The following is a 56,479-nucleotide window of genomic DNA, read 5'->3' as shown; positions in this document are numbered from 1 at the left end:
TCACGGTCGGTCTGGTCGGTTGGGAAGCGTTCGCCTTCCTGATGGTGGTGTTCGGGCTGATACTTCTCACCCTGATGACGTACGACCGTCAGGAGGGCCAGGTTGGCCCCCGGCCCGTGCAGGGCGACCCCGGAGGCGCCGGGAGCGCTCCAGGAGTGGCCCGTGAGGCCGGCGAGGCAGGAGAGGCGAGGGGGGCGGCGGAGCAGGGGGGAGTGCCGGAGGGCGGCGGCCCCGCACCCGTCACTCCGTGACGCCCGCGTCCGGCCCGGGGCCGGGCGACGGGCGGTCGCTCACCTCTCCTCAGCCCACAACTCGGTGATGCTCACGCCCAGTTCCGCCAGCAGCCGGCGGACCAGAGGCAGCGAGATGCCGATGACGTTGCCGTGGTTGCCGTCGATACCGTCGATGAAGGGCGCCGAGCGGCCGTCCAGGGTGAACGCACCCGCCACATAGAGCGGTTCGCCGGAGGCGACGTAGGCGGCGATCTCCTCGTCCGTCGGCTCGCCGAAGCGGACCACGGTGGACGCCGTGGCGGACGCGTACCGGCCGCTGATCGTGTCGTAGATGCAGTGGCCGGTCTGCAGGGTGCCCGCCCGGCCGCGCATCGACTTCCAGCGGGCCGTCGCCTCATCCGCGTCCGCCGGCTTGCCGAGGGCCTCGCCGTCCATGTCGAGCACCGAGTCGCAGCCGATCACCAGCGCGCCCTTCACCTCGGGCTTCGCCGCGACGACGGATGCCTTGGCCTCGGCCAGCGCGAGCGCGAGTTCCGCGGGGGTGGGTGCGGTGACGGCGTCCTCGTCGACCCCGCTGACTATGACCTCGGGGTCGAGGCCGGCCTGCCGGAGCAGCCCGAGGCGGGCGGGGGACTGGGACGCGAGTACCAAGCGGCGGCGGGACTGATCGGTCATGCGCTCAGCGTATCGGCGCGCTTCACCTGATGCCGATGACGATCATTGCCAGCAGGCTGGCCAGCGCCATCAGGACCCCGAGTCGCCGCAACATCTCCTGCATGTCGCGCAGTTCCTTCGGCGGCTCGTTCTCGGGGTCGGACCACAGCATGCCTTCGATCGTGCGGCCGGGCGCGTCCCGGCGCCTGAGTACGCGTACTCAACTTCGCCGTGCGGCCGGCCGGAGCCCTGGGCTCGCCTCGGGCCCGGCCATCGTGGGGCCCCCGGGAACGGGGCGCCCGGACCGGCTCGGGGAGGCCGGAGCGGTGCGGAGGGCGGCGATCGGTCGGCCGGCGTTTCTGCGGCCGACGGGACGGCTGGACCGGCCGCCGGTCCACTCGCTCGCCGGCGGGATCGAGAGTCCGTACCGGCCCCCGGCGCGCGGATCGGCCATGGCGCGTCGGATCCACGTGAACCTCCGGGCCCCTCGACCGAGTGCCGGGCGACTCGGCCGCCGGGGGCATGCGTCTGTCCCGTGTGGGCTTGGCGGCCTGGTGCCGCGTCGGGTGGCCTGCGGCCGGTTGCGGCCGGTCCGGGGCCCGAGCGCGAGGCAACCGTTCGCCGGGGCGGCCGACGGTGTGCCGGGCGACCCGCCGGTGGCTGCCCGGGCCGGGGGCGGGTCGTGCCGCCGGCCGGTGGCCCCGCCCGGGTCCGGCCCGGGCGGGGCGATGAGTGGCTAGCCCGGCCAGTACGTGCGGCTCCACGCCGTCCGGCTCGGCTGGGGCAGTCGGTGGGTGGCGATGCGGGCCGGGTCGGCCCAGGAGTCCCTGTCCCGCGCCACGCCGGGCGGTATGGAGGCCGCCGCCGCGGCGCGGGCTCGGACCACCGCCAGTGCGGCGGCCAGCTCCTCCGGGGTCGGATTGCCCCGTACGACCTTGATCGTCATGTCCGCTCCCACGGGTCCGGGGGTTTACAGGGGGATGTTGCCGTGCTTCTTCGGGGGCAGCGATTCCCGCTTGGTGCGCAGCTGACGCAGCGCCCGCACGACATGGCGGCGGGTGTCGGACGGCATGATCACCGCGTCGATGTAGCCCCGCTCGGCCGCGACGTAGGGGTTGAGGAGGGTGTCCTCGTACTCCCGGATCAGCCGGGCGCGGGTCGCCTCACCCTCTCCTGACTCCTCCGCCTCGGCGATGGTGCGGCGGTGCAGGATGTTGACCGCGCCCTGCGCGCCCATCACCGCGATCTGGGCGGTCGGCCAGGCCAGATTCACATCCGCGCCCAGGTGCTTGGAGCCCATGACGTCGTACGCCCCGCCGAACGCCTTGCGGGTGATCACCGTGATCAGCGGGACGGTCGCCTCGGCGTAGGCGTAGATCAGCTTGGCGCCGCGGCGGATGATGCCGGTGTGCTCCTGGTCGACGCCGGGCAGGAACCCGGGCACGTCGACAAAGGTGATCACGGGCACGTTGAAGGCGTCGCAGGTGCGCACGAAGCGGGCCGCCTTCTCGCTCGCGTCGATGTCGAGGCAGCCGGCGAACTGCATCGGCTGGTTGGCGACGATGCCCACCGGGCGGCCCTCGACCCGGCCGAAGCCGGTGACGATGTTCGGCGCGAACAGCGGCTGTGTCTCGAGGAACTCGGCGTCGTCCAGGATGTGCTCGATCACCGAGTGCATGTCGTACGGCTGGTTGGCGCTGTCCGGGACCAGCACGTCCAGTTCGCGGTCCTCGTCGGTGACCGACAGGTCCGCGTCCTCCGGGAAGGCCGGGGGCTCGGACAGGTTGTTGGACGGCAGGTACGACAGCAGCTGCTTGACGTACTCGATCGCGTCCTTCTCGTCCCCGGCCATGTGGTGCGCCACGCCGGAGGCCGTGTTGTGGGTGCGGGCGCCGCCCAGCTCCTCGAAGCCGACGTCCTCGCCGGTGACCGTCTTGATGACGTCCGGGCCGGTGATGAACATGTGCGAGGTCTGGTCGACCATCACCGTGAAGTCGGTGATCGCGGGGGAGTAGACCGCGCCGCCCGCACAGGGGCCGACGACCAGGCTGATCTGCGGGATCACTCCGGAGGCGTGGGTGTTGCGGCGGAAGATCTCGCCGTACGCGCCCAGCGACGCGACGCCCTCCTGGATGCGGGCGCCGCCGGAGTCGTTGATCCCGATGACCGGGCAGCCGGTCTTGAGGGCGAAGTCCATGACCTTGACGATCTTCTGGCCGTAGACCTCGCCCAGGGCCCCGCCGAAGACCGTGAAGTCCTGGGAGAACACCGCGACGGGCCGGCCGTCCACGGTGCCGTATCCGGTCACGACGCCGTCTCCGTACGGGCGGTTCTTGTCCAGCCCGAAGTTGGTCGAGCGGTGCCGGGCGAACTCGTCCAACTCGACGAACGAGTCCTCGTCCAGCAACAGCTCGATCCGCTCACGGGCCGTCAGCTTGCCCTTGGCGTGCTGTTTTTCGACGGCGCGCTCCGAGCCGGCGTGCGTCGCCTCCTGGACACGGCGCTGTAGGTCCGCCAGCTTGCCCGCGGTGGTGTGAATGTCGATCTCTTCCGGCTCGGACATCGGGATGCGGCTCCCTGCCTGCTCTATGGGGACGTGAGGGTGAGGTGCAACGAGAATGCTCAGAAGAACGAACGGTTACTCATCCGTAGCGTAGTGGGGGTGCCCACTGATCAGCAGTGCGGCGTTTACCACACCTAGGGTGGCTTGCATGATGCCGCGAGATGCCTCAGACGAGAACGATCGCCGGAACGACGCCGCGGGCGGCGGCGGCCGCTGGTCCGACCTGGAACGGCCGCCCCTGAACGCCGCCGCGCTGCGCCACGCGATGGTGCGCGAGGGCGGCCTGTGGTCCGGGATCGACGTGGTGCAGCGCACCGGGTCCACCAACAGCGACCTTGTGGCCCTCGCCGCGGCCGGCCGGGCCGCCGAGGGCGCCGTCCTGGTCGCCGAGGAGCAGAACGCGGGGCGCGGACGGCTGGACCGCACCTGGACGGCCCCGGCCCGCTCGGGCCTGTTCTTCTCCGTCCTGCTCCGGCCCGCCGGCGTGCCGATCGCCCGCTGGGGCTGGCTGCCGCTGCTCGCCGGGGTCGCCGTCGCGACGGGGCTCTCCCGGGCCGCGGGCGTCGACACGGCACTCAAGTGGCCCAACGACCTGCTGGTCACCGTGGGTGAACAGGAGCGCAAGGCGGGAGGAATCCTCGCGGAGCGCGCGGGCGAGGACGGGGTCGTCGTGGGTGTCGGCATCAATGTCACGCTCCGGGAGGACGAGCTGCCGGTGCCCACCGCGGGCTCCCTGGCCCTCGCGGGCGCCCGCACCACGGACCGCGACCCGCTGCTGCGGGCGGTGCTGCGCTCGCTGGAGGACTGGTACGGCCGGTGGCGCGCGGCCGACGGCGACCCGGCGGTCTGCGGCCTTCAGGAGACGTACGCGGCCGGGAGCGCCACGCTGGGTCGCCTCGTCCGCGCGGAACTGCCGGGCGACCGGTCCATCACCGGCGAGGCGGTGGCGATCGACGGTGACGGCCGGCTGGTGCTCGCGACACAGGACGGGGTGCAGGAACCCGTGGGGGCCGGAGACATCGTGCACCTTCGGCTTGCGTGAGCGAGGGGACGTGGTGTTCTTGCGGCCCGCCTGAGCGGGGGCACGTCGTGCACCATTGGCCCCGGTGAGCACGCCCATGCCCCTGTCGTCGGCCGCTCCTGAAGGAGTGAGCTACCGCACACCTGCCGTAGAGTTGACCGCGGTCGATACCTGACCGTGGCCAGATCGGAAGGGCAGCACGCGTGACCGTCGACGACACGGGCTCGGGCACGGGCGTACACCCCGCCCCCGACGGTGAACCGGGGCGGGACGCTCACGCCGAGCCCGAGGAGAACCCCCTCGCGCTCCGCCTGGAGCAGCTCATCCTGGGGGCCGAGCGCCGGTACACCCCCTTCCAGGCGGCCCGTAGTGCGGGCGTCTCCATGGAGCTGGCGTCCCGCTTCTGGCGGGCGATGGGCTTCGCGGACATAGGGCAGGCCAAGGCCCTCACGGAGGCGGACGTTCTGGCCCTGCGCCGCCTGGCCGGTCTGGTCGAGGCGGGACTGCTGAGCGAGGCGATGGCGGTGCAGGTGGCCCGTTCCACCGGGCAGACCACCGCCCGGCTGGCCGAGTGGCAGATCGACTCCTTCCTTGAGGGCCTCACGGAGCCTCCCGAGCCCGGCATGACCCGTACCGAGGTCACGTATCCCCTGGTCGAGCTGCTCCTGCCGGAGCTGGAGGAGTTCCTCATCTATGTCTGGCGGCGCCAGCTCGCCGCCGCGACCGGCCGGGTCGTCCAGGCCGCCGACGACGAGGAGATGGTGGACCGCCGGCTCGCCGTCGGTTTCGCGGACCTCGTCGGCTTCACGCGTCTGACGCGCCGCATGGAGGAGGAGGAACTCGGCGAACTCGTCGAGGCGTTCGAGACGACCGCGGCCGACCTGGTCGCCGCGCACGGCGGCCGCCTCATCAAGACGCTGGGCGACGAGGTGCTGTACGCGGCGGACGACGCCGGTACGGCCGCGGAGATCGCCCTTCGCCTCATCGAGACGATGGCCAACGACGAGACGATGCCGGAACTGCGCGTGGGCATCGCCTTCGGCACGGTGACCACCCGGATGGGCGATGTGTTCGGTACGACGGTGAACCTGGCCAGCCGGCTCACCTCCATAGCGCCGCGGGACGCGGTTCTGGTCGACGGCGCGTTCGCGGAGGAGCTGATCCGCACGGCAGAGGCCCCCGCCTCCGAGACGGAGGCCGCCGAGGCCGCGGCGACCGCGGAGAAGGAGGGCAAGGAGCCGCCCTCGTACCGTTTCGCGCTCCAGCCGATGTGGCAGCGTCCGGTGCGTGGCCTCGGAGTGATCGAGCCGTGGCTGCTGACGCGGCGGGACGGGATGCCGTAGGAGGGCGCCGTCGGGCGCTCAGCCGCCCAGTACGGGCAGCCCGTTGACGCACAGCCCCACGGTCGGGACGCACAGGCCCGGAGGATTCGGGGCGGGCGCGGGCGTCTGCGTGGGGGCGGTCGTGGAGGGGGCGGGCCGCGGGGCGGTGGGTGCCGGGGCAGCCGGGGATCCGTGCGTACCGGAGGCCGTCGGCGTCGACGGAGCCTCGGGAATGCCGGTCGAGGGGTCTAGGGCGCGGGAGGCCGGGGAGGACGGCGCGCCGGAGGGGCGCGTGGCCGGCGTCGCGGCCGGGCTCGCGCCCGCCGCCCGTATGACGGCGGTGGTGGACGGGCGGTCCGCGCTTCCGGATGGCACGGCTCCGGCCGTTCCGACCGTGGCCGCCGTGTCGGTGGCGTCGATGCGGGGCGCGGCCTCGGCGGTCCCGCCCCCGCCCGTGACCGTCTCCGGAGCGAGGCGTACGAGGCTCAGGGCCCCGGCGGCGAGCGCGAACCCGCCTACCGCGAGGGCCACCCGCCGGGGACGCGGCTTACGGTGCCGGCCCGCGGGACGGAACCAGAGGGGGCCCGTGGCTCCGTGCGCGGTGGTCGTGGTCTCGCCGGTGGCCGTGTCCGTCGTCATGCTCGTCCCTCCCCGGGCTGCCCGCACTTCCCCCGATGCGCTCTGGCGGTGGGCAGGTTATGTGCCGATTGGGGGGAGGCGGGGCCGAGAAGGGCCGAATGTCACTCGAAAGGGGACGGGGGTGGGCTGTGAGGGCGTGGGTGGCCGTGTTCTGCGGAGGATCATGGCGGCTTTCGCGGGGACGCTTCGGCTGCGATGATCGGACGGTCGATAGTTAACCCGCGTTAACCGGGAGGGTGTCATGGCGGAGCAGGCGGACGAGCGGCGGTTCGGCGAGTACGTCGTCGTACGGCGGCACGCGTACGTCGCGGAGCTGGCGCTGGACCGGCCCAAGGCGATGAACGCGGTGTCCACCGAGATGGCGCGCTCGATCGCCGAGGCCTGCGAGCACCTGGCCGCCGACCGGGACGCCCGGGTGACCGTGCTGACCTCGACGCACGAGCGGGCGTTCTGCGTGGGTGCGGACCTGAAGGAGCGGAACTCCTTCACGGACGCCGATCTGGTGCGCCAGCGCCCCGTCGCCCGGGCCGCGTACACCGGGGTCCTGGAGCTGCCGATGCCGACGATCGCCGCGGTACACGGGTTCGCACTGGGCGGTGGCTTCGAGCTGGCGCTGTCCTGCGACCTGATCGTGGCGGACGGCACGGCGGTGGTCGGGCTGCCCGAGGTGTCCGTCGGGGTGATCCCGGGCGGCGGCGGCACCCAGCTGCTGCCCCGCCGGGTGGGCGCGGCCCGCGCGGCGGAGCTGATCTTCACCGCGCGGCGGCTCCAGGCGGTCGAGGCGCGGGGGCTCGGGCTGATCGACGAGCTGGTCGCGGAGGGCCGGGACCGTGAGGAGGCGCTCGCTCTCGGGGCCCGTATCGCCGCGAACTCCCCGGTGGGGCTGCGGGCCGCGAAGCGTGCCCTGCGGCTGGGCCACGGCCTCGATCTGCGGGCCGGACTCGAGGTCGAGGACGCGGCATGGCGCTCGGTGGCGTTCTCGGGCGACCGCGCGGAGGGGGTGGCCGCCTTCAACGAGAAGCGCAGCCCCCAGTGGCCGGGCGAGTAGCCCCGGACGGGGCGGGGGCCGCACTCCGGCGGGCGGGCGCTTGGCCTTCAGCCGGCGAGGCGGGCGCCCCGTGACGGCGGTGAACGGTCCCGTCGCGGCGGGGCGTGTGGTCCCCGGGGATGCCGACCCCTGATCGCCGCACCGATGTCTCATGTGGTGCTGATCGTCCCTAGCCTGGAGTCGTGGTCGAGGACAGCCGGCTGAAGGCCGTGGTGGCGCTGGCGCAGGGGATGGCTGCGGCGCACACTCCGCCGGAGACCTGGCGGGCCGCCGCACTGGGGGCGTGCCGGGCGCTCGCCGGGAGCTTCGCCGCGCTCTCCGTATGGGAGCGCGAGGGCGGACGGCTGCGGGTCCTCGTGAACGTCGGGGACCGCGCGCCCGACGAGGAGGAGTTCCCCGAGGGTGAGACGTACCCGGTGCACCAGTTCCCGGAGATCACCGAGTTCCTGCACGAGCGCTGGGCGGGCGGCGGCGGTCCGAGTGCCTGGGTGGAAACCGTGCGGGGGCCCGCCGAGGGGCACGCCGGATACTCCCACCAGCGGGTCTCCGCACTGCGCCGCCGCGGCCGTGGCTGCTGTGTCGTCGCGCCCGTCCTGCTGCACGGCCGTGCCTGGGGCGAGTTGTATGTCGCCCGCGCGGCCGACGCGCCCCTCTTCGACCGTTCCGACGCCGATTTCGCCACGGTCCTCGCCTCCGTCGTCGCCGCGGGCCTCGCCCAGTCCGAGCGCCTGGAGGAGGCCCGCAGGCTCGCCTTCACCGACGCGCTCACCGGCCTGGCCAACCGCCGTGCCGTCGATGTGCGCCTGGAGGAGGCGATCGAACGGCACCGCGGCGACGGGGAGGCGGTCTCGCTCGTCATCTGCGACCTGAACGGGCTCAAGCGGGTCAACGACACCCGAGGACACGCCGCGGGCGACCGGCTCCTGGAACGCTTCGGATCGGTCCTCTCGCTGTGCGGGGCCATGCTGCCGGGCGCCCTCGTCGCCCGCCTCGGCGGGGACGAGTTCTGTCTGCTCGCGGTCGGCCCGCCGGCCGACGAGGTGGTCCGGATCGCGGACGAAGTGTGCCGGCGCGCCGCGGAGTTGGAGATGGGCGACGGCGTCGCCTGTGGGGTCGCCTCCACGGAGGATCCGATCGGTCCGGTCCGCTCGGCCCGCCGGCTGTTCCGGCTCGCGGACGCGGCGCAGTACCGTGCCAAGGCGCTGGGTGCCACGAAGCCCGTGGTCGCGGGCCGCGAGGGGCCCGACGACCCGGTCGTACGGCTGGCCGACGCACCGCCTCCCGCGGCGGGGGAGCGCCGCCGTATCCGCGGCCGTCGCTGACGGCCGGCTCCGGGCGGCGGTAAGGGGCCCACCCGCTACCCACTTGTGACACCACTCGCGGCACCACCCTAGTGACATCCCGGAATTCACTGCGTACGCTCCTGAATATGGATATGCACACTGTGGTGGTGGGGACGTCCGGGCTGACCGCATCCGACGTGCTCGCCGTGGCGCGGGCGGATGCCAGGGTCGAGATCTCGCAGGAGGCCCGCGCGGCCCTGGCGGCGGCCCGCGAGATCGTGGACGCGCTGGCGGCGAAGCCGGATCCGGTCTACGGCGTCAGCACCGGCTTCGGCGCCCTGGCGACCCGGCACATCGGCCAGGAGCTGCGCACCCAGCTCCAGCGCAACATCGTCCGCTCGCACGCGGCCGGGATGGGCCCGCGGGTGGAGCGGGAGGTCGTCCGCGCTCTGATGTTCCTCCGGCTGAAGACCGTCTGCTCCGGTCACACCGGTGTGCGCCCCGAGGTCGCCCAGACCATGGCGGACCTCCTCAACGCCGGCATCACCCCGGTCGTCCACGAGTACGGCTCGCTCGGCTGCTCCGGCGACCTGGCTCCCCTCTCCCACTGTGCGCTGACGCTGATGGGCGAGGGTGAGGCCGAGGGCCCCGACGGCGTCGTACGCCCCGCTGCCGAACTCCTCGCCGAGCACGGCATCACCCCCGTCGAGCTGCGCGAGAAGGAGGGCCTCGCGCTCCTCAACGGCACCGACGGCATGCTCGGCATGCTGATCATGGCTCTGGCGGACCTGGAGACGCTGTACAAGTCGGCCGACGTCACGGCGGCGCTCTCGCTGGAGGCCCTGCTCGGCACGGACAAGGTGCTCGCGCCGGAACTGCACGCCATCCGCCCGCACCCCGGGCAGGGCGCCTCGGCCGCCAACATGCTGGCGGTGCTGAAGGATTCCGGCCTGACGGGCCACCACCAGGACGACGCGCCGCGCGTCCAGGACGCCTACTCGGTGCGGTGCGCCCCGCAGGTCGCGGGCGCCGGCCGGGACACGCTGGCGCACGCCCGTCTGGTCGCCGAGCGGGAGTTGGCGTCGGCGGTGGACAACCCGGTGGTCCTGCCCGACGGGCGCGTGGAATCGAACGGAAACTTCCACGGTGCACCGGTGGCGTATGTGCTTGACTTCCTGGCGATCGCGGCGGCGGACCTGGCGTCGATCGCGGAGCGCCGCACCGACCGCCTGCTGGACAAGAACCGGTCGCACGGCCTGCCGCCGTTCCTCGCGGACGACGCGGGCGTCGACTCCGGTCTGATGATCGCCCAGTACACGCAGGCGGCGCTGGTGAGCGAGATGAAGCGCCTGGCCGTGCCGGCCTCCGCTGACTCGATCCCGTCCTCCGCGATGCAGGAGGACCATGTCTCGATGGGCTGGTCGGCGGCGCGCAAGCTGCGCACGACCGTGGACAACCTGACCCGGGTGCTGGCGATCGAGCTGTACGCGGCGAGCCGGGCCGTCGAGCTGCGCGAGGGCCTGACCCCGGCCCCCGCCAGCCGGGCGGCGATCGCGGCGCTGCGCGCGGCGGGCGCCGAGGGCCCGGGCCCGGACCGCTTCCTGGCCCCGGACCTCGCGGCGGCGGACGCCTTCGTACGGTCGGGGCGGCTCCTGGCGGCCGTGGAGAATGTCACCGGGCCGCTGGCGTAAGGGCCAGGGTCCTCAGGGCCGCCGCCACCCCGTGGCGGCGGCCCTTCGCACGCCTCGCCTCCGTCAGCAGACCTCCATGCGCTCCCTGCGCACCGAGTAGGTCACGAAGCCCGCGCCCAGGCACAGGAAGAGGGCGCCGCCCACCACGTACGGCGTGGTGTCCACGCTTCCGGTGTCGGCGAGTTGGGTCTGAGTCGCCGTACCGTCCGTCGCCGTACCGTCCGCCGACGTGGCCGTCTGTGCGAAGCCGGTGTCCGTCGCGTCGGTCGTCGTCGCGTTTCTCGTGGTGCTCTCTTCCGCGGACGTCCGGGTGGACACCGCCGTCTGCCGGGCCGGCGCCTCGGGTGTCGCGTTGGCGGAGGGGACGAACCACAGGGCGCCCAGCAGCGTTCCCGCCGCGGTGGCGGTCAGCAAGGTCCGGCGTGCGGTGGACGACGATCGACGTGCGGCGGACACGGAATACCGATCCCCCCTGGGACGTTGCGAATTGGCCGTGTGCGGCGATGCTAGTGAAAGTCGCGGGTCGTGGGAAAGTCGCGGCCCCCGCACGCCGTACGCTCCCGTCATGAGCACTTCTGAGACATCACGGTTTGTCCGGCTTCGAGTGGAAATGGTTGTCGAGGTTCGCGACCCCGGCGCCGTCACCAAGGACGCGTTGCGCCGTGTCGCGGAGGACACGGACATGCCCGAGGGCGAGCGCGCCTACACCGAGAGCGCGGTGACGGAGGATCCCGCCGAGGCGCTCGCTTATCTCATCGACCCGGCCGAGCTGCTCGGCCGGGTGTCGGGGGTCGAGCTCGCCCAGGCGTCCTGGAGCAGCGAGCAGATCGACTACGACCCGGATTCCCCCGACTGGGTCCTCGACGACGATGACGAGGCGGAGAGGGACGGGTACTGACGAGGGGGCCGGACTCGGCCGAGGTGCTTTGGGGCAATCGTGACCCCGGGTGGTAGCCGTCGCCCGGGGTCGCGTCGTCTCAAGTGGAGTTCCGCCACGACCGCGCGACATGACGACGACGGTGTGACCCGCGCAACGGGGTGACTCTTCAGGCGCCCGTGGGGAAGACGTGGTGTGGCCCACACCTCGGCCGGATGTGGAACGGGGCGTACCGGCCGTAGCGTTGAAGCTTCTTGCGGGGGCTGGTAGGGGCTTTTGGGGATTCGGCAACGATGGAGAAGCGTGTGATGACGGACAGTAAGCGGCGCAAGGGTCTGGTGACCGCGTCCGCACTGCTCGGCGGAGTGCTGATGCTCACCGCGTGCAGCGGGGGCAACAAGGCGGACGGTGGCGGCGGGGGTGACTCCACCTCCCAGGCCAAGGTCGACGAGGCGGCCGCCCAGAAGACCTCCGAGGCACAGATCAAGATCACGCCGGCTGACGGCTCCGACAACGCCTCCATCAACAACGCGGCCAAGGTGACGGTCGCCAAGGGTGTCCTGAGCGACGTCACCATGACCACCGCGTCCGGCACGCCCGTCGCGGGTCAGATATCCGCCGACAAGAAGAGCTGGGCGCCCAGCGGCCAGCTGGAGCGGGCGACGACGTACAAGATCGCCGCGACGGCCAAGGACTCCGCGGGCCGCGAGGCCCATGAGAACGCCTCGTTCACGACCGTGGCGCCGGCCCACTCCTTCATAGGCAACTTCACGCCGGAGAGCGGCTCCACCGTCGGCGTCGGCATGCCGGTCTCGATCAATTTCGACAAGGCCATCACCAACAAGGCCGCCGTGCAGAAGGGCATCACCGTCACCTCCAGCAGCGGGCAGGAGGTCGTCGGGCACTGGTTCGGCGCCAACCGGCTCGACTTCCGTCCCGAGCAGTACTGGAAGGAAGGCTCCACCGTCACGATGAAGCTCAACCTCGACGGCGTCGAGGGCACGAGCGGCGTGTACGGCGTGCAGCAGAAGACGGTCACCTTCAAGATCGGCCGCAACCAGGTCTCCTACGTCGACGCGAAGACCAAGCAGATGAAGGTCACGCAGGACGGCAAGACCGTCAAGACCATCCCGATCTCCGCCGGCGCGCCCGACCACACCACGTACCAGGGCCAGATGGTGATATCCGAGAAGTTCACCCAGACCCGGATGAACGGCGCGACGGTCGGCTTCAAGGACTCCGACGGCAAGGGCGAGTACGACATCAAGGACGTGCCGCACGCCATGCGCCTGACCACGTCCGGCACCTTCATCCACGGCAACTACTGGGGCTCGCCCTCCGTCTTCGGCAGCGTCAACACCAGCCACGGCTGCGTCGGCCTCCAGGACAAGAAGGGCGCCAATGACCCGGGCACGCCCGCCGCGTGGTTCTACGGCAACTCGATCGTCGGTGATGTCGTGGTCGTCTCGAACACCGGTGACAAGACCGTCTCCCCGGACAACGGCCTCAACGGCTGGAACATGAGCTGGGCCGCGTGGAAGGCGGGCTCGGCCGTCTGACCCGCCGGACGCCGGCACACCCCACCCGATGCCGCCGACCGCCCCTCCCGGGCAGTCGGCGGCATCGCCGTTCCGCCGGGCCCGCACGCGGATTGCCGGGCGCGCACGGCCCGGCCGGCGGCCCGCCGCGGTCTGGACGAATCCGTCCGGGACGAGATCACGGGCGTACTGGAGACCCTGTGGAAGGAGCACGGGCTGACCTTCCTGATGGTCACTCACGACTCCGCGATCGCGAGGAAGGCTCCGCGGCTCGTGACCATCCGCGAGGGCCGGATCACGGTCGAGGAGAACGCCGCCTCGCAGGGCTTTTGAAAGCGCCGGCGTCGCGTCCCAACTCGTTATCCATGCCTCTATTGAGGCAGTGATCAGCCTCCCGGCATACTGCGTGGCTCGGGGGGTTGACGTACGTCTGTGCGGACCCCTCCGGCCGGGTGAGCGGGGAGTTCATCCGGTACCTGACCTCCAGGGGGAGTTTTGCGCAGACAAGTGAAGAGAGCATGCGCGGCGACCGTGGCCACGGCCGCCGCCGTGGCGCTGGCGGCGGGTATGACCAGCCCGGCGTCGGCGAAGCCGAAGACCGCGAAGCGCCCCGCCGCCGCGGGCCTGACGGCCCAGCAGCGGATCACCCTGATCACCGGTGACCGTGTCGTGGTCGACGCCAAGGGCCGTGTCGTCGGCCTGGAGCGGGCGAAGGGCCGCGGAAACGTTCCGGTGCAGGTGCGCAGGGTCGCCGGCCACACCTTTGTGGTGCCGGCCGACGCGGCCGCCATGATCGCCTCCGGGAAGCTCGACCGGCGGCTGTTCGACATCAGCGCACTCAACAGCTCCCGGACCCGCAAGGACCGGAGCAACGGCCTGAAGGTCATCGTCGGCTACCGGGGCGCCGCGAGCTCCGCGAAGGCCGAGGTGCGGGAGGCGGGCACCCTCCGCCGGACCCTGAAGTCCCTCAACGCGGACGCGGTCCAGGCACCCCAGCGGGACGCGGCCGAGCTGTGGAAGGCCGTCACCGACGGCGACCGCACCGCCTCCGGGGTCGCGCACGTCTGGCTCGACGGCGTCCGCAGGGCCGGCCTCGACAAGTCCGTGCCGCAGATCGGCGCCCCGACGGCCTGGCGTGCGGGCTACGACGGCAAGGGCGTCAAGGTCGCCGTGCTCGACACCGGTGTCTACGCCGACCACCCGGACCTCAAGGGCCAGGTGATCCAGTCCAAGAACTTCTCCACCGCCGCCACCGCCGCCGACAAGGTCGGCCACGGCACCCACGTGGCGTCCATCGTGGCCGGCACCGGCGCCAAGTCGCACGGCAGGTACAAGGGCGTCGCACCCGGTGCGAAGATCCTCAGCGGCAAGGTCCTGGACGACCAGGGGTACGGCGACGACTCCGGCATCCTCGCCGGCATGGAGTGGGCCGCTCAGCAGGGCGCCGACATCGTCAACCTGAGCCTGGGCGGCCCGGACACCCCCGGGACCGACCCGCTCGAGGCCGAGGTCGACAAGCTGTCCGAGCAGAAGGGCATCCTGTTCGCCATCGCCGCCGGCAACGACGGCGAGATGGGCGGCCGGACCGTCGGCTCCCCGGGCAGCGCGGCCGACGCGCTCACCGTCGGCGCCGTCGACGACGGTGACAGGCTGGCGCCGTTCTCCAGCCGCGGCCCGGGTCTCGACGGGGCGATCAAACCCGATGTGACCGCTCCCGGTGTGGACATCACCGCCGCCGCGGCCCCCGGCAGCCTCATCGACAAGGAGGTCGGCGAGAGTCCGGCCGGCTACCTGACCATCTCGGGCACGTCGATGGCGACCCCGCATGTCGCGGGCGCCGCCGCCATCCTCAAGCAGGAGCACCCGGACTGGACGTTCGCGGAGCTGAAGTCCGCGCTGACGGGCTCCGCCAAGGGCGGCAAGTACACCCCGTTCCAGCAGGGTTCCGGCCGGATCGCGGTGGACCGGGCGATCAGGCAGACCGTGCTCGCCGGCCCGTCGTCCCTGAGCTTCGGCGTCGCGCAGTGGCCGCACACCGACGACGAGCCGGTCACCAAGCAGCTGACGTACCGCAATGTCGGCAAGACCGACGTCACCCTGTCGCTCTCGCTGACCGCCACCGACCCCGAGGGCCGGGCCGTACCGGCCGGTTTCTTCACGCTCGGCGAAAAGACGCTCACCGTCCCGGCGGGCGGCACGGCCTCGGTCCCGGTCAGCGCCGACACCAGGCTGGGCGGCAGCACCAACGGCGCCTACTCGGCGTATGTGACGGCGACGGGCGGCGGCCACAGCGTACGCACGGCCGCGGCCGTGGAGCGCGAGGCGGAGTCGTACGACGTCACCCTGAAGTACGTCGACCGTGACGGGCAGAGCCCCGTCCACCTGTCCGACCTGACGGACATCTCGCCCAAGGGCGACGGGCGGGACTACTTCTCCCGGAGCTCCGACGACACCGTGACGCTCCGGGTGCCCAAGGGCACGTACCTGCTCGACTCGGTCTCGACGAAGAACCCGGCCTCCTTCGAGGGCGGCGCGGACTGGCTGGTCCAGCCCAAGCTGAACGTCGTCGAGAACACCACGGTCACCCTCGACCTGAACCGGACCAGGGCCGCCGACATCACCGTGCCGGACGCCGCCGCCAAGCCGGTGTCCGCGACGGTCTCGTACACCTACGAGACGGCGGACACGAGCTCCGGCACCGCTCTCATCGTGCCGTCCTTCCAGGACCTGCGCGTCGCGCACGTCGGCCCCGCGGTGTCCTCCGGGCTCCGGCAGAGCTGGTTCGGCCAGTGGAGCAAGGGCGGCGCGGCCGAGTACGACGTCTTCACCGGCGCCCATGTCAACAGGCTCGAGGGCGGGCACGTCCACCACTACAAGGCCGGCGAGCTGGCCACGCTGAAGGTGAACCTCGGCTCGGCGAGCAGCAACAAGACCGGTGCGGTCGGCGTCTACGCCGAACTGCCGAACGACTTCGCCGCAAACGTCCCGGTCGAGCAGAAGCTGCGCAGCACCCGCACGCTGCATGTGTCGACCGGCGAGAAGGCCCGGTGGGCGCTCGACTTCGCGCAGTTCGGCGGCAAGAGCAACGCCGCGGGCTTCCCGGTCGCGGAGGCGTACTACACGGACGAGGAGCCCGGGGCGTTCCAGGCGGGCAAGAGCTACACCAGGAGCTTCAACGAGGCCGTCTTCGGGCCGAAGATCACCTCCGACTACGGCATCTTCCGTGAGGGCAACCAGATCTACGGCCTTCTGCCGCTGTTCGCCGACGGCCAGGCGCACACCGGTTCCTCGGACTTCATGTCGGTGAAGACGACGCTGTACCGCAACGGCACCGAGGTCGGCTCGAACAGCGACCCGCTGTTCGGATTCAAGGCCTTCACGGTGCCGTCCGGTGACGCCTCGTACAAGCTGACGACCTCTGTCGTCCGCAGTGTGAAGGTCGCCGCCGCGTCCACCCGCATCGACGCGAGCTGGACGTTCAGGTCCAAGAAGGCCGACGACGCCAAGCTGCCCACCTCCTCGGTCCGCTTCGGCGCGACCACCGGCCTGGACAGCCGTGTGGGGGCCGGCAAGACGGTCACGATCCCGGTGACCGTGCAGGGTTCGGCCGCGGGCCGCAACCTGCGCTCCCTCGGGGTGTGGGTGTCGTACGACTACGGCAAGACCTGGAAGAAGCTGACGGTCCGGCACGGCACCATCACCTACGAGAACCCGGCGAAGGGCCAGGGCCTGTCGTTCCATGCCAAGATCGCCGACAAGAAGGGCAACAAGTCGACGATCTCGATCTACAACGCGTTCTACGGCAAGTGAGCCACTGACGGACGGTCCGCCGGAAGCACTTCTTCCGGCGGGCCGTTCCCGGTCCGGGGCGGCCCCGTGAGGCGGGGCGGGGTCAGGGGCGGTGTGCCGTGGTGCCCGCGCGGGTCGCGTCCGTGCCCCAGCTCGCCAGCAGCCGCAGCGCCTCCGCCGACCCGGAGCCCGGCTCGGCGTGGTACGTCACCAGCGCCAGCTCACTGTCGTCGGGGACCCTGAACGACTCGAACTGCAAAGCCAGTTCACCCACCAGCGGATGCCGTAGCAGCTTCAGCCCGTGGCTCTTCTCCTTGACGTCGTGCGTCGCCCACAGCCGCCGGAACTCCTCGCTCTTCACCGACAGCTCCCCGACCAGCGCCGACAGCCGGGGATCGTCCGGGTGGCACCCCGCCTCGTACCGCAGCTGGCGCACGATGTCGATCGCCTTCTGCTCCCAGTCCACGAACAGGTCGTGGTACTCGGTCCGCAGGAACGCCATCCGCGCCCAGTTCCGCTCCTGCTGCGGCATCTCGCCCCAGTCCCCGAAGACGGCCGCGGCCATCCGGTTCCATGCGAGGATCTCGGCACGCCGCCCCACGAGGTACGCCGGGACGCCGTCGAAGGAGTCCAGCAGCTGGCGCAGCGACGCGCGTACGTGCTGCGAGCGCGCCGACGGCTTCTTCTTGTGCGCCTTCGGCTTGGCGAGATGCGTCAGATGCGCGTGCTCCGCGTCGGACAGGCGCAGCGCCCGGGCGATCGCGTCGAGTACCTCCGCGGACACATTGCGTCCGTTGCCCTGCTCCAGACGCGTGTAGTACGCCACGGACACCCCGGCCAGCTGCGCCAGCTCCTCGCGCCGCAGCCCCGGCACACGCCGGTGCCGTCCGAAGTGCGGCAGCCCCACGTCCTCGGGCTTGAGCCGGGCCCGCCGGCTGCGCAGGAACTCGCTGAGCTCGGCGCGCCGGTCCAGGCCCTGACCGGCGCCCACGGCGGGCGCCTGCACGGAGTCGGGCTGTTCGTCCATGCGTCCAGTATTCCCGGTCGTACGCGTGTGAGCCTGACCCCGCCAGTGGTAGGACCGGCGAACGTAGGCAGAGCCGTGGCCTGGGTGGAAGCCCTGCCGGCAGGGAGGCTGGACGTCGTGCCCGGCAGAAGGCAGCCGGGCACGCGACCTCCAAGGAGTGATCTCCGGCATGACCACCGTTGCTGCGTACGCCGCACCCGCCGCCAAGGCGCCGCTCGAGCGCACCACCATCGAGCGCCGCGAGGTCGGCGAGTTCGACGTCCTGATCGACATCAAGTTCGCCGGCATCTGCCACTCGGACATCCACCAGGCCCGTGAGGGCTGGGGCGAGGCGATCTTCCCGATGGTCCCGGGCCACGAGATCGCGGGCGTGGTCCGCGAGGTCGGTTCCGGCGTGACCAAGTTCAAGGCCGGGGACCGTGTGGGCGTCGGCTGTATGGTCGACTCCTGCCGCGAGTGCGAGAACTGCACGGCGGGTCTCGAGCAGTACTGCCTCAAGGGCATGACCGGCACGTACAACGCCCTCGACAAGAACGGCGAGCCCACCTACGGCGGCTACTCCGAGAAGATCGTCGTCGACGAGAACTACACCGTCCGTATCCCCGACGGGCTCTCCCTCGACGTGGCCGCGCCGTTGCTGTGCGCCGGCATCACCACGTACTCCCCGCTCCGGCACTGGAACGCCGGTCCCGGCAGGAAGGTCGCGGTCGTCGGCCTGGGCGGTCTCGGCCATATGGCCGTCAAGCTCGCCCACGCGATGGGCGCCGAGGTGACCGTGCTCTCCCAGTCCCTGCGCAAGAAGGACGACGGGCTGAAGCTGGGCGCCGACCACTACTACGCCACCAGCGACCCGAAGACCTTCGAGGAGCTCCGCGGCACGTTCGACCTGATCGTCTCGACCGTGTCGGCGCCGCTGGACTTCGGCGCGTTCCTGTCGCTGCTGAGGACGGACGGCGCGCTGGTGAACGTGGGCGCACCCGAAGAGCCCATCTCGCTCAATCTGTTCTCGGTGATCTCCGGCCGCAAGACCCTGGCCGGCTCCGGCATCGGCGGCATCCGCGAGACCCAGGAGATGCTGGACTTCTGTGCGGAGCACGGCATCGGCGCCGAGATCGAGCTGATCGGCGCGTCCGAGATCAACGACGCGTACGAGCGGGTGCTGAACAGCGATGTGCGGTACCGCTTCGTGATCGACGCGGCGACCATCTGAGCATCCGCCGACCGCGCCGTGAGGCGGCCCGTTGGGCCGCCTCACGGCGTTTTCCGCTGTCCGCCGGCCGATGGCGGCGGCTGCCGACGGTGCCGTCGGCCCCCGCGCCACGGCCCTGCCGGAGGCGGACATCCGATTGCGGCCGGGGCGGTGCGACCGTAGCTTCAGGGCGTCGGATTCTCCCGACAAAGCCCACATACACCCTTATGTCGGCTTTCCTAGTGGTGCCATCGAATGGAGCATTCATGTCGGTGATGACCGGTACCCAGCAGCCCATACAGTCGCAGTACGGGCAGCAGTACGGCCAGCAGATCGGCGGCCCCCAGGCCCAGATCGCACAGATCGTCCAGCAGGCCATCCAGCAGGCGTGTCAGCAGGCGAGCCAGCAGGTCGCGCAGCGCACACAGCACACGCTTCAGCAGATCCAGCAGGTCCAGCAGCAACTCCAGCAGCAGGGCATGGCCCATCAGGCCCACCCGTACCTCGCCATGGCGCTGCACCACTCGCTGCACACGGGCATCCGGCAGGCGGTGGAGCAGTCGGTGCAGCAGGCCCTCCCGCTCGCCATCGTGACGCTGCTCCAGCAGAGCCAGCAGGGCACGCAGCAGACGCCATGGGGCCCGGGCGGCGGCCAGCAGTCGTTCGGCCAGCAGCCGTTCGGCCAGCAGTCGTTCGGCCAGCCGTTCCCGCAGTACCAGCAGCAGCCCGGCCTCGGCTTCGGCCAGATGCTGAGTCAGCCCTTCGGTATCGGCTGACCCCAGGGCGGCGCGCGATGCGGTGTGCCCGGGAACGGTGCCCGGGTACACCGCATCACCGTGGAAGCGCAGGCCGCCCGTCGCCGGATCAGAAGCACAAGGACGACGTAGGCGTGGTGAAGGTGGACGCAATGGTCAAGGAAAGGCCCGGAAACAACCGCGGGAGCGGGGCCGAGGGCGTGGGAGCCGGCGGGCCGGGACCCGAGGGCAGCCAGAGCGGGACCCGCAGGAAGGACGCGCACTCCGCGCTGTCGGTGCGCCCGCGCCGACAGCGGTACATGGTCACACCGATGCCGCAGCAGCTGTTGCCGCCGGGGGTCCCCGAACCCGGCATGGACGCGCTGTGCGGCCAGCTGGAGCGGATGCCCGAGGTCGAGGTGGTCCGCAGACTCCGGCCATCGCAGCGGCTCCAGTCGGCCGGGATGCCCCCCTCCTGCCCGGAGGTGGTGGTGATCGAGACGACGGAGGCCCAGGTGCCGACGCTGCGGTCGCTGCATGTGCACATCGAGCCGGACCTGCCGCTGGCCGGAGCCGGACCCGCCACCGCATCGGCCGCGGCGAATCCGGCCCTGCGCGACCCGGGCCTGATCATGCCACTGGACCAGCCGACGGACATCACGTTGCGCGTCTGCGGCCCGGACGGCGAACCACTGGCCGACGCCGGCGTGTTCCTGATCGGCGCGGCCTGGCCCGCCCAGGGCATCACCGGCGCCGACGGCACGGTCACCCTGACGCTGGCCACGGAGACCGCCCAGTCCGTCCAGTCCCTCTACGTCCGGCCGCAGGGCGGGTACACGGACCGCTGGATCCCGCGCCCCGACCTGTCGGCGACCAAGGAGAACCTCGTCACCCTCACCCCGCTGGCCCAGGTCTATCCCGAGCTGGAGACGCGGCAGCAGTACGGCTGGGGCCAGCAGGCCATGCGGCTGGACCGGCTGCCCCCCACCTTCCGCGCCTTCGGCGTCAGGATCGCGCTCATCGGCTCGGGCGTCAGCGCCGAGCATCCCGACCTGAAGCAAAGGGTGCGGTCCGGCGTCGACTTCGTCCGCGGCGAGGAGGGGGGCTGGGCCCAGGACAGGGTGGGCACCGGCACCCACGCGGCGGGCATCATCGCGGGCGCGGACACCGGCAAGGGCGTCATCGGTATCGCGGTGGACGCCGAGATCGAGGTCTGCCAGGTGATGCCCGACGGACGGTTCAGCGATCTGATCGCCGCCCTGGACCATTGCATCGAGCGTGAGGCCGACATCGCCCACATCGCCGTGACGGCCCCGTACCCGTCGGCCCTGGTCTCCCGCAAGCTTGCCGACGCCACCGCGGCGGGTATCGCCTGCGTCGCCCCGGCGGGCGACTCCGGCGGGCCGGTCGCCTTCCCGGGCTCGCTGCCCACCGTGTTCGCCGTGGGCGCGCTCGGGGCCTTCGGCTCGTACCCCCAGGGCACCTCCCAGGCCACGCACTGCGGACCACAGCTGACCCCCGAAGGTCTGTTCGCCGCGTCGTTCAGCTGTTACGGCCCCGGAGTCGACGCGGCCGCCCCCGGAGTGGCCGTCCTGTCGTGCGCGCCGCGGGGCGGATACACGGCCCTCGACGGCACCGGCGCGGCCTCGGCGCACGTCGTGGGCCTGGCCGCCCTCGTGCTCGCCCACCACGAGGACTTCCACGGCCAGCTGCTGCCCCGCGGACCCGGCCGGGTCCAGCACCTGTTCGAGATCATCGCCGCCAGCTGCCGTCCGCTGGCGGCGCCGGGCACGGCCGAGGCGGCACACGTCGGGCGTGGTCTGCCCGACGCCCTCGTCGCCCTCGGTCTGACCCCGGGGGTGCAGCTCGCCTCCGGCCTGCCGCCCTACGCCGCGTCCCTGGCCGGCTAGCCACGTCCCGCTGCGGCAGGACGGACGGCACCCGCCCCTCGGGGCGGGTGCCGTCCGTCCTGCCGCAGCGTGTCCGGGCACCGCCGGGGCGGATGCGCTGGTACGGTCACAGGCCCCCCGAGCCTGCGGCGGCCGCCGTACCCGCCTCCCGCCGCCCGGACTCGCCGCCCCCGGCCACCCCACGCCGGTGACCAAGCCCTGCCAGGAGTACTCGTGCACAGGCCGTGTGAGCGGATCCGCCGGGACGTCCGTCAGGACCCGGGCCACCCCACTCTGCGCCCGCCCGTGTCCGAAGGGCCGCCGGTGCCGAGCCACGTCCGCCGGAGCGCGCCATGAGGTGGCCCGGCCGCCACCGGAGCGAGAGCCGCAGGCTGGCGCGGGTGAGCAGCACGGGCCTGCACGTGCCCGCACAGCCCGTATGGGTGCGCTGGCTGCCGGCCTTCTACGTGGCGGGGCTCCTGATCCTCGAACCCATCACTCCCGTGCAGTGGCCGGTGAGCTTCCTGCTCATCGCCCTCCCCGTGATCGCCGCCTTCTCCCACGGTCCCGCCGTCGTCGCCGCCGTCACGGTCTTCGCCGTCGGGTTCGAAGCCCTTCTGGCCGGCACCCCGTGCTGTGCGGGACGCTCCGTGGGGTACATCGGGGAGCGCCACTACGTGGCCAGTTACATCTCCACCGGGCTCGTCGGCATCCTCGGCACGATCCTGGCCGCCAGCCGGGTGCGCCGGCAGCGCACCCTCGCCACCGTGCGCTCTGTCGCCGAGACCGCGCAGCGGGTGTTACTGCGCCCGGTGCCCCGACGTCTCGGCCGGGTCTCCATCGAGACCCTCTACCTCTCCGCCGCCGCGGAGGCGCGCATCGGCGGCGACCTCTACGAAGCCGTCTCCACGGCGTACGGAGTCCGCCTGCTCATCGGCGATGTGCGGGGCAAGGGCCTGGTCGCGGTGGAAACGGCCGCGACGATGCTCGGCGCGTTCCGTGAGGCCGCCCACGACGAACCCGATCTGGCCGGGGTGGCGCGCCGGGTCGAGCGGAGTATGACCCGTATGGCCGAGCAACTCGAGGGCAACGAGAGCGAAGCGGCGGAACGCTTCGTGACCGCGGTGTTCGCCGAGATTCCCGACCAGGAGCCGGTGGTCCGGCTGGTCAACTGCGGTCATCCGCCGCCCCTGCACATCGGCCCCGGAGGGGTCACCGAGCTGGAGCCGACCGATCCCTCGCCGCCCATCAACATCGGTGTCATGGCCGGGGACGGCTACCACGTGGACGTGTCGCCCTTCCACCCCGGCGACCAACTGCTGCTGTACACCGACGGAGTAACCGAGACCCGCGATTCCGGCGGAGCCTTCTACCCGCTCCTGGAGCGCGTCCGATCGTGGGACCCCGTGCCGCCCCAGAACCTCCTCGCCCATCTGCACCAGGACCTGATGGCCTTCAGCGGCGGCAGCCTGGACGACGACACCGCCGCCCTGGCGGCGTTCCGCCTCCGGGCCGAGCCTTCGGCCGGCCCGGTAGACGCCCCTCGCTAGTGCCCCGGCAGGCGATGTTCACCCGGGCGAACATCGCCTGCCGGGGCACTGGTCCGGACACGGCCACCGCGCCGGATCCCCCGCCCGCCGTCGAGGCAGGACATGCGGCGGGCGAGGAATCCGGCGCGGTGCTCATGTATTAGGTTCAGCCGCCGGACTGCTCCTTGCCGTGAGCGGCATGCCGCGGGCGGTATTTGGACGACACCTGGCCGACCAGTTCCCGAAAACACACCAGGGCGGTGATCGGCGGAATTCCGACGATCACCATCGAGAGCGTGGAATGCGCTGAATGGCTGACGCACAGAGCCACCGCGGTGGCGGAGGCGAGGAGGATGACCCCCCAGGACCGCCGGGCGGTTCGGTGCGACAGGGCTGCGCGCAGAATGGACAGGGCCGCGACGAACCACGGCCCGTACACCGTCAGCGGCCACCACTGCGCCAGGGGCGAGGGAAGAACCGTCGAGGCGATGGCGCGCAGCTGACTGTAGGAATACGCGGTGGACCACCCCAGCATGGCCACCGAACAGGCGGCGATGGTGGCGACCAGGATGGTGATCGGAGTGACCGGCTGGCCGCTGTCGAGCACATGGGGCGCCGGGCGGGGCCGCCGCCGCTCGCCCCGGTGGCGATGCTGCCCGTCCAGGGTGGCCGGAGCGGGATCCGTGGCGGTCACGGTGGACAGCATCTGGGCCAGTTCCTCGTCCGGATCCCAGCCGTTCGGCGCGATGCCGGGGCCGGGGGCGCTCCAGACGGGATGCGCGTCGAGGGGGTCGACGTCGTAGGAAGGCTGTCCCAGCCCGTCGTAATCCGTTCTCAGCGCGAACTGAATGTCGTAGAGGCTCGGCTCGCCTTGAAGCCTGTCCATTCTCTAGCTCCTCCGCGCCCTCGCTCAGGCCGATCCATTGAAAGCGCGCAGGTACTCACTTTCCATCTGACCGACCTTCTTGAGGAAGTCTTCAAGAAGGTCTGAACAACCCTTGACGCGCAGGTCGCCACTCGCCGAGTCGTGCCACACGGCTCCGGTTCCGGCGAGGGTCTGATCTTCCGGTTCGTTCCAAGTCACGATCACCTAACGAGCGCCAACCGGCCCAAGCTATCCGGCATTCGGGGGAATGAATCCATGAAAAAACGTTCCTCCAGTCGGATGACAGTACCCGCTCGGCCTAATTCCCCATAGGCGTCCAACCATATATTTCAGTGAATAGCATTTCCTGACCCCGCTCCCGGCCGGCGCCGCGCTTTGCCGGGTTGCCGCCGGACCGCCCGACGCCTTGAACTGGTGGAGGGGCACTCTGCACCGGTGTGCGCGGCGGGCGAGCGACGCGGATACGGGAGAGGAGGTGCCTTCGAATGCCCGATCGTGACGTGCTGATGTACCTCGATGAGGGCGGCCGGGGGCATCGCCTCCCGGAGCCTTCACCAGCGCCCGAGGCTCACCCGGTTCGGGACATGCCTGTCCGGCCGGCAGTCGGCCGGGACGGTGATCCCAGCAACGGCTCGATCAGGGCGGTCAGTTCGGAGCGGCTGATCTGGCCCATGCGGGCCGCCGCGATCCTGCCCTGGCGGTCGACGACGAGCGTGTAGGGGTACGCCTGCGGATTGACGAGGCCTTTGGGGATGCGCAGGAGTTCGACGGACCTCGGGTCGTGGAGGCTGCGGTAGACGACCTTGTGCCGGCGGGCGAAGGATGCTCCGACTTCTCGGGAGGCGTCGGCGTCGACGCCCATGACCCTCACGCCGCGTGAGTGGAAGGCGGTGTGGACGGCGGAGAGGTCGGAGGCTTCGGCGCGGCAGGGGCCACACCAAGAGGCCCAGGTGTTGATGACGAGCACGTTGCCCCGGTAGTCGTGTACGGCGATCGGGCGGCCGTCGATCGCCGTGCCCGTCAGGTCGGGCATCGCCTTGCGGTCGGCGGGGGCGTACGTGTGCAGCGTGTGGGGAGCTTGGCCGTCGTCGAGATGGGCGCTCGCGCAGCCTGAGAGCATCAGGAGAGCCAGGGCGAGGGCTGCGGCTTTGGTGGGTTTCATGGGGGTGAGGAAGCGACCCTTCCTGGTTGCGAGGAGAGGGGGGCGGTGAACCGGCCCGCCCGGCCGCCGGCGGGCGCCGGCAGGGCCGGTGGGACGGTGTTCACATGGCTGGGGTCGCCTGCTCTTCGTCGTCGATCGTGTAGCGCTTCTTCAGCACGGCGTCGAGCTTGCCGGACCGCCAGGCGGACAGGCACCAGGCGGTGGGGAGCTGGAGCGTGAACAGGCCGAAGAAGGAGTACAGGGCCGCCGCGTCCAGGAGTTCTCCCGGGCTGACGCTGCCGTAGGGGGCGGCGCCGGCGATGCCGAGGGCCAGCATGTAGAGGCTTCCGTCGGCGAGGACGGTCCTCCAGCGCGGCAGCGGGGAAAGCAGGCGGCGGCTCAGGGTGAGCAGTGTGGTGCAGGTGACCAGGAAGACGGCCTGGTCCCTGCACCACATGAGCGGCTCGGAGCCGGTGGGCCCGAGGTTGTCCCCGAAGGCGAGCGATTCCGCGGTCAGTACCACGGCGCCGGTGAGCCATGAGATCAGGGTGACCCATGCGGCGTAGGCAAGGGCGCTACGCCAGGGAGTGAACATCATGGCGCTCCTTTCGAGCCCCTGTCAGGGCCGGCGGCAGGACCATCATCCCACCCTCACCGCGGGAGACCGCCGCCAGGGGCACCCGGCCCAAAGGGCCTGCTAGTAACCGCCGTTGTTCGAGATGGTGCTCGGTTCGCAGGCGCGGGCGAAGAGGCACTCCAGGCCGCTGAACTTCTTGGTGCTCATCTTGTGCTGGTAGACGGTCTTGGCGGAGTGCTTGTTGCCGCTGGTGTAGCCGAAGAGGTACATCTCGTGGTCCGGGGCGGGGCGGGCCTTACCGGACACGTAGAAGTCGCCGTTGCGGGCGAGCCGGGCGTCGTAGAAGACGCCGATGCCGGCGCGGCGGACGCCCGACTTGGGGCAGAACGGGTCGGTGGCTTCGATCTGCCCGTGGACGGCACGGGTCTTGCCGTCGAACCGGGTCATGGTGCGGAAGTCGATCTTCTTGGTCGACGCCTTCCGCTTGTCGATCAGCTTCCCCTTCTTGTTGTAGACCTTCGTCCAGCCGGTCTCGGGGAAGAGGTCGTAGGACGACTTCGTCCAGTACACGACGCCGCGGACACCGGCGCGGAAGGAGGTGCCGGAGACGGCCTTGGAGAAGCCGCGGCCGTCGCCCTTGTACTTGTAGGCGCTGCCGTACTTGCAGCCGGCGACCTTGCTGATGTAGCTGGGGACGGTCACCCAGCTCTGCCGGATGAAGGACCGCCAGGTCACCACGGTCTTGGTGTACTTCTTGGCTTTGGCCTCGACCTTCTGGGCGGTCTGGGCGAGCGCCGTGGAGGTGTCGCCGGTGGGGACGGTGACGTTCAGGCCCCAGGTGTGTCCGAGGCCCTTTGCGTCACCGCTGATCTGGTAGGAGGGCTCGGAGCCTGGAGTGATCGCAGTGTCGCGGAGGCTGTGTCCGGAGGTCGTGGCGATCACCTTGCCGTCACGGATGACGGTGTAGGTCTTGGCGCCGAGGTCGGGCCACGACAGGTCGACGAACTTGGAGGAGGCGGCCCAGGCGGCGCGCTCGGCCTGGTTGGGCGAGTGGGCGAGGGTGACGTCGGCGATCACGTGCTGTGAGCCGGCAGCGAGGATCTGGCTGTCGGTGGCCTGACCGGTGTAGCTCTTCACCGTGTGCACACCGCCGGAGGCGAGGGCGGTCTTGCCGGTGATGAAGCTGCCGGTGGTGGAGTTGAGGACGAACGCGGCCTCCTTCGGCGCAGGGGCGGCTGCGGCGACGGATCCGTCGTTGGCCACCGTGGTGGCGAGAAGGGCGACGGGAAGCGCGGCTGCCGCGCTCCAGCGTCCCAGTGTGCGTGTGACGTTCAAGAAACGACTCCTTGGATCGAGCGGCGGCCCCAACGTGCCTGTCGGCGGGGCGGTGTTGGAGGCCTGGTGGCGAGCCGGGTGCGGCTTCCGGGCGTTACGCAGGGTGTCCACATCCCCGGAAGCCGCACCCCGGACGGGGTCAGGACAGGCCCCACTCCTGGCGTCCGCGGGCCGCGTTCGAGTCTCCGGACTTCTCCAGGTAGGGGTGCGAGCCCGCCTTCGTGGAGTTCGATGCGATGACCTTGCCGTTGCGGGCCTGGCTCCAGATCTGCGAACCGCCCAGCATCCAGCGCTGCGCCTTCCAGCCGGAATGGCAGGTGTACTGGACGATGCGGCTCTTGTTGTCGACGTTCAGGCACTTGCCCGACTTGTCGTTCTTGATGGTGAACAGCGACTGGTTCTTGTAGAGCCGGTGGAGGGTCCAGCGCTGCGTCTTGTCGGTCCTTGAACACTTGCCCACGGTGACCTGGGCGTTGTTCTTGGTGCTGCCGCCCATTGAGAGGCAGATGTGACCAGGCGCCCAGACGCGTTCCAGGCGGGTGTGGGCGTAGGGGTCCCTGGCCTGGGGCGCGGCACTGGCCGCCGGTGCGGTGAGCCCGGTCACCGTTCCGGCCGCGACGGCTGCGAGCAGCAGTGATCCGGCTGTCTTACGCATTGGTTTTCCTCCCCGTTTGATCAACATGGTGCGCCTCGAACGTAAACGCGAACCGAGATACCCGCTACGTCCGTTGGGGAGTTGTCCAATGGGGCATCAGCCAAGAGGGAGGGTCGGTACACCCGGTGTGTGGCCGTCGGATTCGGTGGCCTACGGTGGCCCGAGTATTTGTCTCACTCACGGGGAAGACGACTTTCATTCATGACGCGTTTGAGCCGTCTGGCCTTGGTTGCGGTCTCCGGCATTGTCGTTCTGGCCGTGGGGGGAGCGGTGACGACCCATCTGCTGGACGATCCGGCGCGGGGTCTCACGGCTGCCGCGGGCGCGGGGGACACGCACTGCCGGGAGGTCACTCGAAACGCGCCTGGCCTGCTGGCAGGCGAAGAGCGCCGGTCTGTGGCTCTCGAGGGTGTGGTGGTGTGGGGCAGCCAGCGGGTGATCCTGCGCTGTGGTGTCAACTCACCGGGGGCGACGAAGGATCCGTGTTTCGAGGCGAACGGGGTGGACTGGGTGATCGACGAGCGGCAGTCGACGCCGGACCGGAAGGTCATTGTGACGTTCGGCCGTACGCCGGCGACCCAGGTCGCGATCCGCGCTCGTGAAGTGCGGGCGGACGAGGCGATCGTGGAACTGTCGCATCTGGTGGCGGGGGTGCCGAAGTCCGCCCATTGCCTGGACGCACAGTGACCGGCGCCGGGCCCGTGCGGGCCCGGCCGCCCTCAGGCGCCCTTGGTCCTCCGGCGTCGCGCGACGGTGTACCCGGCGGCGGCGAGGAGTGCCACGCCTCCCCCGACGGCGGCAACGGTGCCGGTGTTGCCGGAAGAGCCGGCCGCCTGCGTGCAGTACCGGTGGTCGTCGCTCTTGACGGTGATGGTCAGGTGCCCCTGGCCGCCGGTCAGTCCGTCGTGGTGCCCGGCGATGTCGACGGGGTAGCTTCCCGCCTTGATGTCGCAGCGGATGGTGCCGTTGCCCTGCCCGAAACTGTTCTTGAGCAACTCGACGGTGACGGCCTTGGTGAACGCAGGGGACTTCACGGTGAAGCTGCCGTTTCCGTCCGCGGCCAGGGAGGTCAGGTCTACGTCGGAGGTGACCACGATGGGTGCGCCCTGCTGAAGAGGACCGCCCCCGTCGCTGTCGCTGTCGTTTTCGCGGACGCTGACGCTCAGGCCCGGACCGTCCGCCGCAAAGGCTGCGTGGGAGCTCGTAAGGCCGATGATCGTCGCGGTGAGGGTGGCTGCTGCTGTGCGCAGGTACATCGCGGGTACCTCGCCTTCCTGGGAGGGGGTTAGCCGGCCTTGGGCGCGACGAGCATGTGTTCACGGCCGAGGGTGGTGGTGGTGTCGGTGTAGAGGGTGGTTTCGCCGTCCGACCAGCGCACGAGGAGGTCGTTGGGCTGCCCCTGGGTGTAGGAGCCCGCTGTCATGACGGAGGCGTGGGTCCACAGCTTGTTAGAGGACTTCAGCTGGGTCTCCGTTCCGACGCCGGAGGCGCCGGCGTCGCGGTAGAGGGAGAGTTCGCCGTCCGACCAGCGCACTATCACGTCCCAGTTGGCGCCGCCGGTGAAGTTGCCGGCGGCAAGGATGGTGGCGTGCGTCCAGGTCTTGTTGGGGTCCTTGAGCTTGTGCTCGTGGAGGAAGCCGCGGCCGTCGACGTCGGTGTAGAGGGACACTTCCCCGTCGACCCAGCGGACCATGACGTCGTCGGTCCACTTGTTGGAGCTGTACCGTCCGGCGGTGATCTGGGTGGCGTTCTTCCAGGTCTTGTTGGGCTTTTGAAGCTGGGTTTCCTTGGCGAAGTCGCCGTGGCCGCTGCCGGTGTAGAGGGTGACCTCGCCGTCCACCCAGACCACGATGAGGTCGGAGGCGTCGTTGCCGCTGAAGTCTCCGCCGGTGACGACCATGGCGTCCTTCCAGGTGGAGGACTTCGTGATCCTCTTCTCGCCGGAGAATCCGCCGTGGCCGTTTCCGATGTAGAGGGTGACCTCGCCATCGGACCAGACCACGATCATGTCGGTCCTGCCGTCGCTGGTGTAGTCACCCGAGGCCATCTTCCTGGCGTGGGTCCACAGGCCTCCGCCGGTGGGGTACATGCTGTAACCGCGCGGGTACTGGCGCGGGTCGCGGTTGCTCTTCGCGGCGTCGTAGATCTCGAGAGCCCGCTTGTCGTACGTGACGGCGAAGGAGATGCGGTCGCTGTTGTTCTCCAGGCCGCCGCCGTAGTAGCCGCCGAGGTTGCCGATCACGGTTCCGCTGCCGGTCCTGCTGTTCAGGCCGGTGATCCAGGGGCTTCCGGAGGTGCCGCCGTAGAAGCCGCCGCACTCCATGCGCATCTGCCGGTAGCCGGGAAGCTGCCGGGTCGCGACGCCGGGGCAGATGATCGGACGGTTCTTCGGGTTGTGGCTTCCCGGATAGCCGACGACGGTCACCGTCTGGTGGTAGCGGCCGCCCACCTGGCCGAGCTTGAGAGCGGCGCCGACGGCCTTTTGCACGCTCTGGCGGCGGCTGTTGGTGCCGACCCGGGCGAAGGCGTAGTCGAAGTCGGAGTAGGCGTCCCGGGTGGGTTCCTTTCCCGCGCGGTACCAGCGGGAGTCGCGAACCCACTTCTGTACCGGGAAACGGCCGTAGGGGGCCGGCTTCTTCGACGCGCCGTCGTAGCGGGGCACGAACATGCCCTTGGTGCCCCCCGAGCAGTGAGCGGCGGTCAGGATGACGTTGCCCTGCGGGCTGTCTACGACGCCGGCCGAGCAGAAGCGCCCCACCAGTCTGTCGGTGGCGGGGTCCCTGACGTAGTGGAAGAAGGTGCCCACGGTGGGGACACCCGCGAAGTAGTGGCCGTTCTTGGCGGCAGCCCGGCCTGACAGGGATGAGGGCTTCCAGCCGGCGGGCGCCTCGGAGCGGGGGGAGTCCGGCGTGGCTGCGGCCATCCGCTGGGGTGTCCAGAACCTCTCGGCCGCTTCACTCGTCCACTGGCCGGCCGTGCCCGCACCCTCTGCCGAGGGCACTGACGGCGCGGTGCGGGTGGCAGCGGCGGCCGTGACCGATGCGTGCGCGGTGGCGACCGGATGGGGGGTGTGGGCGGTGGCGGGCGTGGCAGTCGCCAGAACGAGCACACCGGCTGACGTCAGTAGCTTGCGTATGTGGGTGAAACGCATGTGTTCCTCAATGTGTATGGCGCACTTGGAATGCTGCCGGGGCTGTATGGGCACGCTGGCCGGCTCAACGGCCAGGACTCCGCCCCATCCCCGTCAGGCGGCGCAGTGGGAAGCAGCGCGAAGAGCGTGCTGCCGAGACGAAGGCCGACGAGACGAAACCGCTGATCGCCACGTGGAATCCGTGGCTTCGTCGGGCCTGACGAAGGCTTGGGCGGACAGAGAAGGCCGTCGCGTGGAAGCCGGGCTCCGCCGGCGGGCACGCCTCGCCGTGGTGATCCACCGGTTGAACGTCGTCGCGTACAGGCAGTACGTCGCCCCGGCCGCCCTTCCCGGCGTGGGCCGGTCCCTCGTCCCGGCAGGTTCGTGCAGCGGGGGCGGCAGTGCCGGTTCCGGGCCGGTGATGCGATCACGGTGGCACCGGCCCGGATCCGGCGTGTCGGCAGGGCGTCGGGTCAGTGGAGGTGGTTGTTCACCGCCTCACGCGACAGACGGCGCGCGCCACTGTCTTGGGATTTGGCCGAGGCGCCGCGAGCACATCGGGTCGGTGCACAGTGATCCGTGGGCCAGGGCGGAGACGATCGCGGCCTGTGTGCGTGTCCGCTCTCCCAGCTTTGCCACGATGTTTGCGATGTGCGCCTTCACCGTGCGTTCTGCGATCCCCAGTACCCGTGCGAGCTCACGGTTGCCCTGCCCGGTTCCCAGCAGCAGGAAAACCTCTTTTTCTCTTGCGGTCAGGCTCTCCAGCCGCCAGACGCGGGGCTCGGGGCTGTACCCGGTGCGCCGGTAGGGGCAGGTCGTGTCTCCGGCGTCGGACCGTTTGGACATGTCGGCCCTTCCTGGTCGCAGCGTTCCAGCAGACCCCCGTGGTCTGGTTGGCTGTGACCGAACACCAACCTACCCGTCCGTAACTCGTCGCTCACGCTTTTAACCCTCCCCAACTTCCCCAAGCGACTGGGGCGTTGCCCAAAGGTGAGGGGTCTGTCGGTGCGTTGCCTGAAGAGACGGTGTCCCTCAAGTGTTCGCGTTCCTAGGCCGCTTGGCGGCCGCAGGGAAGCAACGAGGGGAACACTGTGAGCAATCGCACCATGGGGCGCATGGCCGCCGTCGAGCGTGCACGGCGACGCGTATGTGACCCTGCGGGTCACCGCCACGGACGCCGCGGGCGACAGCGTCCAGCAGACCGTGAACCGCGCGTACCCACACCACGGGAGCCCATGAGCCGCGTGAACGCTGACGCGGACCGATCCGGCTGAACCACGGCGGGTGCCAGGGCCCTGAGGGCTTCGGCACCCGCCGTGGCCATCTGCGGCCCGCCCGGTCAGCAGGCGAACGACGAATGCCGGCGGTCAGTCGACCGTCGGGGCCGGAGTGAGCCCCGTGGGGCACGAGGCCCCCCAGTTCGTCTCGAACGGGTCACCCAGCAGGACCCCCGTCCCACCGAGCCCGCAGTAGCCCGCCGGGTTCTTGTCCAGGTATTGCTGGTGATATGCCTCGGCCGGGTAGAAGTCGCGGCCCTGTGCCGGGAGCAGTTCCGTGGTGATGGTGCCGTAGCCGGAGGCCGTGAGGACCTTCTGGTAGGCCTCGCGGGAGGCCTCGGCGGCGGCCTGCTGGGCGGGGGAGTGGGTGTGGATCGCCGAGCGGTACTGCGTGCCGACGTCGTTGCCCTGGCGGAAGCCCTGCGTGGGGTTGTGGGACTCCCAGAAGACCTGGAGCAGTCGGTTGTAGGAGATCTTGTTCGGGTCGTAGACCACGCGGACCGCCTCCGTGTGGCCCGTCAGGCCCGAGCAGACCTCCTCGTAGGTCGGGTTCTGGGTGTAACCGCCCTGGTAGCCGACCAGCGTGGTGTGGACGCCCGAGGGCAGCTGCCAGAACTTGCGCTCGGCGCCCCAGAAACAGCCCAGGCCGAAGTCGGCGATCTCCAGCCCCTCGGGGTAGGGGCCGAGGAGCGGGGTGCCCAGCACCGTGTGCCGCTCGGGGACCGCGAAGGCCGGCTCCGGACGACCGCGCAGGGCCTGCTCGGGGGTCGGCAGCTGGGGCGTACGGCTGTGCAGGAACATGCGGTCTCCACTGGGCCACGGGGGTGGGATCCGTGTACCTCAACGTGCGCGTCGACCCGGGAATTCCGGGCCCGGCCTCAGTGGGGCAGCGTCGCCGGGCTTCCCCCGTTCGCCTCGTACCCCGCAACGGCCAGGGCTCGGTACACCGCGTAGTCCGCGGCCGGGTCGCCGGTCAGCGTCCAGGGGAGCGCGCCCACGTGGCCGTCCACGTGGACCAGCTGGGCCATCGCCTCCGCCCAGCGTTCGCCGCGGACGAGGAAGAACACCAGGAGGTGGCGGACGTGCGCGAGCATCGGGTCGTCGGGGCGGGCGGACTGGACCGCGTAGAGCGCGCCGTGGACCGCCTTCGTCACGACCTCGCTCCGGTAGAAGCTGCTGACCAGGTTCACCTCGGGCAGGTGCTCGAAGACCGCGAAGAGGGGCATCGCGGCGAGCAGTGAGCCGTGGGGCGCACGCGCCGCGGCCGCCTCCGCGAAGGAGTACGCCAGCTGCCGCGAGCCGTGCCACTTCTCGCACCAGTAGTGCAGGGCCGCCAGGTGCGCTCCCATGTGGGCGGGCGCGCGGTCCAGGATCTTCAGCCACAGCTGCTCGAACTCCGGCTGCGGGTAGGCCAGTCCGCGGGCGACCGACAGCTCGACGATGTACGGGACGGGGTCACCGGGGGCGAGCAGCGCCGCCTCCGCGCAGGCCGATCTCGCCTCCTCCATGATGATCCGGAACTCGTCCGTCCCCGGTGTCGAGGTGCGCCACGCCTGCTGCACCAGGAACTCCGCGTGCACCGCCGCGCCGCCCGGGTCCTTCGGGGCCTCGGCGCGCCACACCCGCAGCCACTGGCCGCCCGGGGTTTCGCTCACCCCGCCGGGCCGCTGCCGGAGCTCCAGCGACGCGGCTCCCGCAAAGGCCTGTACACGCTGCCAGCGTGTCTCGCCTTCCGTCTCCGTGCCGGCCAGGAGCTGCGCGGCCGCCCGGTGGTCCTGGGTGCGCTGCACCACGTCCAGGACGTCCAGCAGATCCTGGTCCGGTCCGGGCATCCGGACGTCCAGCTCCTCCTGGCGCACGAAGCCGTAGTTCGCCGGGTCCGCGGCGTCCGGGTCGCCGGGAGCGACCTGCTGGATACCCGAGCGCCTGCGCATGAGGACGGGCAGCAGAACCATGCTGAAGAGGGCCAGCGCCATCAGGACCCAGAGAATCACCATGGGTCAAGCGAACCAGACGGGTCCGACACCGTGCCAACCCGGTCGCCGGACCTGTGGAAAACAGCCTTCGGCCGTGCGGCCCCTCATCCCGGCGGCGGGCACACTACCCTCGGTGTACATGAGTGACAGGCACATCAGCGAACACTTCGAGACCCGCGCGATCCACGCGGGGAACACCGCCGACCCCCTCACCGGTGCGGTCGTCCCGCCGATCTACCAGGTCTCCACCTACAAGCAGGACGGTGTCGGCGGCCTGCGCGGCGGCTACGAGTACAGCCGCAGCGCCAACCCCACCAGGACCGCCCTGGAGGAGAACCTCGCCGCCCTGGAGGGCGGCCGCCGCGGCCTCGCGTTCGCGTCCGGACTGGCGGCCGAGGACTGCCTGTTGCGTACGCTGCTCCGCCCCGGCGACCACGTGGTCATCCCGAACGACGCGTACGGCGGCACGTTCCGCCTCTTCGCCAAGGTGGTCTCCCGGTGGGGCGTGGAATGGTCGGTCGCCGACACCAGCGATCCGTCCGCCGTACGAGCCGCCCTCACCCCGAAGACCAAGGTCGTGTGGGTGGAGACCCCCTCCAACCCGCTGCTCGGCATCACCGACATCACCGCGGTCGCCCAGATCGCCCGTGACGCGGGCGCCCGGCTCGTCGTCGACAACACATTCGCCACCCCCTACCTGCAGCAGCCGCTGGCGCTCGGCGCGGACGTCGTCGTGCACTCCCTGACCAAGTACATGGGCGGCCACTCCGACGTCGTCGGCGGTGCGCTGATCGTGAAGGACCAGGAGCTGGGCGAGGAACTGGCCTACCACCAGAACGCCATGGGCGCGGTCGCCGGACCCTTCGACTCCTGGCTGGTGCTGCGCGGCACCAAGACGCTCGCCGTCCGCATGGACCGGCACAGCGAGAACGCGACGAAGATCGCCGACATGCTCACCCGGCACGCGCGCGTGACGAGTGTGCTCTACCCGGGCCTGCCGGAGCACCCCGGTCACGAGGTGGCCGCGAAGCAGATGAAGGCGTTCGGCGGCATGGTCTCCTTCCGGGTCGAGGGCGGCGAGGAGGCGGCCGTCGAGGTCTGCAACCGTGCCCAGGTGTTCACCCTCGGTGAGTCCCTCGGCGGCGTCGAGTCGCTGATCGAGCACCCGGGCCGCATGACGCACGCGTCCGCGGCCGGCTCGGCCCTGGAGGTGCCCGGCGACCTGGTCCGCCTGTCCGTGGGCATCGAGAACGTCGACGACCTCCTGGAGGACCTCCAGCAGGCCCTCGGCTAGGCCGTCCCCGAGCGGCCTGGTCTCACCAGTCGCTGATCGGTGGAGTCGTCGTCGAGGGCGGCTCCACCCAGGGGCGGGCCATCACCGCCCAGACGGCGAAGGCGACGGCGGCGGCGAGCAGCGCCAGCCACAGCACGCGGCGTGCCAGGGCCCGGCGGCGCAGCATACGGCTGCCGCGCCGGACCACCTCCGCGTGGAGGCCGGGCGGTACCGGGGGCGGCGTGCGCTCCAGCAGCCGCCGCGCGGCGGCCTCCCGCTGGGGCAGGTTCATCGACACCCTCCGGTCCGTCCCCGCCGGCGTGCGCCTCACGACGGAGCCACCTTCGCCTCCAGCGCCGTCGGTGCCGGGTCCTGCGGCGGGTCCAGCAGTGCCGCCGTCGCCCGAGCACAGATCGCCTGGACGCGCTGGGCGGGCAGGCCCAGCAGTGCCGCCGTCTGTTCCTCGGCGACGCCCTCGTAGAGCCGGAGGACGAGGATCAGGCGCTCCTGGGGTGTCAGGCCCGCAAGGACGCTCCCCGAGTGCGGCCGGTGCCGTCCGAGCGGCCCGTACCGGTGCCACGCACTGTGCGCGAAGCGGGTGGCCAGCCCGCGACGGGCTCGGTCGTAGGGGTCCTCGCCGCGCAGCCCGTCCCAGGAGGCGTAGGTCTCGGCGAGAGCCAGGGTCAGCAGGCGCCGCGCGCGCGGGTTGTCGTCCGGGGCCTCGGCGGTCAGCAGGGTGGCGGCGTGCAGCAGCCGCCCGGCCGCGCCCGCGACGAACGCCTCGAACTCCCGGGCCCGGCGGGCGCCGTGGGCCTCATGCCGTTCTCGCACCGCACCTCCCGCCTGAGGGCGACCTGAGGGAACGGGACCCGGCGCATGCGGCAGCGGTCGCGCACCCACGACCGGGGGGCGTGAACGGCGCGCCGTACCGCGTACGACAGGACCCGGTCTCATATGAAACCGGCCACGCCCCCGGGTCAAGAGCCGGGGCACGTCCGTACGCGCGCGTGTGTCGTCGTGAGGACGAACGGCGCGCCCCGGGCGCTCAGGAGGTCGGCTGTGACTCCGCCACCGGGCCTCCCTGGGCGGTCTGCCGGGCGGAGAGGGCGACGTTGAACCGCGTGAGGAGGGCGCAGAACGACTCGCGCTCCTGCGGCGTCCAGTCGTGCGTCAGTTCGGCCATCAACTGGCGCCTGGAGCACCGTACTTCCTCCAGGCGGGACAGCCCGCGCGGAGAGAGCTGGAGCACCACCGCGCGACCGTCCTCCGGATGCGAGGTGCGCTTGACGAGACCGGTGTCGACCAGCGGGGCCACCTGCCGGGTGACCGTCGAGGAGTCGATGCCCATGCTCGCCGCGAGCGCCTTGACGCCCATCGGGCCCTCGTCGTCGAGGCGGTTGAGCAGCAGGTACGCGGCGCGGTCCATGGAGTTGCGCACCTGCCCGACCCCGCCGAGCCGCGTCTGTTCGGCGCGGCGGGCGAACACCGCGACCTCGTGCTGCAGCGTGTCCAGAAGACCGGGGTCACCGACGGTCGTCATGTCCATCGACGTATCAGGTGTTGTGGGCATGGCCGGGGGCTCACTTCATGCGTGGGGAGCTGGGTTGGGGGACAGGGTACGCGGCCCGGGCGCGAGCCGTACCTGCGCAGAGGAAACCCGTCCCAGGGCTTGGTCACACCCGCTGCCCGCGGGGATGAACTGCGAGACTGGTCGTCATGAGCTACAGCACGGCCGATCCCTCGCCGACGGTGACGCTGGACGACGTCCGGGGCGCCCAGAAGATGCTCTCGGGGGTGGCTCGTGTCACCGCCATGGAGGGCAGCAGGCATCTGTCCCAGCTGGTCGGCGCGCCGGTGCACCTCAAGTGCGAGAACCTCCAGCGCACGGGGTCGTTCAAGCTGCGCGGCGCCTATGTGCGGATCGCGGGGCTGCTGCCCGAGGAGCGGGCGGCGGGCGTCGTCGCCGCGAGCGCCGGCAACCATGCGCAGGGGGTCGCCCTCGCGTCCTCGCTGCTCGGTGTGCACTCCACGGTCTTCATGCCGAAGGGCGCCGCGCTGCCGAAGATCAGCGCGACCCGCGAGTACGGCGCGGACGTACGGCTGCACGGCCAGGTGGTGGACGAGACGCTGGCCGCGGCGCAGGAGTACGCGTGCGAGACCGGCGCGGTGTTCATCCACCCCTTCGACCACCCCGACATCGTCGCGGGCCAGGGCACGGTCGGGCTCGAGATCCTGGAGCAGTGCCCCGAGGTGCGCACGATCGTCGTCGGCATCGGCGGCGGAGGACTGATCGCGGGCATCGCGACCGCGGTGAAGGCGCTGCGCCCGGACGTGCGGGTGGTGGGCGTGCAGGCGGAGGGCGCGGCCGCGTATCCGCCCTCGCTGGCGGCCGGGCGCCCGGTGTCGGTGGGGAACCCGGCCACGATGGCCGACGGCATCATGGTGGGCCGGCCCGGTGATGTGCCGTTCCGGATCGTCCGAGACCTGGTCGACGAGGTCCGCACGGTGTCCGAGGACGCGCTGTCCGCCGCGCTGCTGCTCTGCCTGGAGCGGGCCAAGCTGGTCGTCGAGCCGGCCGGCGCGAGCCCTGTGGCGGCGCTGCTGAGCGAGCCGGACGGCTTCGAGGGCCCGGTGGTCGCTGTGCTCTCCGGCGGCAACGTCGACCCGGTGCTGATGCAGCGCATCCTGCGGCATGGCATGGCCGCGCAGGGCCGCTACCTGGCCGTCCGGCTGCGACTGACCGACCGGCCGGGGGTTCTGGCCTCGCTGCTCGGGGTGCTGTCGGCGGCGGACGCCAACGTCCTCGATGTCAGCCACGTACGGACCGACCCACGGCTGGGGCTCACGGAGGCGGAGGTGGAGCTGCACCTGGAGACGAAGGGTCCCGTGCACTGCGCCGAGGTCGGCCACGCCCTGCGCGACGCCGGCTACACGGTCATCGACTGAGTCGCCGAGGAGACCGGGACCAGGCCGAACGGCCACAGCGTCGTGAAGGACACCGGCGGGGTCTTCCTCGAGTGCAAGAAGTAGTGCCGACGCGGACGGTCCCGTTCGTCCGGACCCGGCCGCCTGCCGCGTGACGAGGCCCCGGCGCCATGGCGCCGGGGCCTCGTCATGTTCCGCGTCTCAGCCGGAGTACGGCTCGGCCTTCAGGATCTTCACCGTGGCCTTCTTGCCGTTCGGCAGCTCGTACTCGGCGTCCTCGCCGACCTTCTTGCCGTTCACGCCCGTCCCCAGCGGGGACTGCGGCGAGTAGGTCTCGATGCCGGAGCTCGCGTACTCGCGGGACGCCAGCAGGAAGGTCAGGGTGTCGTCCTCGTCACCGTCGAAGGCGATCGTGACGACCATGCCCGGCGCCACGGCACCATCGGCCGCCGGAGCCTCGCCGACCTTGGCGTTCTCCAGGAGCTGGGTCAGCTGGCGCACACGGAGCTCCTGCTTGCCCTGCTCCTCCTTGGCCGCGTGGTACCCGCCGTTCTCGCGCAGGTCGCCCTCCTCGCGCGCGGCGGCGATCTTGGCGGCGATCTCCGTGCGCGCGGGACCAGAAAGGTACTCCAGCTCGGCCTTGAGCTGGTTGTACGCCTCCTGGGTCAGCCAGGTGACGTTCTCGCTGGTCTGGGTCACAGGTGCTCCTCGTCGGTACTGGGAATACAAAGCATCGCCCTACCCAGAAGAATGTTCCTTCATGGGTGGGCGAAACCACGAGCCTAACAATTCAGCGGCGAAAGGGGGAGGACATAAGCCATCAGAATTACGTCAACCCAGGTCAGCGGCCATGTGACACGGGACGGCGTCAGTCCGTGTGGCAGCCGAGCAGCTCCGCAGTGGTGCCCTGGGCGGTGGTACGGAGCGTGACCACCTTGTCGATGCGCGTGGCGTGTCCGCCGAACCGGAAGTCCGCGCGGCCCACCTCGGCACCGTCCGCCGACTGGGAGCGCAGGGTGCAGTAACCGGCCGTGTCCGCGTCCTTGCGGACCTCGAGATGGATCCTGACCGAGTCGTGCGCGGCCTCGAAGGTGATGACCTGGGCGCTGATCTTGTTCTGGGCCACGTAGTGGTACGCGAACCAGCCGACGATCGCGAGCAGCAGCGCGCCGAGCACACCACCGACGATCTTGAGGGTGCGGTCGGCGCGCTCGTCCGCGGAGCGGCCGTAACGGCCCTCGGGCAGCCGCGTGCTCGCCGTGGTCATGACCGTCCTCTCGGCAGGAACCGGGACGAACGTCCCGGAAGGGGCTCTCCGGGATCGGACCCGGAATTATTCGCCCCCCGAGTCGGTCACTATAGAAGCCGCCCATCGCGTCGTTTCACACCGGGCGCCGACTTGCCGACTTACTGAGGATCGAGTCTTGACTGACCAACTGCGACTGATGGCCGTGCACGCCCACCCCGACGACGAGTCGAGCAAGGGCGCGGCCACCATGGCGAAGTACGTGGCCGAGGGGGTGGACGTGCTGGTGGTGACCTGCACGGGCGGGGAACGCGGCTCCATCCTCAACCCCAAGCTCCAGGGCGACACGTACATCCAGGAGCACATCCACGAGGTACGCAAGAAGGAGATGGACGAGGCACGGGAGATCCTGGGCGTCCGGCAGGAGTGGCTCGGCTTCGTCGACTCCGGCCTGCCGGAGGGCGACCCGCTGCCCCCGCTGCCCGAGGGGTGCTTCGCCCTCGAGGACGTCGACAAGGCGGCCGGAGAACTCGTCCGCAAGATCCGCGCGTTCCGTCCGCAGGTGATCACCACCTACGACGAGAACGGCGGCTACCCGCACCCCGACCACATCATGACCCACAAGATCTCGATGGTGGCGTTCGAGGGGGCGGCGGACACCGAGAAGTACCCGGAGGCGGAGTTCGGCCCGGCGTGGGAGCCGCTGAAGCTCTACTACAACCAGGGCTTCAACCGCCCGCGCACCGAGGCGCTGCACAAGGCGATGCTGGAGCGCGGCCTGGAGTCCCCCTACGGTGACTGGCTGAAGCGGTGGGACGAGTTCGAGCGCGTCGAGCGCACCCTGACCACCCACGTCCCGTGCGCGGACTTCTTCGAGATCCGCGACAAGGCGCTGATCGCGCACGCCACGCAGATCGACCCCGACGGCGGCTGGTTCCGCGTCCCGCTCGAGCTCCAGAAGGAGGTCTGGCCGACGGAGGAGTACGAGCTGGCGAAGTCGCTCGTGGACACCTCCCTGCCGGAGGACGACCTCTTTGCAGGCGTCCGCCGGCCCTGAGGGACAATGCCTGTCATGAGCGCAAGCGTGAGCCTGGCAGTGACGCACCTGGTCCCCCTCGCCGAGGTGGACAAGAACAAGGTCACCCCCGGCATCCTCGGCTTCATCGTCTTCGCGGCGATGGCGCTGGCCGTGTGGGGTCTGATGAAGTCGATGAACAAGCACATGCGCAAGGTGGACTTCGAGGAGGCCGACGGCTCCGGCGAAGCGGCCGCGCAAAAGGGCCAGGGCGCGCCCAAGGCCCAGCGGGGCTGATCCGGCCTTCGCTCTCTCCCGGCCCGCGGTGCCGTGGACGGTCCCGGCAGGCGGCACCGCCGGGCCGCTCCGCCGCGCGCTCCACGGCGGGGCGCGCCCGGCCGTTCCGCGGTCCTCCCCGGTGAGCGGCGCCGTGGGAGAGTGGGGGAGTGAACCGACTGGCCCATGAGACGTCCCCGTACCTGCTCCAGCACGCAGACAACCCCGTCGACTGGTGGCCCTGGTCGGCGGAGGCCTTCGACGAGGCGCGCAAGCGGAACGTTCCCGTCCTGCTGAGCGTCGGCTACAGCAGCTGCCACTGGTGCCATGTCATGGCGCACGAGTCCTTCGAGGACCCGGAGACCGCCGCCTACCTCAACGAGCGCTTCGTCAGTGTCAAGGTCGACCGCGAGGAACGCCCCGACGTCGACGCCGTCTACATGGAGGCCGTCCAGGCGGCCACCGGCCAGGGCGGCTGGCCCATGACGGTCTTCCTCACCCCGGACGCCGAGCCGTTCTACTTCGGCACCTACTTCCCGCCCGCCCCCCGCCACGGGATGCCCTCCTTCCGGCAGGTCCTCCAGGGCGTCCATCAGGCGTGGGCGGACCGCCGGGAGGAGGTGACCGAGGTCGCCGGGAAGATCGTGCGGGACCTCGCCGGGCGCGAGTTCCAGTACGGCGACACCCGCACCCCCGGCGAGGAGGAGCTCGCCCAGGCCCTGCTCGGCCTCACCCGCGAGTACGACCCGCAGCGCGGCGGCTTCGGCGGCGCCCCCAAGTTCCCGCCGTCCATGGTCCTCGAGTTCCTGTTGCGCCACCACGCCCGCACCGGCTCCGAGGGCGCCCTCCAGATGGCCGAGGACACCTGTGAGCGCATGGCGCGCGGTGGCCTCTACGACCAGCTGGGCGGCGGCTTCGCCCGCTACTCCGTGGACCGCGACTGGGTCGTGCCGCACTTCGAGAAGATGCTCTACGACAACGCCCTGCTGTGCCGTGTGTACGCGCACCTGTGGCGTGCCACCGGATCCGGACTCGCCCGCCGGGTGGCCCTGGAGACCGCCGACTTCATGGTGCGCGAACTGCGCACCGCCGAGGGAGGCTTCGCCTCCGCGCTCGACGCCGACAGCGACGACGGGCATGGCCGGCACGTCGAGGGTGCCTTCTACGTGTGGACGCCCGCGCAGCTCGCCGAGGTCCTCGGTCCGCAGGACGCCGAGCTCGCGGCCCAGTACTTCGGTGTGACGGAGGAGGGCACCTTCGAGCACGGCGCTTCGGTCCTCCAGCTCCCCCGGGGCGAGGGCGTGTTCGACGCGGAGAGGGTCGAGTCGATCAGGCGCCGCCTGTTCGAGGCGCGGGCCCGGCGCCCCGCCCCGGGCCGGGACGACAAGGTGGTCGCCGCCTGGAACGGCCTCGCCGTCGCCGCCCTCGCGGAGACCGGCGCGTACTTCGACCGCCCCGATCTCGTGGACGCCGCGATCGGCGCGGCCGACCTCCTGGTGCGGGTGCACATGGACGAGCAGGCCCGGCTCGCCCGTACGTCGAAGGACGGCCGGGCGGGGGCCAACGCGGGCGTGCTGGAGGACTACGCCGACGTCGCCGAGGGCTTCCTCGCCCTGGCCTCCGTGACCGGCGAGGGCGTCTGGCTGGAGTTCGCCGGACTTCTGCTCGGCCAGGTGCTCACCCGGTTCACCGACGAGAGCGGGGCGCTGTACGACACCGCCGCCGACGCCGAGAAGCTCATCCGCCGCCCCCAGGACCCCACCGACAACGCCGCCCCGTCCGGCTGGACGGCCGCCGCCGGCGCCCTGCTGGCGTACGCCGCCCAGACCGGCGCCGAACCCCACCGCACCGCGGCGGAGCGGGCGTTGGGCGTCGTCAAGGCGCTCGGCCCGCGGGTGCCCCGGTTCATCGGCTGGGGGCTGGCCGTCGCGGAGGCGTTCCTCGACGGGCCGCGCGAGGTCGCGATCGTCGGTCCGTCCCTCGACGACCCGGCGACCAGGACCCTGCACCGCACGGCGCTGCTGGGCACCGCTCCGGGTGCGGTCGTGGCCGTGGGCACTCCGGAGAGTGATGAGTTCCCTCTCCTGGTTGACCGAATTCCGGCCAATGGCGAACCCACCGCATATGTCTGCCGCAATTTCACCTGCGATGCGCCGACCACGGATCCGGAGCGGCTCCGCAGATCGCTGAGCGGCTGAAACGCCTCGCGGAACGTGTTGTTCCGGGCGCCGGAATTGGGTGTGTGTTCGGGTAGATCCCAGTAGGCGGGTGACCGTCGCGAAACAAGCTATTTATCGGAAGAACTCCCGGACTTCACAGTTCCCACCTACTCTCTCCACCGTTGAAGCGACAGGAGTAACTCGCTGTCGCGACAGGGGGGTTCTGGGGATCTGGGGGGATCTTTTCCTTGCTGACGTCTGTCTTCATCGCTGCCGTTTCGCTGGCGCTGTTCTGGATGGCGGCCTTCACCCTGTGGTGGCAGATGCACGCGTGGCGCACGCCCGAAGTGCTGGCCTCCACCAGGTTCAGCAGCCCGGACGGTGCCGAGCATCTGTCGTTCTCGCTGCTGCTGCCCGCGAGACACGAACAGGCCGTGCTCGACCACACCATCCAGCGGCTGCTGGAGTCCAGCCACACCGACTTCGAGATCATCGTGATCGTGGGGCACGACGACCCGGAGACCACCGAGGTCGCCAGGAAGGCCGCGGGCCGCGACGGGCGCGTCCGCGTCGTCGTCGACCACCACGAGAAGAAGAACAAGCCGAAGGCCATGAACACGGCGCTGCCGCACTGCCGCGGCGATGTCGTCGGGGTCTTCGACGCCGAGGACCAGGTCCATCCGGAGCTGCTCGCCCATGTAGACCACGCGTTCCGCACCACGGGCGCCGACGTCGTCCAGGGCGGAGTGCAGCTGATCAACTTCCACTCCAGCTGGTACAGCCTGCGCAACTGCCTGGAGTATTTCTTCTGGTTCCGCTCCCGGCTGCACCTGCACGCGCAGAAGGGGTTCATCCCGCTCGGCGGCAACACCGTCTTCGTGCGCACGGACGTGCTCAGGGAGGCCGACGGCTGGGACCCCGACTGCCTGGCGGAGGACTGCGACCTGGGGGTGCGGCTGTCCAGCGTCGGCAAGAAGGTCGTCGTCGCCTACGACTCCGACATGGTGACCCGGGAGGAGACACCCGGCTCGCTGATGTCGCTGCTCAAGCAGCGCACCCGCTGGAACCAGGGCTTCCTTCAGGTGTACCGCAAGAAGGACTGGAAGCAGCTCCCCGGCCTCGGGCAGCGGATGCTCGCCCGCTACACCCTGATGACGCCGTTCCTCCAGGCCTTCTCCGGTGTCGTCATCCCGCTCAACGCGGGCGTGGCCCTCTTCCTGGACGTGCCGGTCGGCATCGCCTTCCTCACCTTCCTGCCCCTCGTCACCGCGGCGGTCACCTTCGTCTTCGAGGTGGTCGGGCTGCACGACTTCGGCAAGCAGTACGGGCTGCGCGTCCGCTTCGTCCACTACGTGAAGCTCATCGTGGGCGGTCCCTTCTACCAGGTGCTCCTCGCGGGCGCCGCCGTCCGTGCCGTCTGGCGCGAGCAGCGCGGCCGCAACGACTGGGAGCTGACCAGCCACGTCGGCGCGCATCTGCCCACGGCCGCCGTGATCCGCGAGACCCGAGAGGACGTTCCCGCGTGACCTCCACTCTTCCCGCGGCGACCGGCACCAAGGTCCCCGCGCAGGACACACCTGTCCCCGCAACTGTTCCCATCTCCCCTCCGGCGTTCCGTTTCCGCAGCTCCCGGCCGGATCTGGTGCTGTGCGGCGTGCTCCTCGCGGCGATCCTCACGGTGCAGGGCTGGAACATCGCCGACTACCCGACCCTCAGCGACGACGAGGGCACCTACCTCGCCCAGGCCTGGGCCGTACAGAACGGCCACGGGCTCGCCCACTACACGTACTGGTACGACCACCCGCCGCTCGGCTGGATCCAGTTGGCCCTGCTGACCTGGCTGCCCTCCCGCGTCGACCCCTCACTGATGGCGGTCGGCAGTATGCGCCCGGCGATGCTGCTGGTCAGCGCGGTGAGCGCGGTCCTCGTCTACATCCTCGCCCGGCGTCTGAGGCTGCCGGTGTGGGCGGCGGGGCTCGCCATGGTCCTGTTCGGGCTCTCGCCGCTGTCGGTGGTGCTCCAGCGCGAGATCTTCCTCGACAACATCGCGGTGATGTGGACACTCCTCGCGTTCACCCTGGCCGCGTCCCCGAGTCGTCACCTCTGGCATCACTTCGGCGCGGGACTCGCCGCCGCGGCCGGCGTCCTCACCAAGGAGACGATGCTCGTCGTCCTGCCCGCCGTCTTCCTCACCATGTGGCGCCACAGCCACCGTGACACCCGCAAGTTCGCGCTCACCGGCGCCGTCACCGCGTGCGCCCTGATCGGACTGTCGTACCCGCTCTTCGCCCTGCTCAAGGGCGAGTTGCTGCCGGGCGCGGGCCATGTCTCCCTGTGGGACGGCATCACCTACCAGATGAGCCGGGCCGGTTCCGGATTCCTCCTCGACCCGGGCTCCGGCTCGTACGGCGTACTGCACTCCTGGCTCTACTACGACCGGGTCCTGCCGCTCGGCGGGCTCGCCGGAGCGCTGCTGCTCCTGCTCACCTGGCGCTGGTCGGTCACCGCACGGGCGCTGGCCGGACCCGCGCTCGCCGTCGCGATCCTCACCCTGGTCGCGATGCGGCCGAGCGGCTATCTGCCCGCGATGTACGTCATCCAGGCCCTGCCGTTCCTCGCCCTGGTCCTGGCGGGTTCCGCCGCGAGCATCGCCCACGCGGTGCTGCACAGGCGGCGCGGCAGGACCGAGCGGCCCTTCGTCACCTGGGCGCGGTACGCCGTGGCGGCCCTGCTGGTGGCCGCCGCCGGGGCCTACGCGGTGCCCCGCTGGTACGACGGCGACCGCACCGCCGTCACCGCCGACGCGAACGCCTCCTACCGGGCGGCCTCCCACTGGCTCACCAGCCAGGTGCAGGACCCGAAGGACACCCGGGTGCTCGTCGACGACGCACTCTGGCTCGACCTCGTCCACGCCGGATACCGGCCCGGGCTCGGCGTCATCTGGTTCTACAAGGCCGACCTGGACCCCGCGGTCACCAGGACCATGCCGCACGGCTGGCGGGACCTCGACTATGTGGTCGCCTCCCCGACGGTCCGGCGCGACGCGGCCGACCTGCCGGGCGTCATGGCCGCGATCAGGCACTCCACGCCGGTGGCCACCTTCGGCACCGGCCCCGACCGGATCGAGATCCGCAAGGTCGACCAAGCCGCGGGAGGCGACCGATGAGCCAGGAATCCACCGCCCCCGGTGAGCTGGGCGATCCGGCGGTACGGGCCGCGGAAGTGCCCGAACCGGGTGCCGTCACCCTCGTCGTACCGACCTTCAACGAGTCGGGCAACATCCGCGAACTGCTGCGCCGGATCACCGAGTCGGTACCGTCCCGGCTGCCCTGCGAGGTCGTCTTCGTCGACGACTCCACCGACGACACCCCCGATGTGATCTTCCGCGAGGCGCAGGACTGCCCGTTCCCGGTCACCGTGCTGCACCGACAGGAGCCGGCCGGCGGGCTCGGCGGGGCCGTGGTGGAGGGCATGAAGGCGGCCGGCTCCGACTGGATCGTCGTCATGGACGGGGATCTCCAGCATCCGCCGTCCCTGGTACCGGAGCTGATCGGCACCGGGGAGCGGACGAACGCCGCGCTGGTCGTCGCCTCCCGCTACATCAAGGGCGGCAGCCGCGCGGGGCTCGCGGGCGGCTACCGTATCGCCGTATCCCGCGGCGCGACCTGGCTCACCAAGTCGCTCTTCCCGCGCCGGCTGCGCGGCATCAGCGACCCGATGAGCGGCTTCTTCGCCGTCCGCCGCAGCGCGGTCGCCGCGGAGGTCCTCCAGCCGCTCGGCTACAAGATCCTCCTCGAGCTGGCCGTGCGCAGCAGACCGCGCCGGGTCGCCGAGGTGCCGTTCGTCTTCCAGGACCGGTTCGCCGGCGAGTCCAAGTCGACCGCGCGGGAGGGCTTCCGTTTCCTGCGTCATCTGGCCGGGCTGCGCACCGCCTCGCCGATCGCCCGCATGGTCGCCTTCGGGCTGATCGGCGCCTCCGGTTTCGTACCGAACCTGGTGGGCCTGTGGGCGCTCACCCGGCTCGGTCTGCACTACCTGCCGGCGGAGATCCTCGCCAACCAGCTGGGCGTGGCCTGGAACTTCCTGCTCATGGAGCACCTGCTGTTCCGTGAGCGCCGCCGCCACCGCCACTGGTGGGACCGGATGGGCCGGTTCGCGCTGCTCGCCAACGCCGACCTGGTGCTGCGTATCCCGCTCATCGCGCTGCTGGTGCACGAGTTCGGGACGGGTGCGCTGCCGGCCACCGCGCTGGCGCTGGTGATGACGTTCGTCCTGCGCTTCGTGGGGACCGAGGCGCTGGTCTATCTGCCGCGCCGGGGACGGAAGGCCGAAGGCCGGGGCGCCGCCGAAGAGCCGAGGCCCGCCGGGGGCGGGAACCGCACAGCGAGGAGGAGCGTGTGAAGACCGTCCGCAGACTCCGCGTCCTGCCCAGACGCAGAACCGCCCTGCTGGCCGTGACCGGCCTGACCATGGGCCTGCTGCTGACCTCGCCGCAGCCCGCGTCCGCCGCCAACCTCGTGAAGAACCCCGGCTTCGAGACCGCCGGCACCGACGGGATGCCGTACTGCTGGGAGAAGTCCGGCTGGGGCGACAACGACTTCACCTTCACCACCACCGGGGACGCCCACACGGGAAGCAAGGCCATGAAGGTCGAGCTGACCCGCCGCGTCGACGGTGACCGCAAGGCGCTCATCACCGAGTCCGCGAGCTGCGCGCCCGTGGTCACCCCGGGCAGGCAGTACGACCTCTCGCTGTGGTACAGGTCGACCACCCCCGACACCGCGGTCACCCTGTTCCGGCACGACGCGACGGCCGGCTGGCAGTACTGGACCGACCTCAAGACGCTGGACCCGAGCGCGGGCTGGGCACAGGCGAGCGTCCGCACCCCCGAGGTGCCCTCCGGGACCGACCTGATCACCTGGGGTGTCTCGGTGTACGGCACCGGGTCCGTGACCACCGACGACTACACGATGGAGCAGGTCGCCGATCCATTGCCGCCCGCGCAGTGCACCGGGACCACGGATCAGTGCGCGAACGGCCGCTGGCAGGTCCTGCCCACGCAGAACCCCGTCCGCTCCATGCACTCCGTCGTCCTCAGCAACGGCAAGGTGCTGCTGATCGCGGGCTCCGGCAACAGCGCGGAGAACTTCGCCGCGGGTACGTTCACCAGCGCGGTCTACGACCCCTCGGACGGCTCGTACAAGGTGATCCCCACCCCGAAGGACATGTTCTGCGCCGGGCATGTGCAGCTTCAGGACGGGCGGGTGCTCGTCATGAGCGGCAACAAGGCGTACCCGGTCGCGGGCGGACACGGCTACGAGGGGTTCAAGGACTCGTACGTCTTCGACCCGGGGACCGAGACGTACACCAAGACCAACGACCTCAACGACGGCCACTGGTACCCGTCAGCGACCGAACTCGGCAACGGTGACGTGATCTCCTTCGGCGGGCTGCGCGAGGACTCCACGGGCTCGGTGACGACCGAGTACTGGTCGGACAAGGACCAGCAGTGGCAGCCGCTGTGGAAGGTCAACCAGACCTGGTCGTACTGGGGCCTGTACCCGTCGATGATCCTGATGCAGGACGGCCGCCTCTTCTACTCGGGCAGCCATGTCTTCGGCGACAACATCCCGGGCACCGGCTCGGCGATCTACGACTACGGCGCCAACACGATCACGCAGATCCCGGGCTTCCGGAACAAGGACGAGCGCGACCAGTCGGCGAGCGTGCTGCTGCCCCCGGCCCAGGACCAGAGGGTCCTCACCCTCGGCGGCGGCAACATCGACTCCAACCCGGACGCGAACCGGCTCACCGACCTGATCGACCTCAAGCAGGCCGACCCGACGTACGTCGCCGGGCCGCCGCTCCCGCAGGGCACCGTCGACCTCGGCAACGGCAAGGTCGCGGAGACCGGCGGGCAGGGCAAGATGTACGTCTCCGCGGTGCTGCTGCCGGACGGCAAGGTGCTGGAGACGGGCGGCGCCCTGCACAACCGGGCGGACCCGGTGTACGAGTCCTCGGTCTACGACCCGGACACCGGCACCTTCGACCCTGTGGCCGCCGACCCCGAGGCCCGCGGCTACCACTCCTCGGCGTTCCTGCTGCCGGACGGCCGGGTGATGGCGACCGGCGACAACCCCGGCAACGGGACGTGGAACCACAACGTGTCGATCTACTCGCCGCCCTACCTGTTCAAGGGCACCCGCCCGACGATCACCTCGGTGATCCAGAGCGAGTGGACGTACGGCACCACGCAGCGGATCACGGTCGACCGGCCCATCGCGAAGGCGGAACTGATCCGCCCGGCGGCGGTCACGCACTCCTCCGACCCCAACCAGCGGTTCGTGGACCTGCCGCTGACGGTGGACGGCGGCAACGTCGACCTGAATGTGACGAGCAACCCCAATCTGGCCCCGCCCGGCTGGTACATGCTCTTCGCGGTCGACGCGAACGGCGTCCCGTCGGTGGCACGGTGGATCCACCTGAAGGGCCCGGCGGCCCTCGCCGCGGACACCCCCGCGGCGCACGTCCACTCCTTCGCCGACGCCACGGCGGGCAGGACCACCGGCCCCGGCGCGAAGCGCACCTCGCAGAAGGTCAGCACGACGATCTCCGGCTGCGACCGGCACTACGGCTCGGCCAATGTCTGTGTGCCGACCGCGTTCCCGCCCGGGGTGAAGAGGACGACGGCCGCGCGCTGCGCCTGGCTCGAGCGCAACGACTACGGCCGGCTCCGGGTCAACGGCAAGGACGACCCGCTCGGACTCGACCCGGACAGGGACGGGGCGGCCTGCGGGAAGGGCGATGTGAAGAACGCGCGCTAGGCCCGGCTCGGGAACTCCGCCAGGGCGCGCTCCACGATGGCCTCCAGCTGGTCGTGGTGCGCGCCCTTCCAGTAGGCGCGGCCGCAGGCCCGGCAGAGCGCGAAGACGTCGTACGAACGGCGGGTGCCGTGCTGGAGCTGGTCGGCGACCTCCTCCTTGGTGGCGTCGCGGAGCAGGCCGTTGCACGCGGTGCACCGGGTCCACGGCCGCAGCCCGGGGGCGAACCGGTCGAGCACGTCCCGGAGTTGGTCGTCCGGCCGGGTGCTGTAGACGAACGCGCCCGCCCACAGCTCGCGGCGGCGCAGCAGCCCCCGGTCGCGGCTGAGCAGCACCCGCTGCTCGGCCGCCGAGCGGGCGGCGAGGGCCGCGTCGCCGATGTCGGTCGACTCGTAGGCCGCGTCCACCCCGAGCAGCCGCAGCCGGCGGGCCAGGGTGCCGAGGTGGACGTCCAGGAGGAAGCGGAGCGGGGCCCCGGGCACCTGCTGGGGGCGCTCCACCGGGTGGACCTCGACCCGCTCGCCGGCGGCCGGAACGTGGGAGAAGGGCGAGGTGCGGCCGTCCACGACGAGCGCTCCGACCTCGGTCAGCGGTACGCCCAGCGACTCGACGACATGGCCGAGCGTGGAGGCGCCGTCGGTGACGACCGTGGTGGCGCGTCCACGCCGCGCGTGCGGGACGAAGAGCCCCAGCGCGGGGGCGAACTCGACGTGGATCTCGGGTCCGTTCACCGGCTCAGGATGACACGCGGGACCCGTCCGCGGCCTGCGGGTTTCGGGGCCGCCCGCCTCGGTCGGCCCCGGTGAAAGAGCGTGTCAAAAGCCGGTGACTGTCACATGACCGTCCTATGGCCTTTTCTTTCACCCGTCACCCGTGCTGGTACGCCACCAGGGAGATCCCTACGTAGTGGACGACGAAGGCGGCGAGGGTGAACGAGTGGAAGACCTCGTGGAAGCCGAACCACCGGGGTGACGGGTTCGGCCGCTTGATCGCGTAGACCACGCCGCCCGCGCTGTAGAGCAGTCCGCCGACGATGACGAGCACCAGGACGGCGATACCGCCGGTGCGCATGAAGTCGGGGAGGAAGAAGACGGCGGCCCAGCCCATCGCGATGTAACAGGGGGTGTACAGCCATCGCGGGGCGCCGACCCAGAAGACGCGGAAGACGATGCCGGCCGCCGCGGCGGCCCAGATGCCCCACAGCAGCCACCGGCCCTTCGCGCCCGGCAGGAGCAGCAGGGCCAGGGGCGTGTAGGTGCCCGCGATGATCAGGAAGATGTTCGCATGGTCGAGCCGGCGCAGTACGCCGTCCATGCGCGGGCTCCAGTTGCCGCGGTGGTAGAGCGCGCTCACCCCGAAGAGCAGACAGGCCGTCATGACGTAGATGCCGCAGGCGACTCTGCCGCGGGGCGAGTCCGCGAGCGCCGTGAGCACCAGGCCCGCGACGAGGACGGCCGGGAACATTCCGAGGTGCAGCCACCCGCGCAGCTTCGGCTTGACGGGATGGGGCAGGGAGAGCGCGACGGGACGGCTGCCGGCTGCCGGCGGGTCCGTGGGCGCGTCGGGGACGGACGCAGTCATGCGCGGCATGGTACCTACGGAACCGTAAGTTACGGACCAAAGTGCGACCGGTATCACCCGGGCTGTCCGGCCTGTGCGGAAACCGTGCCACCGCAAAAAATCCTTCTGCTGAATCCTACGTGGACGCAAAGAATCGCGGGCACGCGTGGCGATCCTCACTCCGCTCAGGTGTGACGTCCTCTGGACAGATGGGCAAGAACGTCGGATGATCAAATGAGTGCGGTCGGCACCGGATGAGCGGCTACGAAGCATCCGGGTCGCAGCCCCCACGGGGCAACCAACAGAAAACCCCTCGTTTCTAGGAGCGATCGTGGCGCGCGACATCGCGGCTCCCTCAACCGTCCCCACCCAGCACAAGGACCTGATCTCGTGGGTCAACGAGATCGCCGAACTGACGCAGCCGGACAGCGTGGTCTGGTGTGACGGATCCGAGGCCGAATACGAGCGCCTGTGCGAGGAGCTCGTCCGCAAGGGCACGTTCAAGCAGCTCGACCCGATCAAGCGCCCCAACTCCTACTACGCGGCCTCCGACCCGACCGACGTCGCCCGCGTCGAGGACCGGACGTTCATATGCTCCGAGCGGGAGCAGGACGCCGGCCCGACCAACCACTGGAAGGCGCCCGCCGAGATGCGGGAGATCTTCGAGGGCGAGAAGGGACTGTTCCGCGGTTCCATGCGAGGCCGCACGATGTACGTCGTGCCGTTCTGCATGGGCCCGCTGGGCTCCCCGCTCTCCGCGATCGGCGTGGAGATCACCGACTCCGCCTACGTCGCCGTCTCCATGCGCACGATGACACGCATGGGCCAGGCGGTCCTCGACGAACTCGGCTCCGAGGGCTTCTTCGTGAAGGCCGTCCACTCCCTCGGTGCCCCGCTGGAGCCCGGGCAGGAGGACGTCTCCTGGCCCTGCAACCAGACCAAGTACATCTCGCACTTCCCCGAGAGCCGCGAGATCTGGTCGTACGGCTCCGGCTACGGCGGTAACGCGCTGCTCGGCAAGAAGTGCTACGCCCTGCGCATCGCCTCGGTCATGGCGCGCGACGAGGGCTGGCTCGCCGAGCACATGCTGATCCTCAAGCTCACGCCCCCGCAGGGCGAGTCCAAGTACGTCGCCGCGGCCTTCCCGAGCGCCTGCGGCAAGACGAACCTCGCCATGCTCGAGCCGACGATCTCCGGCTGGACGGTCGAGACGATCGGTGACGACATCGCCTGGATGCGGTTCGGCGAGGACGGCCGCCTGTACGCGATCAACCCGGAGGCCGGCTTCTTCGGTGTCGCCCCCGGCACCGGCGAGCACACCAACGCCAACGCGATGAAGACGCTGTGGGGCAACTCCGTCTTCACCAATGTCGCCCTCACCGACGACAACGACATCTGGTGGGAGGGCATGACGGAGGAGACTCCGGCCCACCTCACCGACTGGAAGGGCAACGACTGGACGCCGGAGTCCGGGACCCCGGCCGCCCACCCGAACGCCCGCTTCACGGTCCCCGCCTCGCAGTGCCCGATCATCGCGCCCGAGTGGGAGGACCCGAAGGGTGTGCCGATCTCGGCGATCCTCTTCGGCGGCCGCCGCGCCTCCGCGGTCCCGCTGGTGACGGAGTCCTTCGACTGGAACCACGGTGTCTTCCTCGGCGCGAACGTCGCCTCCGAGAAGACCGCCGCGGCCGAGGGCAGGGTCGGCGAGCTGCGCCGGGACCCCTTCGCGATGCTGCCGTTCTGCGGCTACAACATGGGCGACTACATGGGTCACTGGGTCGACGTGGCCAAGGGCAGGGACCAGTCCAAGCTGCCGAAGATCTACTACGTCAACTGGTTCCGCAAGAACGACGAGGGCAAGTTCGTCTGGCCGGGCTTCGGCGAGAACAGCCGCGTCCTGAAGTGGATCGTGGAGCGCCTGGAGGGCAAGGCCGAGGGCGTCGAGACCCCGATCGGCATCCTGCCGGCGAAGGGGGCGCTGGACACGGACGGCCTGGAGCTGTCGGAGTCCGACCTGGAATTCCTGCTCACCGTCGACAAGGACGTGTGGCGCGAGGAGGCGGGCCTGGTCCCCGAGCACCTCAACACCTTCGGCGACCACACCCCGAAGGAGCTCTGGGACCAGTACCGCGCGCTGGTGCAGCGCCTGGGCTGAGCCCACCGAAAAGCTCCGCGGCCGGTCCGGCATGCCCTGACCAGCGATGTCGTCACGAAGGCCGGCCGCGGTGACAGCACCGTGTTGCACCGGGCCGGGGCCCGCACCGTACAACGGCGTACGGGGCGGGCCCCGGCCCGGTCTCCGTACATCCCGTACACACCGCATATCCCGTACACACCGCGAAGGGCATCGAAAGCGGGCAGTCAGGGGCAATTCACCTATGGTGATGCCATGCGCGGAATCCTGTTGGCCGGGGGCACCGGCTCGCGACTGTGGCCGTTGACCCACTCGGTGTCGAAGCAACTTCTTCCGGTCTTCGACAAGCCGATGGTCTATTACCCGCTCTCCACACTCGTGATGGCGGGGATCCGCGAGATCCTGGTCATCACGACTCCCGAAGACCAGTACCAGTTCCGCCGGTTGCTCGGCGACGGAAGCCAACTGGGCCTTCGGCTGGAATACCTGGCACAGAAACGCCCGGAGGGCATCGCGCAGGCCTTTCTGCTGGGGGCCGACTTCCTCGGTGACGAGCCGGTCGCCCTCATTCTGGGCGACAACATCTTCCATGGGAGCGGCCTCGGCACCCGGCTGGCCCGCCACGACGACCTGTCGGGCGGCAGGGTGTTCGCCTACCCGGTCGCCAACCCCTGCGCCTATGGCGTCGTGGAGTTCGACGAGCAGGGCCGGGCCCTGTCCATCGAGGAGAAGCCCGCCCGGCCCAGGTCCCGGTACGCCGTGCCCGGACTGTACTTCTACGACCACCACGTGGTGGAGATCGCCCGTGGTCTGCGGCCCAGCGCCAGGGGTGAGTTGGAGATCACCGACCTCAACCGCGTCTATCTGGAGGCCGGGGCGCTCCATGTCACCCGGCTCGACCGGGGCACCGCGTGGCTGGACACCGGTACCTTCACCTCCCTGGTCCAGGCCTCGGAGTTCGTGCGGGTGATCGAGGAACGCCAGGGCTTCAAGGTCGGCTGCGTGGAGGAGGCGGTCTGGCGGGCCGGCCTGATCGACGACGACCGGCTCCGTGAGCTGGCCCAGCCGCTGCTCAAGAGCGGATACGGACACTATCTGCTGGGACTGCTGGAAGACGCCCGGGGCCTGGTCGGACCTCGGCGGGGCAGCGGTTTGCGGCCCGGGCAACTGCTGTCCACGGGCCCGGGTGCGCCCGCCTAAAGCCCTGCGCCGGATGTCCCGAAGACAACGGGTGCAGGGACCGACCACAGCTGCGCGGCGGAAGGAAGCGGGCGCGTGCGAGCACTGGGCATCGAAGGGGCCTGGGTGGACACACCCAGGGTGTTCACGGACGACAGGGGCAGATTCCACGAGTGGTTCAAGGCCGAGACGTTCCACAGCTCCACCGGGCAGGGGTTCGGGCTCCGGCAGGCCAACTGCTCCAGCTCCGTCCGCGGCACGCTGCGCGGGATCCACTACGCGGCGGTCCCGCCGGGACAGGCCAAGTACGTCACCTGCGTCAGCGGCGCCGTCCTCGACGTGGTGGTCGACATCCGCACCGGTTCCCCGGGGTTCGGCACATGGGAGGCGGTCCGGCTCGACGACACCACGCACCGCTGCCTCTACCTCTCGGAAGGGCTGGGCCATGCCTTCATGGCGCTGGAGGACAACTCCACCGTCGTGTATCTGTGCTCACAGCCCTATGCCCCGCAGCGGGAGTACGGGATCAACCCGCTCGACCCCGCGCTGGCCATCGCCTGGCCCGACCACCTCGTACCGCTCCTGTCCGACAAGGACGCCGTGGCACCCACGCTCGCGGAGGCCGAGCGGCAGGGCCTGCTGCCTTCCTACGAGGAGTGCGGTGCCTATCGCAGTAATCCGGCGTCGGCACCTGTATGACAGCCGCGTGGGTGATCTTCGTCGGTGACACGGAGTGACGGGTGATCGAATCGTTACGGAGAGTGAAAGATGGCCGCGTCCGTGGCCACGGGCAACGTGAGCGCGCCCCAGTGCGTGCGCTTGCGGTGTGGTCACTCCACGTTTCGTGAGGAAGGTTCTGAGTGAGCCGTAGAACTACCCGAAGTTCACGCGTGAAATCCGCCACGATGGTCTCGGCCGGCGCGCTTGCCGTCGTTCTGAACATCGCCCCGAGCACGGTCGCCGTCGCCGACGCCATCCATCGGTCCGGCGTGGGCAGCAGTGTGGGGCTGCCGGGCCCGAAGGGCGCCATGGGTGCCCACCATCACAAGATCCCGGGCAAGGGCACCAAGGCCCACGGCGGCCACCGCGCTGGGGACCCGGACCCCCACGGCCATGGCGGCGCGACCGGGCCGCAGGGTCCGCAGGGGCCTCCGGGTCCGCAGGGCCCTCCCGGCGGCGGCGTGGGCGGCCCCATGGGCCCGCAGGGTCCCGGGGGTACCCCCGGTCCGCAGGGCATCCCGGGTGCTCGGGGGCCCCAGGGCACCACAGGCTCTCAGGGTCCCGGGGGTACCCCCGGTCCGCAGGGCATCCCGGGTGCTCAGGGGCCCCAGGGCACCACAGGCTCTCAGGGTTCCCAGGGGACGCAAGGAACGCAGGGCACCACCGGCCCCCAGGGGGCCACCGGTGCTCAGGGAACGCAAGGCACCACCGGTGCTCAGGGAACGCAGGGCACTACGGGTGCTCAGGGTTCACAGGGCACCCAGGGCACGCAGGGCACCCAGGGTTCGCAGGGCTCGCAGGGTGCGACGGGCACTCCCGGTCCGCAGGGCATCCCGGGTGCGCAGGGTGCGACGGGTGCCACCGGTCCGCAGGGGACGCAGGGCACGCAGGGCACTACGGGTGCTCAGGGTTCACAGGGCACGCAGGGTTCGCAGGGCTCGCAGGGTGAGACGGGCACTCCCGGTCCGCAGGGCATCCCGGGTGCTCAGGGTGCCAACGGTGCGCAGGGGACGCAGGGCGCCCAGGGCGACCCCGGTGTCCAGGGTCCGACGGGTGCCACCGGTCCTCAGGGCACGCAGGGCGACCCCGGTGTGCAAGGTCCGACGGGTGCCACCGGCGCCACGGGTGCCACCGGTCCTCAGGGGACGCAGGGCACGCAGGGCACGCA

Annotated in this window: 52 protein-coding genes and 1 pseudogene (1 of these 53 running past the window's edge); 27 read left to right on the top strand and 26 right to left on the bottom strand. The window is 70.7% G+C overall.

Annotated elements, in window-relative coordinates; translation table 11 throughout:
• Window positions 1-251, top strand: partial view of a hypothetical protein gene (locus ABZ876_RS02365; protein WP_361773014.1) — the 3' portion only. The gene continues 298 nt to the left of window position 1, outside the view; 251 of the gene's 549 nt are visible here — the last part of the coding sequence; its start codon lies beyond the left edge, outside the window; it ends in the stop codon at window positions 249-251.
• Between the two features lie 39 nt (window positions 252-290).
• Here ABZ876_RS02365 and ABZ876_RS02360 read toward each other — a convergent pair whose 3' ends face one another.
• The 4 genes from ABZ876_RS02360 to ABZ876_RS02345 form a co-directional block, all read right to left on the bottom strand.
• Window positions 291-908: a nucleoside triphosphate pyrophosphatase gene (locus ABZ876_RS02360; protein ID WP_361773011.1), complete on the bottom strand. Its 618-nt coding sequence runs from the start codon at window positions 906-908 to the stop codon at window positions 291-293.
• Window positions 909-930: 22 nt separating this feature from the next.
• Entirely contained in the window at window positions 931-1,059 is a 129-nt protein-coding gene (locus ABZ876_RS02355; protein WP_361773008.1) for a hypothetical protein, read from the bottom strand.
• A gap of 564 nt (window positions 1,060-1,623) precedes the next feature.
• Window positions 1,624-1,833: an acyl-CoA carboxylase epsilon subunit gene (locus ABZ876_RS02350; RefSeq protein WP_361773005.1), complete on the bottom strand. Its 210-nt coding sequence runs from the start codon at window positions 1,831-1,833 to the stop codon at window positions 1,624-1,626.
• A 24-nt stretch (window positions 1,834-1,857) separates the two neighbouring features.
• Window positions 1,858-3,450, bottom strand: a complete 1,593-nt coding sequence (locus ABZ876_RS02345) for an acyl-CoA carboxylase subunit beta (protein ID WP_361773002.1) — start codon at window positions 3,448-3,450, stop codon at window positions 1,858-1,860.
• 148 nt (window positions 3,451-3,598) lie between these two features.
• On the opposite strand from ABZ876_RS02345, the gene ABZ876_RS02340 reads away from it, so the two are divergent.
• Both ABZ876_RS02340 and ABZ876_RS02335 read left to right on the top strand, forming a co-directional pair.
• Window positions 3,599-4,492, top strand: coding sequence for a biotin--[acetyl-CoA-carboxylase] ligase (locus ABZ876_RS02340; protein ID WP_361772999.1), 894 nt, complete (start codon window positions 3,599-3,601; stop codon window positions 4,490-4,492).
• A 182-nt stretch (window positions 4,493-4,674) separates the two neighbouring features.
• Window positions 4,675-5,814 carry an adenylate/guanylate cyclase domain-containing protein gene (locus ABZ876_RS02335; protein WP_361772996.1) on the top strand — a complete coding sequence of 380 codons (1,140 nt, stop codon included), beginning with the start codon at window positions 4,675-4,677 and terminating at the stop codon, window positions 5,812-5,814.
• Window positions 5,815-5,832: 18 nt separating this feature from the next.
• Here ABZ876_RS02335 and ABZ876_RS02330 read toward each other — a convergent pair whose 3' ends face one another.
• Window positions 5,833-6,432: a hypothetical protein gene (locus tag ABZ876_RS02330; protein ID WP_361772993.1), complete on the bottom strand. Its 600-nt coding sequence runs from the start codon at window positions 6,430-6,432 to the stop codon at window positions 5,833-5,835.
• A gap of 241 nt (window positions 6,433-6,673) precedes the next feature.
• Between ABZ876_RS02330 and ABZ876_RS02325 the strand changes: the two genes are divergently transcribed.
• From ABZ876_RS02325 to hutH, 3 genes are all read left to right on the top strand, one after another.
• A complete protein-coding gene (locus tag ABZ876_RS02325) occupies window positions 6,674-7,480 on the top strand; it encodes an enoyl-CoA hydratase-related protein (RefSeq protein WP_361772990.1) in 807 nt (268 codons plus the stop codon).
• Window positions 7,481-7,662: 182 nt separating this feature from the next.
• The gene (locus tag ABZ876_RS02320; protein WP_361772987.1) at window positions 7,663-8,802 is read left to right on the top strand and encodes a sensor domain-containing diguanylate cyclase; all 1,140 of its coding nucleotides are present in this window, start codon (window positions 7,663-7,665) and stop codon (window positions 8,800-8,802) included.
• Between the two features lie 113 nt (window positions 8,803-8,915).
• Entirely contained in the window at window positions 8,916-10,454 is a 1,539-nt protein-coding gene (gene hutH, locus ABZ876_RS02315) for a histidine ammonia-lyase (RefSeq protein WP_361773888.1), read from the top strand.
• A 63-nt stretch (window positions 10,455-10,517) separates the two neighbouring features.
• On the opposite strand, the gene ABZ876_RS02310 is transcribed toward hutH, so the two are convergent.
• Window positions 10,518-10,910, bottom strand: a complete 393-nt coding sequence (locus ABZ876_RS02310; protein WP_361772984.1) for a hypothetical protein — start codon at window positions 10,908-10,910, stop codon at window positions 10,518-10,520.
• Window positions 10,911-11,019: 109 nt separating this feature from the next.
• On the opposite strand from ABZ876_RS02310, the gene ABZ876_RS02305 reads away from it, so the two are divergent.
• The 4 genes and pseudogenes from ABZ876_RS02305 to ABZ876_RS02290 all read left to right on the top strand — a co-directional run bounded on the left by ABZ876_RS02305 (window position 11,020) and on the right by ABZ876_RS02290 (window position 16,679).
• Window positions 11,020-11,352 (top strand): hypothetical protein, encoded by a 333-nt coding sequence (locus tag ABZ876_RS02305; protein ID WP_361772981.1) that lies wholly within the window; start codon window positions 11,020-11,022, stop codon window positions 11,350-11,352.
• Between the two features lie 287 nt (window positions 11,353-11,639).
• Entirely contained in the window at window positions 11,640-12,890 is a 1,251-nt protein-coding gene (locus ABZ876_RS02300; RefSeq protein ID WP_361772978.1) for an Ig-like domain-containing protein, read from the top strand.
• 132 nt (window positions 12,891-13,022) lie between these two features.
• Window positions 13,023-13,202: pseudogene (locus tag ABZ876_RS02295) on the top strand (ABC transporter ATP-binding protein); the annotation flags it as partial.
• 174 nt (window positions 13,203-13,376) lie between these two features.
• Window positions 13,377-16,679: a S8 family serine peptidase gene (locus tag ABZ876_RS02290; RefSeq protein WP_361772975.1), complete on the top strand. Its 3,303-nt coding sequence runs from the start codon at window positions 13,377-13,379 to the stop codon at window positions 16,677-16,679.
• Between the two features lie 82 nt (window positions 16,680-16,761).
• Here ABZ876_RS02290 and ABZ876_RS02285 read toward each other — a convergent pair whose 3' ends face one another.
• Window positions 16,762-17,685, bottom strand: coding sequence for a helix-turn-helix transcriptional regulator (locus tag ABZ876_RS02285; protein ID WP_361772972.1), 924 nt, complete (start codon window positions 17,683-17,685; stop codon window positions 16,762-16,764).
• 169 nt (window positions 17,686-17,854) lie between these two features.
• On the opposite strand from ABZ876_RS02285, the gene ABZ876_RS02280 reads away from it, so the two are divergent.
• From ABZ876_RS02280 to ABZ876_RS02265, 4 genes are all read left to right on the top strand, one after another.
• Entirely contained in the window at window positions 17,855-18,895 is a 1,041-nt protein-coding gene (locus tag ABZ876_RS02280; protein WP_361772969.1) for an NAD(P)-dependent alcohol dehydrogenase, read from the top strand.
• Window positions 18,896-19,140: 245 nt separating this feature from the next.
• Window positions 19,141-19,650, top strand: coding sequence for a hypothetical protein (locus ABZ876_RS02275; protein WP_361772966.1), 510 nt, complete (start codon window positions 19,141-19,143; stop codon window positions 19,648-19,650).
• Between the two features lie 131 nt (window positions 19,651-19,781).
• Window positions 19,782-21,518, top strand: a complete 1,737-nt coding sequence (locus tag ABZ876_RS02270) for a S8 family serine peptidase (RefSeq protein ID WP_361772963.1) — start codon at window positions 19,782-19,784, stop codon at window positions 21,516-21,518.
• 380 nt (window positions 21,519-21,898) lie between these two features.
• Entirely contained in the window at window positions 21,899-23,047 is a 1,149-nt protein-coding gene (locus ABZ876_RS02265) for a PP2C family protein-serine/threonine phosphatase (protein ID WP_361772960.1), read from the top strand.
• Between the two features lie 145 nt (window positions 23,048-23,192).
• On the opposite strand, the gene ABZ876_RS02260 is transcribed toward ABZ876_RS02265, so the two are convergent.
• The 6 genes from ABZ876_RS02260 to ABZ876_RS02235 all read right to left on the bottom strand — a co-directional run bounded on the left by ABZ876_RS02260 (window position 23,193) and on the right by ABZ876_RS02235 (window position 27,620).
• A complete protein-coding gene (locus ABZ876_RS02260; protein ID WP_361772957.1) occupies window positions 23,193-23,912 on the bottom strand; it encodes a DUF2637 domain-containing protein in 720 nt (239 codons plus the stop codon).
• Between the two features lie 24 nt (window positions 23,913-23,936).
• Entirely contained in the window at window positions 23,937-24,110 is a 174-nt protein-coding gene (locus ABZ876_RS02255; RefSeq protein WP_361772954.1) for a hypothetical protein, read from the bottom strand.
• Window positions 24,111-24,480: 370 nt separating this feature from the next.
• Complete coding sequence (locus ABZ876_RS02250; RefSeq protein WP_361772951.1) at window positions 24,481-25,074, bottom strand: TlpA disulfide reductase family protein; 594 nt, start codon at window positions 25,072-25,074, stop codon at window positions 24,481-24,483.
• 100 nt (window positions 25,075-25,174) lie between these two features.
• A complete protein-coding gene (locus tag ABZ876_RS02245) occupies window positions 25,175-25,651 on the bottom strand; it encodes a hypothetical protein (protein ID WP_361772948.1) in 477 nt (158 codons plus the stop codon).
• 99 nt (window positions 25,652-25,750) lie between these two features.
• A complete protein-coding gene (locus ABZ876_RS02240) occupies window positions 25,751-26,965 on the bottom strand; it encodes a hypothetical protein (protein WP_361772945.1) in 1,215 nt (404 codons plus the stop codon).
• 139 nt (window positions 26,966-27,104) lie between these two features.
• Entirely contained in the window at window positions 27,105-27,620 is a 516-nt protein-coding gene (locus ABZ876_RS02235) for a ricin-type beta-trefoil lectin domain protein (RefSeq protein ID WP_234513189.1), read from the bottom strand.
• Window positions 27,621-27,830: 210 nt separating this feature from the next.
• Here ABZ876_RS02235 and ABZ876_RS02230 point away from each other — a divergent pair, with 210 nt between their 5' ends.
• Window positions 27,831-28,307 (top strand): DUF3515 family protein, encoded by a 477-nt coding sequence (locus ABZ876_RS02230; RefSeq protein WP_361772942.1) that lies wholly within the window; start codon window positions 27,831-27,833, stop codon window positions 28,305-28,307.
• A gap of 32 nt (window positions 28,308-28,339) precedes the next feature.
• On the opposite strand, the gene ABZ876_RS02225 is transcribed toward ABZ876_RS02230, so the two are convergent.
• From ABZ876_RS02225 to ABZ876_RS02205, 5 genes are all read right to left on the bottom strand, one after another.
• A complete protein-coding gene (locus tag ABZ876_RS02225; protein WP_361772939.1) occupies window positions 28,340-28,876 on the bottom strand; it encodes a hypothetical protein in 537 nt (178 codons plus the stop codon).
• Between the two features lie 29 nt (window positions 28,877-28,905).
• Window positions 28,906-30,771, bottom strand: coding sequence for an FG-GAP-like repeat-containing protein (locus ABZ876_RS02220; protein WP_361772936.1), 1,866 nt, complete (start codon window positions 30,769-30,771; stop codon window positions 28,906-28,908).
• A 477-nt stretch (window positions 30,772-31,248) separates the two neighbouring features.
• Window positions 31,249-31,596: a LuxR C-terminal-related transcriptional regulator gene (locus tag ABZ876_RS02215; protein ID WP_361772933.1), complete on the bottom strand. Its 348-nt coding sequence runs from the start codon at window positions 31,594-31,596 to the stop codon at window positions 31,249-31,251.
• Window positions 31,597-32,117: 521 nt separating this feature from the next.
• Window positions 32,118-32,828: a peptide-methionine (S)-S-oxide reductase MsrA gene (gene msrA / locus ABZ876_RS02210; protein WP_361772930.1), complete on the bottom strand. Its 711-nt coding sequence runs from the start codon at window positions 32,826-32,828 to the stop codon at window positions 32,118-32,120.
• 77 nt (window positions 32,829-32,905) lie between these two features.
• Entirely contained in the window at window positions 32,906-34,024 is a 1,119-nt protein-coding gene (locus ABZ876_RS02205) for a hypothetical protein (protein WP_361772928.1), read from the bottom strand.
• 118 nt (window positions 34,025-34,142) lie between these two features.
• Between ABZ876_RS02205 and ABZ876_RS02200 the strand changes: the two genes are divergently transcribed.
• Window positions 34,143-35,297 carry a cystathionine gamma-synthase gene (locus ABZ876_RS02200; RefSeq protein ID WP_361772925.1) on the top strand — a complete coding sequence of 385 codons (1,155 nt, stop codon included), beginning with the start codon at window positions 34,143-34,145 and terminating at the stop codon, window positions 35,295-35,297.
• Window positions 35,298-35,319: 22 nt separating this feature from the next.
• On the opposite strand, the gene ABZ876_RS02195 is transcribed toward ABZ876_RS02200, so the two are convergent.
• The 3 genes from ABZ876_RS02195 to ABZ876_RS02185 all read right to left on the bottom strand — a co-directional run bounded on the left by ABZ876_RS02195 (window position 35,320) and on the right by ABZ876_RS02185 (window position 36,822).
• Window positions 35,320-35,568 carry a hypothetical protein gene (locus tag ABZ876_RS02195; protein ID WP_361773885.1) on the bottom strand — a complete coding sequence of 83 codons (249 nt, stop codon included), beginning with the start codon at window positions 35,566-35,568 and terminating at the stop codon, window positions 35,320-35,322.
• A gap of 35 nt (window positions 35,569-35,603) precedes the next feature.
• Window positions 35,604-36,107, bottom strand: coding sequence for a sigma factor-like helix-turn-helix DNA-binding protein (locus ABZ876_RS02190; RefSeq protein WP_361772922.1), 504 nt, complete (start codon window positions 36,105-36,107; stop codon window positions 35,604-35,606).
• Between the two features lie 214 nt (window positions 36,108-36,321).
• Entirely contained in the window at window positions 36,322-36,822 is a 501-nt protein-coding gene (locus tag ABZ876_RS02185) for a MarR family transcriptional regulator (protein WP_361772919.1), read from the bottom strand.
• A 170-nt stretch (window positions 36,823-36,992) separates the two neighbouring features.
• Between ABZ876_RS02185 and ilvA the strand changes: the two genes are divergently transcribed.
• Window positions 36,993-38,222, top strand: coding sequence for a threonine ammonia-lyase (ilvA, locus tag ABZ876_RS02180; protein ID WP_361772916.1), 1,230 nt, complete (start codon window positions 36,993-36,995; stop codon window positions 38,220-38,222).
• A 180-nt stretch (window positions 38,223-38,402) separates the two neighbouring features.
• On the opposite strand, the gene greA is transcribed toward ilvA, so the two are convergent.
• Together greA and ABZ876_RS02170 are read right to left on the bottom strand one after the other, a co-directional pair.
• The gene (greA, locus tag ABZ876_RS02175; protein ID WP_361772913.1) at window positions 38,403-38,900 is read right to left on the bottom strand and encodes a transcription elongation factor GreA; all 498 of its coding nucleotides are present in this window, start codon (window positions 38,898-38,900) and stop codon (window positions 38,403-38,405) included.
• Between the two features lie 169 nt (window positions 38,901-39,069).
• Window positions 39,070-39,468 (bottom strand): DUF4307 domain-containing protein, encoded by a 399-nt coding sequence (locus ABZ876_RS02170; protein WP_361772910.1) that lies wholly within the window; start codon window positions 39,466-39,468, stop codon window positions 39,070-39,072.
• A 157-nt stretch (window positions 39,469-39,625) separates the two neighbouring features.
• Here ABZ876_RS02170 and mca point away from each other — a divergent pair, with 157 nt between their 5' ends.
• From mca to ABZ876_RS02135, 7 genes are all read left to right on the top strand, one after another.
• Window positions 39,626-40,504, top strand: coding sequence for a mycothiol conjugate amidase Mca (gene mca / locus ABZ876_RS02165; protein WP_361772907.1), 879 nt, complete (start codon window positions 39,626-39,628; stop codon window positions 40,502-40,504).
• Between the two features lie 15 nt (window positions 40,505-40,519).
• Complete coding sequence (locus ABZ876_RS02160; RefSeq protein WP_361772904.1) at window positions 40,520-40,759, top strand: hypothetical protein; 240 nt, start codon at window positions 40,520-40,522, stop codon at window positions 40,757-40,759.
• 149 nt (window positions 40,760-40,908) lie between these two features.
• Complete coding sequence (locus tag ABZ876_RS02155) at window positions 40,909-42,936, top strand: thioredoxin domain-containing protein (protein ID WP_361772901.1); 2,028 nt, start codon at window positions 40,909-40,911, stop codon at window positions 42,934-42,936.
• A gap of 209 nt (window positions 42,937-43,145) precedes the next feature.
• Window positions 43,146-44,423 carry a glycosyltransferase gene (locus ABZ876_RS02150; protein WP_361772898.1) on the top strand — a complete coding sequence of 426 codons (1,278 nt, stop codon included), beginning with the start codon at window positions 43,146-43,148 and terminating at the stop codon, window positions 44,421-44,423.
• On the top strand, window positions 44,420-46,063 hold the full coding sequence (locus tag ABZ876_RS02145) for a phospholipid carrier-dependent glycosyltransferase (RefSeq protein ID WP_361772895.1): 1,644 nt from the start codon (window positions 44,420-44,422) through the stop codon (window positions 46,061-46,063). Before ABZ876_RS02150 ends, ABZ876_RS02145 begins: the two co-directional genes overlap by 4 nt.
• The gene (locus tag ABZ876_RS02140; RefSeq protein ID WP_361772892.1) at window positions 46,060-47,298 is read left to right on the top strand and encodes a glycosyltransferase family 2 protein; all 1,239 of its coding nucleotides are present in this window, start codon (window positions 46,060-46,062) and stop codon (window positions 47,296-47,298) included. Before ABZ876_RS02145 ends, ABZ876_RS02140 begins: the two co-directional genes overlap by 4 nt.
• 68 nt (window positions 47,299-47,366) lie before the next feature.
• Entirely contained in the window at window positions 47,367-49,721 is a 2,355-nt protein-coding gene (locus ABZ876_RS02135; RefSeq protein WP_361773882.1) for a galactose oxidase-like domain-containing protein, read from the top strand.
• On the opposite strand, the gene ABZ876_RS02130 is transcribed toward ABZ876_RS02135, so the two are convergent.
• Both ABZ876_RS02130 and ABZ876_RS02125 read right to left on the bottom strand, forming a co-directional pair.
• On the bottom strand, window positions 49,718-50,449 hold the full coding sequence (locus ABZ876_RS02130) for a Mut7-C RNAse domain-containing protein (protein ID WP_361772889.1): 732 nt from the start codon (window positions 50,447-50,449) through the stop codon (window positions 49,718-49,720). The genes ABZ876_RS02135 and ABZ876_RS02130 overlap by 4 nt on opposite strands.
• A 136-nt stretch (window positions 50,450-50,585) precedes the next feature.
• Complete coding sequence (locus ABZ876_RS02125; protein ID WP_361772886.1) at window positions 50,586-51,299, bottom strand: hemolysin III family protein; 714 nt, start codon at window positions 51,297-51,299, stop codon at window positions 50,586-50,588.
• Between the two features lie 310 nt (window positions 51,300-51,609).
• Between ABZ876_RS02125 and ABZ876_RS02120 the strand changes: the two genes are divergently transcribed.
• The 3 genes from ABZ876_RS02120 (at window position 51,610) to rfbC (ending at window position 55,290) form a co-directional block, all read left to right on the top strand.
• On the top strand, window positions 51,610-53,433 hold the full coding sequence (locus ABZ876_RS02120) for a phosphoenolpyruvate carboxykinase (GTP) (protein WP_361772883.1): 1,824 nt from the start codon (window positions 51,610-51,612) through the stop codon (window positions 53,431-53,433).
• Between the two features lie 234 nt (window positions 53,434-53,667).
• Entirely contained in the window at window positions 53,668-54,612 is a 945-nt protein-coding gene (gene rfbA, locus ABZ876_RS02115) for a glucose-1-phosphate thymidylyltransferase RfbA (protein ID WP_361772880.1), read from the top strand.
• Window positions 54,613-54,687: 75 nt separating this feature from the next.
• Window positions 54,688-55,290: a dTDP-4-dehydrorhamnose 3,5-epimerase gene (rfbC, locus tag ABZ876_RS02110; RefSeq protein ID WP_361772877.1), complete on the top strand. Its 603-nt coding sequence runs from the start codon at window positions 54,688-54,690 to the stop codon at window positions 55,288-55,290.
• Window positions 55,291-56,222: 932 nt separating this feature from the next.
• Here rfbC and ABZ876_RS02105 read toward each other — a convergent pair.
• Window positions 56,223-56,479, bottom strand: a 257-nt coding sequence (locus ABZ876_RS02105; protein ID WP_361772874.1) for a hypothetical protein, incomplete at its 5' end; no start/stop codon positions are given.

It is taken from the genome of Streptomyces sp. NPDC046931 (genome assembly GCF_040644655.1).
GTDB lineage: Bacteria > Actinomycetota > Actinomycetes > Streptomycetales > Streptomycetaceae > Streptomyces.
The sequence above is the reverse complement of the archived record's forward strand: the minus strand, read 5'-3'. Positions and strand labels throughout refer to the sequence as shown.

Excerpts from the sequence above, each read along its gene's own strand:
- ilvA (WP_361772916.1), top strand. The coding sequence starts at position 36,993 with ATGAGCTACAGCACGGCCGATCCCTCGCCGACGGTGACGCTGGACGAC.
- ABZ876_RS02215 (WP_361772933.1), bottom strand. The coding sequence starts at position 31,596 with ATGTCCAAACGGTCCGACGCCGGAGACACGACCTGCCCCTACCGGCGC.
- ABZ876_RS02360 (WP_361773011.1), bottom strand. The coding sequence starts at position 908 with ATGACCGATCAGTCCCGCCGCCGCTTGGTACTCGCGTCCCAGTCCCCC.
- ABZ876_RS02125 (WP_361772886.1), bottom strand. The coding sequence starts at position 51,299 with ATGACTGCGTCCGTCCCCGACGCGCCCACGGACCCGCCGGCAGCCGGC.
- rfbA (WP_361772880.1), top strand. The coding sequence starts at position 53,668 with ATGCGCGGAATCCTGTTGGCCGGGGGCACCGGCTCGCGACTGTGGCCG.
- ABZ876_RS02345 (WP_361773002.1), bottom strand. The coding sequence starts at position 3,450 with ATGTCCGAGCCGGAAGAGATCGACATTCACACCACCGCGGGCAAGCTG.
- hutH (WP_361773888.1), top strand. The coding sequence starts at position 8,916 with ATGCACACTGTGGTGGTGGGGACGTCCGGGCTGACCGCATCCGACGTG.
- ABZ876_RS02220 (WP_361772936.1), bottom strand. The coding sequence starts at position 30,771 with ATGCGTTTCACCCACATACGCAAGCTACTGACGTCAGCCGGTGTGCTC.
- ABZ876_RS02355 (WP_361773008.1), bottom strand. The coding sequence starts at position 1,059 with ATGCTGTGGTCCGACCCCGAGAACGAGCCGCCGAAGGAACTGCGCGAC.
- msrA (WP_361772930.1), bottom strand. The coding sequence starts at position 32,828 with ATGTTCCTGCACAGCCGTACGCCCCAGCTGCCGACCCCCGAGCAGGCC.
- ABZ876_RS02270 (WP_361772963.1), top strand. The coding sequence starts at position 19,782 with ATGGTCAAGGAAAGGCCCGGAAACAACCGCGGGAGCGGGGCCGAGGGC.
- ABZ876_RS02200 (WP_361772925.1), top strand. The coding sequence starts at position 34,143 with ATGAGTGACAGGCACATCAGCGAACACTTCGAGACCCGCGCGATCCAC.
- ABZ876_RS02340 (WP_361772999.1), top strand. The coding sequence starts at position 3,599 with ATGATGCCGCGAGATGCCTCAGACGAGAACGATCGCCGGAACGACGCC.
- ABZ876_RS02260 (WP_361772957.1), bottom strand. The coding sequence starts at position 23,912 with ATGGACAGGCTTCAAGGCGAGCCGAGCCTCTACGACATTCAGTTCGCG.
- ABZ876_RS02245 (WP_361772948.1), bottom strand. The coding sequence starts at position 25,651 with ATGATGTTCACTCCCTGGCGTAGCGCCCTTGCCTACGCCGCATGGGTC.
- ABZ876_RS02350 (WP_361773005.1), bottom strand. The coding sequence starts at position 1,833 with ATGACGATCAAGGTCGTACGGGGCAATCCGACCCCGGAGGAGCTGGCC.
- ABZ876_RS02280 (WP_361772969.1), top strand. The coding sequence starts at position 17,855 with ATGACCACCGTTGCTGCGTACGCCGCACCCGCCGCCAAGGCGCCGCTC.
- ABZ876_RS02225 (WP_361772939.1), bottom strand. The coding sequence starts at position 28,876 with ATGTACCTGCGCACAGCAGCAGCCACCCTCACCGCGACGATCATCGGC.
- ABZ876_RS02275 (WP_361772966.1), top strand. The coding sequence starts at position 19,141 with ATGTCGGTGATGACCGGTACCCAGCAGCCCATACAGTCGCAGTACGGG.
- ABZ876_RS02170 (WP_361772910.1), bottom strand. The coding sequence starts at position 39,468 with ATGACCACGGCGAGCACGCGGCTGCCCGAGGGCCGTTACGGCCGCTCC.
- ABZ876_RS02235 (WP_234513189.1), bottom strand. The coding sequence starts at position 27,620 with ATGCGTAAGACAGCCGGATCACTGCTGCTCGCAGCCGTCGCGGCCGGA.
- ABZ876_RS02250 (WP_361772951.1), bottom strand. The coding sequence starts at position 25,074 with ATGAAACCCACCAAAGCCGCAGCCCTCGCCCTGGCTCTCCTGATGCTC.
- ABZ876_RS02305 (WP_361772981.1), top strand. The coding sequence starts at position 11,020 with ATGAGCACTTCTGAGACATCACGGTTTGTCCGGCTTCGAGTGGAAATG.
- ABZ876_RS02330 (WP_361772993.1), bottom strand. The coding sequence starts at position 6,432 with ATGACGACGGACACGGCCACCGGCGAGACCACGACCACCGCGCACGGA.
- ABZ876_RS02325 (WP_361772990.1), top strand. The coding sequence starts at position 6,674 with ATGGCGGAGCAGGCGGACGAGCGGCGGTTCGGCGAGTACGTCGTCGTA.
- ABZ876_RS02285 (WP_361772972.1), bottom strand. The coding sequence starts at position 17,685 with ATGGACGAACAGCCCGACTCCGTGCAGGCGCCCGCCGTGGGCGCCGGT.
- ABZ876_RS02160 (WP_361772904.1), top strand. The coding sequence starts at position 40,520 with ATGAGCGCAAGCGTGAGCCTGGCAGTGACGCACCTGGTCCCCCTCGCC.
- ABZ876_RS02300 (WP_361772978.1), top strand. The coding sequence starts at position 11,640 with ATGACGGACAGTAAGCGGCGCAAGGGTCTGGTGACCGCGTCCGCACTG.
- ABZ876_RS02135 (WP_361773882.1), top strand. The coding sequence starts at position 47,367 with ATGGGCCTGCTGCTGACCTCGCCGCAGCCCGCGTCCGCCGCCAACCTC.
- ABZ876_RS02195 (WP_361773885.1), bottom strand. The coding sequence starts at position 35,568 with ATGAACCTGCCCCAGCGGGAGGCCGCCGCGCGGCGGCTGCTGGAGCGC.
- ABZ876_RS02140 (WP_361772892.1), top strand. The coding sequence starts at position 46,060 with ATGAGCCAGGAATCCACCGCCCCCGGTGAGCTGGGCGATCCGGCGGTA.
- ABZ876_RS02205 (WP_361772928.1), bottom strand. The coding sequence starts at position 34,024 with ATGGTGATTCTCTGGGTCCTGATGGCGCTGGCCCTCTTCAGCATGGTT.
- ABZ876_RS02185 (WP_361772919.1), bottom strand. The coding sequence starts at position 36,822 with ATGGACATGACGACCGTCGGTGACCCCGGTCTTCTGGACACGCTGCAG.